Source organism: Mesorhizobium sp. M0563 (genome assembly GCF_040321065.1).
Lineage (GTDB): Bacteria > Pseudomonadota > Alphaproteobacteria > Rhizobiales > Rhizobiaceae > Mesorhizobium.
Genome location: NZ_JAMYQV010000015.1, coordinates 1 through 54,437, shown reverse-complemented (window position 1 = coordinate 54,437; position 54,437 = coordinate 1). Strand labels below are relative to the sequence as shown.

Annotated in this window: 60 protein-coding genes and 1 pseudogene (1 of these 61 running past the window's edge); 27 read left to right on the top strand and 34 right to left on the bottom strand. The window is 62.5% G+C overall.

What is annotated here, in order from left to right; translation table 11 throughout:
* A protein-coding gene (locus tag NKI50_RS19410) for a DUF1176 domain-containing protein (RefSeq protein WP_023717409.1) crosses the window boundary here: on the top strand, positions 1-518 show its 3' portion. 514 nt of this gene lie to the left of the window's left edge; only the last 518 of its 1,032 coding nucleotides appear in the window; its start codon lies beyond the left edge, outside the window; the stop codon is at positions 516-518.
* Here the strand turns inward: NKI50_RS19410 and NKI50_RS19405 are convergent.
* Genes NKI50_RS19405 through NKI50_RS19375 form a run of 7 tightly spaced genes read right to left on the bottom strand, consistent with a single transcriptional unit; the run spans position 515 to position 6,851 of the window.
* Complete coding sequence (locus NKI50_RS19405; protein WP_352855843.1) at positions 515-1,432, bottom strand: alpha/beta hydrolase; 918 nt, start codon at positions 1,430-1,432, stop codon at positions 515-517. The two genes, NKI50_RS19410 and NKI50_RS19405, sit on opposite strands and share 4 nt — an antisense overlap.
* Positions 1,433-1,464: 32 nt before the next feature.
* Complete coding sequence (locus tag NKI50_RS19400) at positions 1,465-3,075, bottom strand: NTP transferase domain-containing protein (protein WP_352641130.1); 1,611 nt, start codon at positions 3,073-3,075, stop codon at positions 1,465-1,467.
* Positions 3,072-3,776, bottom strand: a complete 705-nt coding sequence (locus tag NKI50_RS19395; protein WP_352481162.1) for an XdhC family protein — start codon at positions 3,774-3,776, stop codon at positions 3,072-3,074. The genes NKI50_RS19400 and NKI50_RS19395 overlap by 4 nt, the downstream gene beginning before the upstream one ends.
* Before the next feature lie 6 nt (positions 3,777-3,782).
* Positions 3,783-4,121: an XdhC family protein gene (locus NKI50_RS19390; RefSeq protein WP_352641128.1), complete on the bottom strand. Its 339-nt coding sequence runs from the start codon at positions 4,119-4,121 to the stop codon at positions 3,783-3,785.
* A 25-nt stretch (positions 4,122-4,146) separates the two neighbouring features.
* The gene (locus tag NKI50_RS19385; RefSeq protein WP_352717335.1) at positions 4,147-5,391 is read right to left on the bottom strand and encodes a vWA domain-containing protein; all 1,245 of its coding nucleotides are present in this window, start codon (positions 5,389-5,391) and stop codon (positions 4,147-4,149) included.
* 4 nt (positions 5,392-5,395) lie between these two features.
* Positions 5,396-6,325: an AAA family ATPase gene (locus NKI50_RS19380; RefSeq protein WP_352495809.1), complete on the bottom strand. Its 930-nt coding sequence runs from the start codon at positions 6,323-6,325 to the stop codon at positions 5,396-5,398.
* 31 nt (positions 6,326-6,356) lie between these two features.
* Entirely contained in the window at positions 6,357-6,851 is a 495-nt protein-coding gene (locus NKI50_RS19375; protein ID WP_352641125.1) for a flavin reductase, read from the bottom strand.
* A 180-nt stretch (positions 6,852-7,031) separates the two neighbouring features.
* Between NKI50_RS19375 and NKI50_RS19370 the strand changes: the two genes are divergently transcribed.
* Together NKI50_RS19370 and NKI50_RS19365 are read left to right on the top strand one after the other, a co-directional pair.
* On the top strand, positions 7,032-8,105 hold the full coding sequence (locus NKI50_RS19370) for a branched-chain amino acid ABC transporter substrate-binding protein (protein ID WP_352641123.1): 1,074 nt from the start codon (positions 7,032-7,034) through the stop codon (positions 8,103-8,105).
* Positions 8,105-9,124: a P1 family peptidase gene (locus NKI50_RS19365; protein WP_352481167.1), complete on the top strand. Its 1,020-nt coding sequence runs from the start codon at positions 8,105-8,107 to the stop codon at positions 9,122-9,124. The genes NKI50_RS19370 and NKI50_RS19365 overlap by 1 nt, the downstream gene beginning before the upstream one ends.
* A gap of 46 nt (positions 9,125-9,170) precedes the next feature.
* Here NKI50_RS19365 and NKI50_RS19360 read toward each other — a convergent pair whose 3' ends face one another.
* On the bottom strand, positions 9,171-9,425 hold the full coding sequence (locus NKI50_RS19360; protein WP_254817658.1) for a DUF2171 domain-containing protein: 255 nt from the start codon (positions 9,423-9,425) through the stop codon (positions 9,171-9,173).
* A 248-nt stretch (positions 9,426-9,673) separates the two neighbouring features.
* Between NKI50_RS19360 and NKI50_RS19355 the strand changes: the two genes are divergently transcribed.
* The 3 genes from NKI50_RS19355 to NKI50_RS19345 all read left to right on the top strand — a co-directional run bounded on the left by NKI50_RS19355 (position 9,674) and on the right by NKI50_RS19345 (position 12,848).
* On the top strand, positions 9,674-10,399 hold the full coding sequence (locus tag NKI50_RS19355) for a DUF2259 domain-containing protein (RefSeq protein WP_352641121.1): 726 nt from the start codon (positions 9,674-9,676) through the stop codon (positions 10,397-10,399).
* A 569-nt stretch (positions 10,400-10,968) separates the two neighbouring features.
* Positions 10,969-12,276 carry an adenylosuccinate lyase gene (gene purB, locus NKI50_RS19350; protein ID WP_023717395.1) on the top strand — a complete coding sequence of 436 codons (1,308 nt, stop codon included), beginning with the start codon at positions 10,969-10,971 and terminating at the stop codon, positions 12,274-12,276.
* A complete protein-coding gene (locus NKI50_RS19345; protein ID WP_023717394.1) occupies positions 12,276-12,848 on the top strand; it encodes an RBBP9/YdeN family alpha/beta hydrolase in 573 nt (190 codons plus the stop codon). The genes purB and NKI50_RS19345 overlap by 1 nt, the downstream gene beginning before the upstream one ends.
* 1 nt (position 12,849) lies before the next feature.
* Here NKI50_RS19345 and NKI50_RS19340 read toward each other — a convergent pair whose 3' ends face one another.
* A complete protein-coding gene (locus NKI50_RS19340; protein WP_023717393.1) occupies positions 12,850-13,662 on the bottom strand; it encodes a VOC family protein in 813 nt (270 codons plus the stop codon).
* A 271-nt stretch (positions 13,663-13,933) separates the two neighbouring features.
* On the opposite strand from NKI50_RS19340, the gene NKI50_RS19335 reads away from it, so the two are divergent.
* Positions 13,934-14,482 carry an RBBP9/YdeN family alpha/beta hydrolase gene (locus tag NKI50_RS19335; RefSeq protein ID WP_023717392.1) on the top strand — a complete coding sequence of 183 codons (549 nt, stop codon included), beginning with the start codon at positions 13,934-13,936 and terminating at the stop codon, positions 14,480-14,482.
* Here the strand turns inward: NKI50_RS19335 and NKI50_RS19330 are convergent.
* Both NKI50_RS19330 and NKI50_RS19325 read right to left on the bottom strand, forming a co-directional pair.
* The gene (locus NKI50_RS19330) at positions 14,479-15,252 is read right to left on the bottom strand and encodes an HpcH/HpaI aldolase family protein (protein WP_023717391.1); all 774 of its coding nucleotides are present in this window, start codon (positions 15,250-15,252) and stop codon (positions 14,479-14,481) included. The genes NKI50_RS19335 and NKI50_RS19330 overlap by 4 nt on opposite strands.
* 120 nt (positions 15,253-15,372) lie before the next feature.
* Entirely contained in the window at positions 15,373-15,693 is a 321-nt protein-coding gene (locus NKI50_RS19325; RefSeq protein WP_023717390.1) for a DUF1476 domain-containing protein, read from the bottom strand.
* Between the two features lie 270 nt (positions 15,694-15,963).
* Here NKI50_RS19325 and purC point away from each other — a divergent pair, with 270 nt between their 5' ends.
* From purC to NKI50_RS19290, 7 genes are read left to right on the top strand one after another with little or no spacing between them, the layout of a single operon-like run.
* Positions 15,964-16,758, top strand: a complete 795-nt coding sequence (purC, locus tag NKI50_RS19320) for a phosphoribosylaminoimidazolesuccinocarboxamide synthase (RefSeq protein ID WP_023674725.1) — start codon at positions 15,964-15,966, stop codon at positions 16,756-16,758.
* A 40-nt stretch (positions 16,759-16,798) separates the two neighbouring features.
* The gene (gene purS / locus NKI50_RS19315; RefSeq protein ID WP_023717389.1) at positions 16,799-17,041 is read left to right on the top strand and encodes a phosphoribosylformylglycinamidine synthase subunit PurS; all 243 of its coding nucleotides are present in this window, start codon (positions 16,799-16,801) and stop codon (positions 17,039-17,041) included.
* Positions 17,038-17,595 (top strand): RNA 2'-phosphotransferase, encoded by a 558-nt coding sequence (locus NKI50_RS19310; protein ID WP_352717380.1) that lies wholly within the window; start codon positions 17,038-17,040, stop codon positions 17,593-17,595. Before purS ends, NKI50_RS19310 begins: the two co-directional genes overlap by 4 nt.
* The gene (gene purQ, locus NKI50_RS19305) at positions 17,592-18,260 is read left to right on the top strand and encodes a phosphoribosylformylglycinamidine synthase subunit PurQ (protein WP_352481169.1); all 669 of its coding nucleotides are present in this window, start codon (positions 17,592-17,594) and stop codon (positions 18,258-18,260) included. The genes NKI50_RS19310 and purQ overlap by 4 nt, the downstream gene beginning before the upstream one ends.
* Positions 18,261-18,291: 31 nt before the next feature.
* Complete coding sequence (locus tag NKI50_RS19300; protein ID WP_352641117.1) at positions 18,292-18,957, top strand: glutathione S-transferase family protein; 666 nt, start codon at positions 18,292-18,294, stop codon at positions 18,955-18,957.
* Between the two features lie 2 nt (positions 18,958-18,959).
* Positions 18,960-19,370, top strand: a complete 411-nt coding sequence (locus NKI50_RS19295; protein WP_352641116.1) for a hypothetical protein — start codon at positions 18,960-18,962, stop codon at positions 19,368-19,370.
* A 4-nt stretch (positions 19,371-19,374) separates the two neighbouring features.
* Positions 19,375-20,016, top strand: coding sequence for a Pr6Pr family membrane protein (locus NKI50_RS19290; RefSeq protein ID WP_023717384.1), 642 nt, complete (start codon positions 19,375-19,377; stop codon positions 20,014-20,016).
* An 18-nt stretch (positions 20,017-20,034) separates the two neighbouring features.
* Here the strand turns inward: NKI50_RS19290 and NKI50_RS19285 are convergent, their stop codons facing one another.
* Positions 20,035-20,241 (bottom strand): DUF1127 domain-containing protein, encoded by a 207-nt coding sequence (locus NKI50_RS19285; RefSeq protein WP_353022699.1) that lies wholly within the window; start codon positions 20,239-20,241, stop codon positions 20,035-20,037.
* Between the two features lie 142 nt (positions 20,242-20,383).
* Between NKI50_RS19285 and NKI50_RS19280 the strand changes: the two genes are divergently transcribed.
* From NKI50_RS19280 to NKI50_RS19265, 4 genes are all read left to right on the top strand, one after another.
* Positions 20,384-21,796 carry an aminotransferase-like domain-containing protein gene (locus NKI50_RS19280; protein ID WP_023717382.1) on the top strand — a complete coding sequence of 471 codons (1,413 nt, stop codon included), beginning with the start codon at positions 20,384-20,386 and terminating at the stop codon, positions 21,794-21,796.
* 149 nt (positions 21,797-21,945) lie between these two features.
* Positions 21,946-24,186, top strand: coding sequence for a phosphoribosylformylglycinamidine synthase subunit PurL (purL, locus tag NKI50_RS19275; protein ID WP_023717381.1), 2,241 nt, complete (start codon positions 21,946-21,948; stop codon positions 24,184-24,186).
* Positions 24,187-24,272: 86 nt separating this feature from the next.
* Positions 24,273-24,506: a BolA/IbaG family iron-sulfur metabolism protein gene (locus NKI50_RS19270; protein ID WP_023674714.1), complete on the top strand. Its 234-nt coding sequence runs from the start codon at positions 24,273-24,275 to the stop codon at positions 24,504-24,506.
* 20 nt (positions 24,507-24,526) lie between these two features.
* On the top strand, positions 24,527-25,261 hold the full coding sequence (locus NKI50_RS19265; RefSeq protein ID WP_352641114.1) for a class I SAM-dependent methyltransferase: 735 nt from the start codon (positions 24,527-24,529) through the stop codon (positions 25,259-25,261).
* A 7-nt stretch (positions 25,262-25,268) separates the two neighbouring features.
* Here NKI50_RS19265 and NKI50_RS19260 read toward each other — a convergent pair whose 3' ends face one another.
* Positions 25,269-26,060, bottom strand: coding sequence for a phosphodiester glycosidase family protein (locus tag NKI50_RS19260; RefSeq protein WP_352717330.1), 792 nt, complete (start codon positions 26,058-26,060; stop codon positions 25,269-25,271).
* A 162-nt stretch (positions 26,061-26,222) separates the two neighbouring features.
* Between NKI50_RS19260 and grxD the strand changes: the two genes are divergently transcribed.
* Positions 26,223-26,558: a Grx4 family monothiol glutaredoxin gene (gene grxD, locus NKI50_RS19255; protein ID WP_023674712.1), complete on the top strand. Its 336-nt coding sequence runs from the start codon at positions 26,223-26,225 to the stop codon at positions 26,556-26,558.
* A 206-nt stretch (positions 26,559-26,764) separates the two neighbouring features.
* On the top strand, positions 26,765-27,964 hold the full coding sequence (locus tag NKI50_RS19250) for a multidrug effflux MFS transporter (RefSeq protein ID WP_352641176.1): 1,200 nt from the start codon (positions 26,765-26,767) through the stop codon (positions 27,962-27,964).
* A gap of 22 nt (positions 27,965-27,986) precedes the next feature.
* Here NKI50_RS19250 and NKI50_RS19245 read toward each other — a convergent pair whose 3' ends face one another.
* From NKI50_RS19245 to rpsD, 3 genes are all read right to left on the bottom strand, one after another.
* A complete protein-coding gene (locus NKI50_RS19245; RefSeq protein WP_352641110.1) occupies positions 27,987-28,814 on the bottom strand; it encodes an inositol monophosphatase family protein in 828 nt (275 codons plus the stop codon).
* Positions 28,804-29,697 (bottom strand): tRNA 2-thiocytidine(32) synthetase TtcA, encoded by an 894-nt coding sequence (gene ttcA / locus NKI50_RS19240; RefSeq protein ID WP_352641108.1) that lies wholly within the window; start codon positions 29,695-29,697, stop codon positions 28,804-28,806. The genes NKI50_RS19245 and ttcA overlap by 11 nt, the downstream gene beginning before the upstream one ends.
* 153 nt (positions 29,698-29,850) lie before the next feature.
* Positions 29,851-30,468, bottom strand: coding sequence for a 30S ribosomal protein S4 (gene rpsD, locus NKI50_RS19235; RefSeq protein WP_023717376.1), 618 nt, complete (start codon positions 30,466-30,468; stop codon positions 29,851-29,853).
* 379 nt (positions 30,469-30,847) lie between these two features.
* Here rpsD and NKI50_RS19230 point away from each other — a divergent pair, with 379 nt between their 5' ends.
* On the top strand, positions 30,848-31,060 hold the full coding sequence (locus NKI50_RS19230) for a hypothetical protein (protein ID WP_023674706.1): 213 nt from the start codon (positions 30,848-30,850) through the stop codon (positions 31,058-31,060).
* A 90-nt stretch (positions 31,061-31,150) separates the two neighbouring features.
* Here the strand turns inward: NKI50_RS19230 and NKI50_RS19225 are convergent, their stop codons facing one another.
* From NKI50_RS19225 to NKI50_RS19210, 4 genes are all read right to left on the bottom strand, one after another.
* Complete coding sequence (locus tag NKI50_RS19225; protein WP_023717374.1) at positions 31,151-31,339, bottom strand: DUF3008 family protein; 189 nt, start codon at positions 31,337-31,339, stop codon at positions 31,151-31,153.
* Positions 31,340-31,418: 79 nt separating this feature from the next.
* The gene (murI, locus tag NKI50_RS19220) at positions 31,419-32,231 is read right to left on the bottom strand and encodes a glutamate racemase (RefSeq protein ID WP_023717373.1); all 813 of its coding nucleotides are present in this window, start codon (positions 32,229-32,231) and stop codon (positions 31,419-31,421) included.
* A gap of 102 nt (positions 32,232-32,333) precedes the next feature.
* Positions 32,334-33,017 (bottom strand): DUF805 domain-containing protein, encoded by a 684-nt coding sequence (locus NKI50_RS19215; protein ID WP_352641107.1) that lies wholly within the window; start codon positions 33,015-33,017, stop codon positions 32,334-32,336.
* 79 nt (positions 33,018-33,096) lie between these two features.
* Positions 33,097-33,963, bottom strand: a complete 867-nt coding sequence (locus NKI50_RS19210; protein WP_023717371.1) for an RNA methyltransferase — start codon at positions 33,961-33,963, stop codon at positions 33,097-33,099.
* Positions 33,964-34,169: 206 nt separating this feature from the next.
* Here NKI50_RS19210 and NKI50_RS19205 point away from each other — a divergent pair, with 206 nt between their 5' ends.
* Together NKI50_RS19205 and NKI50_RS19200 are read left to right on the top strand one after the other, a co-directional pair.
* Positions 34,170-35,381, top strand: coding sequence for an NADP-dependent isocitrate dehydrogenase (locus tag NKI50_RS19205; protein ID WP_352717326.1), 1,212 nt, complete (start codon positions 34,170-34,172; stop codon positions 35,379-35,381).
* 11 nt (positions 35,382-35,392) lie between these two features.
* On the top strand, positions 35,393-36,019 hold the full coding sequence (locus NKI50_RS19200; protein ID WP_023717369.1) for a glutathione S-transferase family protein: 627 nt from the start codon (positions 35,393-35,395) through the stop codon (positions 36,017-36,019).
* A gap of 277 nt (positions 36,020-36,296) precedes the next feature.
* On the opposite strand, the gene NKI50_RS19195 is transcribed toward NKI50_RS19200, so the two are convergent.
* The 3 genes from NKI50_RS19195 to recA all read right to left on the bottom strand — a co-directional run bounded on the left by NKI50_RS19195 (position 36,297) and on the right by recA (position 41,181).
* Positions 36,297-37,091: a PhzF family phenazine biosynthesis protein gene (locus tag NKI50_RS19195; RefSeq protein ID WP_352481174.1), complete on the bottom strand. Its 795-nt coding sequence runs from the start codon at positions 37,089-37,091 to the stop codon at positions 36,297-36,299.
* A 66-nt stretch (positions 37,092-37,157) separates the two neighbouring features.
* The gene (gene alaS, locus NKI50_RS19190; RefSeq protein WP_352641104.1) at positions 37,158-39,824 is read right to left on the bottom strand and encodes an alanine--tRNA ligase; all 2,667 of its coding nucleotides are present in this window, start codon (positions 39,822-39,824) and stop codon (positions 37,158-37,160) included.
* Between the two features lie 259 nt (positions 39,825-40,083).
* Positions 40,084-41,181, bottom strand: coding sequence for a recombinase RecA (gene recA, locus NKI50_RS19185; protein WP_023717366.1), 1,098 nt, complete (start codon positions 41,179-41,181; stop codon positions 40,084-40,086).
* A 277-nt stretch (positions 41,182-41,458) separates the two neighbouring features.
* Between recA and NKI50_RS19180 the strand changes: the two genes are divergently transcribed.
* Complete coding sequence (locus NKI50_RS19180) at positions 41,459-42,391, top strand: carbohydrate kinase family protein (RefSeq protein WP_352641102.1); 933 nt, start codon at positions 41,459-41,461, stop codon at positions 42,389-42,391.
* Between the two features lie 35 nt (positions 42,392-42,426).
* Here NKI50_RS19180 and NKI50_RS19175 read toward each other — a convergent pair whose 3' ends face one another.
* Entirely contained in the window at positions 42,427-42,750 is a 324-nt protein-coding gene (locus NKI50_RS19175; protein WP_023717364.1) for a TfoX/Sxy family protein, read from the bottom strand.
* 90 nt (positions 42,751-42,840) lie between these two features.
* On the opposite strand from NKI50_RS19175, the gene NKI50_RS19170 reads away from it, so the two are divergent.
* The gene (locus tag NKI50_RS19170; protein ID WP_352641100.1) at positions 42,841-43,338 is read left to right on the top strand and encodes a GFA family protein; all 498 of its coding nucleotides are present in this window, start codon (positions 42,841-42,843) and stop codon (positions 43,336-43,338) included.
* A 227-nt stretch (positions 43,339-43,565) separates the two neighbouring features.
* Here NKI50_RS19170 and sufA read toward each other — a convergent pair whose 3' ends face one another.
* From sufA to NKI50_RS19135, 7 genes are all read right to left on the bottom strand, one after another.
* Complete coding sequence (gene sufA / locus NKI50_RS19165) at positions 43,566-43,946, bottom strand: Fe-S cluster assembly scaffold SufA (RefSeq protein WP_006206001.1); 381 nt, start codon at positions 43,944-43,946, stop codon at positions 43,566-43,568.
* A gap of 110 nt (positions 43,947-44,056) precedes the next feature.
* Positions 44,057-44,449, bottom strand: coding sequence for an SUF system Fe-S cluster assembly protein (locus tag NKI50_RS19160; protein ID WP_023717362.1), 393 nt, complete (start codon positions 44,447-44,449; stop codon positions 44,057-44,059).
* A 5-nt stretch (positions 44,450-44,454) separates the two neighbouring features.
* Positions 44,455-45,696, bottom strand: coding sequence for a cysteine desulfurase (locus NKI50_RS19155; RefSeq protein ID WP_352495793.1), 1,242 nt, complete (start codon positions 45,694-45,696; stop codon positions 44,455-44,457).
* 53 nt (positions 45,697-45,749) lie between these two features.
* Positions 45,750-47,018 carry a Fe-S cluster assembly protein SufD gene (sufD, locus tag NKI50_RS19150; protein WP_352481178.1) on the bottom strand — a complete coding sequence of 423 codons (1,269 nt, stop codon included), beginning with the start codon at positions 47,016-47,018 and terminating at the stop codon, positions 45,750-45,752.
* A 43-nt stretch (positions 47,019-47,061) separates the two neighbouring features.
* Positions 47,062-47,817: a Fe-S cluster assembly ATPase SufC gene (gene sufC / locus NKI50_RS19145; protein WP_023717359.1), complete on the bottom strand. Its 756-nt coding sequence runs from the start codon at positions 47,815-47,817 to the stop codon at positions 47,062-47,064.
* A 30-nt stretch (positions 47,818-47,847) separates the two neighbouring features.
* Positions 47,848-49,365 (bottom strand): Fe-S cluster assembly protein SufB, encoded by a 1,518-nt coding sequence (gene sufB, locus NKI50_RS19140; protein WP_352643927.1) that lies wholly within the window; start codon positions 49,363-49,365, stop codon positions 47,848-47,850.
* Between the two features lie 187 nt (positions 49,366-49,552).
* On the bottom strand, positions 49,553-50,716 hold the full coding sequence (locus NKI50_RS19135) for a cysteine desulfurase family protein (RefSeq protein ID WP_352643926.1): 1,164 nt from the start codon (positions 50,714-50,716) through the stop codon (positions 49,553-49,555).
* Positions 50,717-51,006: 290 nt separating this feature from the next.
* Here NKI50_RS19135 and NKI50_RS19130 point away from each other — a divergent pair, with 290 nt between their 5' ends.
* A complete protein-coding gene (locus NKI50_RS19130; RefSeq protein ID WP_023717356.1) occupies positions 51,007-51,681 on the top strand; it encodes an alpha/beta hydrolase in 675 nt (224 codons plus the stop codon).
* A 6-nt stretch (positions 51,682-51,687) separates the two neighbouring features.
* Positions 51,688-52,338 carry an FMN-binding negative transcriptional regulator gene (locus NKI50_RS19125; RefSeq protein WP_352495791.1) on the top strand — a complete coding sequence of 217 codons (651 nt, stop codon included), beginning with the start codon at positions 51,688-51,690 and terminating at the stop codon, positions 52,336-52,338.
* Positions 52,339-52,366: 28 nt separating this feature from the next.
* On the opposite strand, the gene NKI50_RS19120 is transcribed toward NKI50_RS19125, so the two are convergent.
* The 3 genes and pseudogenes from NKI50_RS19120 to NKI50_RS19110 all read right to left on the bottom strand — a co-directional run.
* Complete coding sequence (locus tag NKI50_RS19120; protein WP_023674681.1) at positions 52,367-52,699, bottom strand: lipid-A-disaccharide synthase N-terminal domain-containing protein; 333 nt, start codon at positions 52,697-52,699, stop codon at positions 52,367-52,369.
* Positions 52,692-53,420: a glycosyltransferase family 2 protein gene (locus NKI50_RS19115; protein ID WP_352717322.1), complete on the bottom strand. Its 729-nt coding sequence runs from the start codon at positions 53,418-53,420 to the stop codon at positions 52,692-52,694. Before NKI50_RS19115 ends, NKI50_RS19120 begins: the two co-directional genes overlap by 8 nt.
* 356 nt (positions 53,421-53,776) lie before the next feature.
* Positions 53,777-54,437, bottom strand: a pseudogene (locus NKI50_RS19110) (IS5 family transposase); the annotation flags it as partial.

Sequence of the window (54,437 nt, the reverse complement as noted above, 5' to 3'; positions counted from 1 at the left end):
AGGCCAACAGAGCGTTTGCCACGACTTATGGCGACCAGTGCGACAAGGATCTTTTGGCGCAGGAGCCGGACATTTTCTCGATCCACTATAAGGACAAGGATGCGGCTGCCAGTGATCCCGAAAGGGAAACGCGGCTTTTCCACTTCTCCTGCTCGGCCGCGGCCTATAACGAAAGCTCTATTTATTACATGAGCGACGACGTGCTCGGCGTCAGGCAATTGCAGTTCGCCGAACCCGAAATGGACATTCGCTACGAAAACAACGACAGCGAAGGCAAATTGCTGGGCATGACCATAGTTGGCTTCCAGACCTCCGGCTGGGCAACCAATTCCGATTACGACGAAGAGACCAAGACGATCGCTACGTTCAACAAATGGCGTGGCATCGGCGATGCCTCTTCATCGGGGACATATCTGTTTCGCAACGGCGATTTTTCCCTGGTCCAGTACGACGTCGACGCGTCTTACGACGGCGAGGAAAATCCGCAGACGGTCGTCGACTACAACACCGCGCCCTAGGGGGCCTTCGATAACATCCAGTTGAGTGTACCCCGCCAGTCGGTCATGCGGATTGGCGTGCCATGCGTGCCAGTTTCAAAACGGACGAAGCGGGTCGGATAGGTTCTCGATTTGGCTAGGATCGATCGGAAGAAGCCTTCCTGTTTCTCGATTGGAAACACCGGGTCCTTGCTACCCTGGCCGAAGAAGACCGGCACACGACGCTTGAATGCGGGGCTTGAGAAGAAACTCTCATCCCACAGCGAGCCGAGCAGCAGCAGCCCGTCGATGCGCCCGCCGGTGTCCTTGCGATCGGCCAGCTTCCAGCATAACGAACCGCCCATCGAGCCACAGGCGACGAAGATTTTTGCGCCCGGCGACTGCTCGGCATAGTGGCCGATCAACGCAGCGATCTGGGCGGCACCGGTGTCGCCGAAGTCGGAAAAATCCGGCGACAGATAGAGGCCGCCATTGCCGGCCATCAGGTTCTTGATGCGGTTGAAATTGCCGCCGAAGGTGATGTCGTCGGTGCCCTGCTTACGGCTGCCGCCCTGCCCGTGCAGGTAAAGCACGATGATGCTGGCGCCCCCGACTTTGCCGACGGCAATGTGGCGGACATCTCCAGCGTCGGTCTTCAGCAACAGATCCTGCTGCACCTTGCGCACGCCGGTATCGGTGTATTGCGCGTGCACACGACGCTCAGGCACTTCGTCACGGGCGTTGATGTCGCGCAACTCACGATAGTCGATGACCGTATAGGCGCCGTTGTTTTCGGATGAGAGCGTCGCCGGATAGGCGAACAGATCATCCTTGAAGGGTTTGAGTTCGAGAGCGTTGGCGTAGGCGGCACAAGAGAGCGACAAAAGAATCGCGATCAGCAGGGCCGGGAGGCCAGAGGGGGGCAAGCGGAACCGGAAGCAAGAACGAAAGGCCATCCCGCAGCCATGCGTTTTTCGGCTTCGGTTTGTCAATCCTGCAGCACGCCGCCGGCGCTTTCCAGCGCCTCGCGCGTGTCGACATCGACGGCCGCCCCTTCGCCGATCTCGACATCGATGACGTCGAGCCCTTCGGCCTCGACCAGATGACGGGCACCGGTATCGCCTTCGAGGTGAGCGATGGCGGCGAACAGCGAGCGCGGCAGCAGCACCGGGTTGCCGCGCCGGCCATTATGAGAGGCGCGCACCACCGATCGCCCTTCGGACTTGCGGAACGCCTCGATCAGCCTGTCGAGGTCGGCCGAGGCGACGCCGGGCATATCGCCGAGGACGATCATGGCGCCGGCGGCGTCGCCAGAAACCTTGGCGATGCCTGCCTTCAGCGACGAAGACAGACCCTCGGCGAAATCCGGATTGTCGGCGAAGGTCACATCCATGCCCGACAGTGCGCTGCGCACGCGCTCGCGCTGGTGGCCGGTGACGACGATGGTGGCCGCGGCTTTCGAACCGACCGCGCGTTCGGCGGTGCGGCGGACCAGGGGCTTGCCGTCGAACAGCGCCAAAAGCTTGTTCGGCCCGCTCATGCGGCTGGAGCGGCCGGCCGCCAGAAGCACCGTCTCGACCCTTGGTTCGGCTTTGGCCGGCAGCGGCTCGCGCGGCTGCGGCCGCGTCGGAATTTCCATCAGCAGCCCGCCAACGCCCATGCCGGCAATATCCCTGGCGGTCACGTCGAGACCAGCAATCAGCCGGTCGAGCACCCAGTCGAAGCCGTTCTCCTTGGGGCTACGGGCGCAACCGGGCGCACCGATGATGCGCTTGCCGCCTAGATTGCCGAGCACCAGCAGATTGCCAGGATCGACCGGCATGCCGGCGCGAATGACGGTGCCGCTTGCCCGTTCGATGGCGGCGGGCACGACGTCGCCGAAATCGGCCATCGCCGAGGCGCCGAAGATCACCACCATATCGTTGTCGCGGATCAGCGAGGCGGCAGCCTCGGCGACGGGGCTGACCTCATGCGGGGTTCGACGCTCCGTCGTCAGCCGGCTGCCCGAACGCGCCAGGCGCGCTTCGGTGACGCGCAGCGTCTTGTCGAGCACGCTCGGCTTGATGCCGGGCAGCACCGTCTGGATGACGCCGACGCGCACCGGCTGATAGGCGTTGACCGCAAAAATCTCGCCCTCGGCGCAGATCCTTGCCACCGCATCGACCAAAGCGAAGGCGACCGCAAACGGAATGATTTTCACCGTCGCAACCATCTGACCTTTTTCGACCGGCGCATGCTGCGCCAGCGTGGCGATGGTAATCGTCGGATCGACGGCATTGATGGCGTCGATCATCGCCGCGTCGACGGTGAATATGCCGGCAGCCTGCGCGTGGAGGTTGACCCTGCCGGTCGCAGCGCGCTTCGCCTCGATGTTGCGATGGATCATATATGCGGCGAGCTTTTCGGCCGCGGCATCCTCGCTGAGATCATCGGGCGCCAACACCGCCGCGACGACCTCGGAAATCCCGGAGGCCTTCAACAGGGACACATCCTCGGCGCTTAGCCTGTGCGCCTTGCGGAAGCGGCGCTCTCCGGCTGTGGTGGCGTGCGCCAGCACTGCCCCTTCGGCCGCATCGATCGGAACGGGACCAAATTTCACGCGACCGCGCCTTTGGATTCGAGGCCGCGAGAGCGAAAGGCGTGGATCGCTTGCGCCAACACCGCGACGGCGATCTCGGCCGGGCTGGCAGCCCCAATGTCGAGGCCGATCGGTGCATGAATGCGGGCGATCTGGTCGGCGGTCGCGCCCAAGGCCAGCAAGCGTTCGACGCGTTTCGCATGGGTCTTGCGACTGCCAAGCGCCCCGACATAGAAGCAGTTGGCGTCGAGCGCCGCCTTCAGCGCGAAATCGTCGATCTTCGGATCATGAGTGAGGGCAGCCAGCGCGGTATAGCCGTCGAGCGGCTGACGCTTCAGGACATCCTCCGGCCATTCGGCATGCAGCGCGATGTCGGGAAAGCGGTCGGACGTGGCAAACGCCGTGCGCGGATCGATGATCTCGACGGGATAGCCGGCGATCCTGGCCATCGGTGCAAGCGCCTGGCTGATGTGGACGGCGCCGATCACCACCAGGCGTGGCTGCGGCAGATGTGCGTTGAGGAAGAAGGCCCGTCCCTCAGCTTCGACCGACCCGGAATTGCCGGTGCGGAATGCCTTGGCGATGGCTGCCCCGAGTTCGCCGGCAACCTGGTCGCCCTCGCGCACGATACGGTCCCGGCCGTCACCAAGATCGGTTACCAAAATCGCCGCGCGGCGGGCACGACGTTCGGCGTTGAGTGTCTTCAGCGCGTAAGGATCCATCGACAATCAGCCCAATCTTTCGACATAGACCTTGATGCGGCCGCCACAGGACAGGCCGACCTGCCACGCAGTCTCATCGGCGACCCCGAACTCCAGCATCTTCGCCTTGCCGCTATCGATGACGTCGATTGCTTCGGTCACCACTGCGCCTTCGACGCAGCCGCCCGAAACGGAGCCATGGAAATTGCCTTCGGTGTCGATGACCAGATGGCTACCGACCGGCCGCGGTGCCGAACCCCAGGTTTCGACCACGGTGGCAATGGCGACGTCCTTGCCCTCCTTCATCCAGCCCTCCGCGATGATCAGCGGGTCGCGGGCTTCATCGAGATAGACACTGTGTTCCATGATTTTCTCCCTGGGAGACATGTGGTTATGCGACGCGCTTCGCGCCAGCCTGGATCCACCGGCGCGGGTCGACCGAACGCACCGAATTCTTGTCCAGCGACGCACAGAGATCGGCGAGCGCGTCGAGATTGTGCACCGAACGGAATTCGTCGACATGCGGCAGCATCGCCCTGACGCCGCGGGCGCGCGCCTCGAAGCCGTCGAAGCGCAGCAGCGGGTTCAGCCAGATCAGCCGCCGGCAGGATTTATGCAGCCGTTCCATTTCCTCCGACAGGCCGGCGACCTCGTCGCGCTCCAGCCCATCGGTGATCAGCAGTACCACCGCGCCTTGCCCCAGCACGCGGCGCGACCAAAAACGGTTGAATTCTGCCAGCGTATCGCCGATGCGCGTGCCGCCCGACCAGTCCTTTACCGCGGCAGAACAGTCGGCGAGTGCGGCATCGGGATCGCGATGCCGCATCTGGCGGGTCAGATTGGTAAGCCTGGTGCCGAAGACGAAGGCGTGCACGCGCCGGCGCTTTTCCGTCAGCGCATGCAGGAAATGCAGGAAGATCCGCGTGTACTGGCTCATAGAACCGGAAATGTCGGCAAGCACCACCAGCGGCGGATGGACTTCGCGGGGCGAGCGGAATTTAGGCAGGATCAACTCGCCGCCGGTGCGCGCAGCCGAGCGCATCATGGCGCGCGGATCGATACGGCGGCCATGCGCATCGGCTTTGAAACGCCGCGTCCGAACCATGTCGAAGGGCAGCCGCAACTGGGCGATCGCTATCCTGGCGTCGGCCATCTCGGCGGCGTTCATCTGGGCAAAATCCTTGCCTCTCAGCACCTCGTTGCCGGAGAAGGTGAAGCGCGCGTCGACCTCGATCTCGGGAACTTCCTGCGCCGGCTGGTTCTTCTGGTGACCCTCGAACATCGCCTGGCTGACGCGGTTCTCGGCCGCGCGGGGTTTTTGCTTCCCTTTGTTGTCGGGAGCGATCGGCGAAAAGATCGCCAGCATCTTTTCGATCAGCTCGTGCGACTTCCAGAACAGCCGGAAGGTCTCGTCGAAGGTGGCGTGATCTTCGTGCCTCGAGACCAGCACGGCGTGCAGCGTCCAGTAGAAATCGTCACGCGAGCCGATGCCGGCAGCGAGCACTGCCTCGATGGCGTCTTTGACCGAGGCCGGTCCGACACGCATACCGGCCTTGCGCAAGGTGCGGGAGAAATAGACGACGTTGTCGGCGATCCGCCCGTCCGCCGTTGCCTCTTTGGGTTCCGCACGCGGCATCGCCCTACTCCGCCGCCGACAGCTCGGCCTTGACCTCGTTGAGGATGCGCCGGCCTTCGCCCTCACCGATGCGGGCAATATCGTCCTGGTATTTCAGCAGCACGCCTATCGTGTCGGAAACCGTCTCAGGGTCCAACGCCACCTTGTCGAGTTCGGTCAGCGCGCCGGCCCAGTCGATGGTCTCGGCGACGCCGGGCACCTTGAACAGCTCGATCTGACGCAGCTTCTGGATGAATGAAACGACCTCGGCCGAAAGCCGGCTGTTGGCCTGCGGCACCTTTCGGCGGACGATCTCAAGCTCGCGCTCGGCATTGGGATAATCGACCCAGTGATAAAGGCAGCGCCGCTTCAGCGCGTCGTGGATTTCGCGCGTGCGGTTGGTGGTGATGATGACGATCGGCGGCTCCTCCGCCTTGATGGTGCCGAGTTCGGGCACCGTCACCTGGAAATCGGAAAGGATTTCGAGCAGGAATGCCTCGAAGGCCTCGTCGGTGCGGTCGAGTTCGTCGATCAGGAACACCGGTGCGGCGCCCGCCTTGCCAGTCAGCGCATCGAGCACCGGGCGGCGGATCAGATACTTTTCGGAAAAGACGTTGCGTTCCATGTCGGAGCGGTCGACCTTGCCGGCCGCCTCCTCCATGCGGATTTCGATCATCTGCGCGGCGTAGTTCCACTCGTAGACGGCAGACGAGACATCGAGCCCTTCATAGCATTGCAGGCGGATCAGCCTACGGCCAAGGGCCTCGGCCAGCACCTTGGCGATCTCGGTCTTGCCGACGCCGGCCTCACCCTCAAGGAACAGCGGACGCTTCATGCGCAGCGACAAAAACAGCACAGTCGCCAGCGACCGGTCCGCCACATAATCCGCACCGGTCAACAGATCGAGCGTCTCGTCGATGGTCCGCGGCACGGGGCGCGATTTCAGCTCGGTCATTTGATCTCCGTGGACGCGGCCATCAAAGCCTCTACAGAGCGTGGTAGCTGCGGTCGTGATAGATCAGCGGCCGCAAATTATCGCCGATGCGCAGGCCTGTCACCTTGCCAAAAAGCACACGATGTGTGGCCAGATCCTTGGTGTCGATCAGCTCGCAGTCGAAGACGGCGAGCGCGCCCTTCAACGTCGGCGCACCGGTCGAGATGACGTCCCATTCGGCCAATGCGAAACGCTCCTCGACCGGCAGGCCGGTGATGCCGGAAAAGCCGATCGACAGCGGCTCCTGATCCGAAGCCAGCGTGTTCATGGCAAATTTGCCGTTTTTCACAAACGGCTCGTTCTTGGGATTTTCACGATTGAGGCAGACCAGGATGGTCGGCGGTGTGTCCGACACCGAGCAGGCCGCGATCACCGTCGCGCCACGCTTGCCGGCCGGGCCATCAGTGGTGACCACATGCACATGGCCGGCAAAATGGGCCATAGCGTCGCGGTAGGCCTGCGGCCCGATTTCATTCTTCTTCAGCACCGATGATTTTCCGTTAGTCAGAACCAGCCGTTATATATGACCGCATATTGCATGCCACAAGCGAAGTGCTTGAGCTATATCCCGAATTCGCGTGTTGCGCCAAAGCTGGCCAGCCTTTAGGTCTTGACGGCATTGGCGCCGGCAAAACACGCGATCGGCGCGGAGGAATTCTTCGCTCGCATGCGACCTTGGACAACCACGATAGCGGTGCTGGCCTGGCTCTCGCTCGCCGGTAGTGCGAGTGCCGAGACGCTGCTGATCGGCGTCGCGGCGCCTTTGTCGGGGCCGTCGGCGATCCTCGGCAATCAGATCGAGGCAGGCGCGACAATGGCGGCTGAAGCGAGTGATACCGAGATCAGGACGATCGATGACGCCTGCACGGCCGCTGGCGGCGTTGCCGCCGCGCGGGAATTCGCCGCGGCCAAGGTCAAGGTCGTCATCGGTTTTCTGTGCACCGACGCAATCGAGGCGGCTCTGCCGATCCTCAAGGATGCCGACATCCCGGTGATCACCGTCGGCGTGCGCACGGAAAGCCTGACCGACCGGCGCGCCAAGACGGGATGGCCGATCTATCGTCTCGGGCCGCGCGGCGACGACGAGCGCAATGCCGTCGCCGCCACCCTCACCCGCCTATGGCAGAACGAGCTGTTCGCTATCGTCGACGATGGCACGATCTATGGCCGCGAAATGGCCGAGACGTTTCGGTCTGCCGCCGAGCAGGCGGCATTGAAGCCAGTGTTCGTCGACACGTTCCGGCCGCAGCTCGACAACCAGATCGGCCTGATCGGCCGACTGAAGAAAGCCGGCGCAACGCATGTCTTTGCCGGCGGTGACGGCGATGATGTCGCCATTATGGGCCGCGACGCCGGCCAGCTCGATACCGGCATGGTGTTTGCCGGCGGTGAAGCGCTGCGCGCGCCGCTCGGCGACGTGCCTTACGCCGTCGGCACGCTAATGATCGCGCCGCCCGAATGGGTTGACGTCGCCGACCCCAAGGTGCTGCAAAGCTTTGCCGCACAAAACATCGTGCCGGATGGTTATACGCTGCCCGCCTATGCCGCGGTCGAGATCGCCCGCGAGGCCTTTGCGGCTTCCGAAACCTCCGGCAAAAGCCTGGCTGACCTGCTTACTGGACATGACTTCACTACGGCGATCGGGCCGATCCGCTTTGACGAGAAAGGCGACCTGACGCAAAATCCTTATCGCGCCTACCGTTTCGACGGCGGCCGTTTCGTGCGGGCGGAGAGCCAATAATGTTCCATACCGGTCCGCGCAATCTCATCACCGACGTTGCCGGCTTGCGGGTTGGCAATGCGGCGAATGCCAAGCTGAAATCCGGTGTGACCACCGTCATCTGCGACGAACCGGCCGTGGCCGGCGTGCAAATCCTGGGCGGTGCGCCGGGCACCCGCGAAACCGACCTGCTCGAGCCGCACAATTCAATCCATGCCATCCACGCCGTGGTGCTTTCGGGCGGTTCGGCCTTTGGCCTCGACGCCGCGTCGGGGGTACAGGCGGCATTGCGCGAAAGAGGCATCGGCGTCGAGGTCGGCGGCTTTCGCGTGCCGATCGTGCCGGCGGCGATCCTGTTCGACCTGCGCAATGGCGGCGACAAGGATTGGGGCCGGTATCCGCCTTACCGCGACCTCGGCTACGAAGCCGCGCAAGCCGCCGCGATAGACTTTGCGCTCGGCACCGCCGGCGCGGGTGCCGGCGCGCTGAGCTCCGGTCTGAAGGGCGGGCTCGGCTCGGCCTCGACAATGCTGGACAGCGGCGTCACCATCGGCGCGCTCGCCGCCGTCAACCCGACCGGCTCGGTGACGGTCGCCGGGACCCGCCATTTCTGGGCGGCACCGTTCGAGATCGGCGACGAGTTCGGCGGCTTAGGCTATCCCCACCCGATGCCTGACGGTGCCAGAAAGATCCTGCTGAAGTTCCGTGACAAGCATGCCGCAGAGCAGGCGGAAACCGGCGCCAACACGACCATCGCCGTGATCGCCACTGATGCGGTCCTCACCAAGGCCGCCGCCAAACGCCTGGCGATATCAGCGCATGACGGCTTTGTCCGTGCCATTTGGCCGACGCACACGCCCGCCGACGGCGATCTGGTCTTCGCGCTGGCAACGGGCAAGAGCGGCATCGAGCTCGGGCCCAACGATGCAATCGATCTCTACGCAGCTGCCGGCGCGACGATGGCGCGCGCCATCAGCCGCGGCGTCTTTGCCGCGACGCCGGCCGAGGGCGATCTCTTCCCGGTCTGGTCGTCGCGCTGAACGCGCCGACGCTCATTCGGTGAGCAGTAGTCAGACTGGACTATGATCAGGTGGGGTCGGATTTTTCTTCCTCGAACGTGACCGCAACATCCGAGTTTGCCGACAGGCGCACCTTCTGGCCCTCGACCTCGGCGACGAGGCTGAGAGGAATGAAGTGGTGATGGCCCCTGTGAGCGCCCTCGCCGCTGTCGCGCTTGGTCAGCTTGATGCGATCCCCGTCGACCTTGTCGACGGTGCCGACATGGACACCGTCGGCGCCGATCACTTCCATACGTTCGCGGATCTTGGCTGCATCGGTCATGGGGGTCTCCCTTAGGGCGCCGCGCGTCCTTTGGACGCGCAAAGGATGCTCTAAACATTTTGAATCAATGCATCGTGCCCTTCCGAAAATCGATTCTGATTTTCGGAAGGCACGATGCGGTGAAGCTGCCGACAATAACAAACGACAGCCGGATTGGATGCATCGACTTCGTGTTTCAGTTAGCACGATCTTTTGACAGCATCGTGATAGGGAATTTAACGACGTCGACTGCCTGAACGGAAAGCCCCATGCGAAATCTTGCCCTGTTTGCCGTCTGCCTGTTCGCCCAGCTTGCAACTTTGGTCGCCGCCTACGCAGGCGATGTCGCCGAGCTTGAGATCCTCGGCTTCAGCCGTGACGGCGGCATCTTCGCCTTCGAAGAATATGGCGTCCAGGACGGATCGGGATTCCCGTATGCCAACCGCTATTACATCGACACGGCCGACGACAGTTTTCTCAAGGGATCGCCGATCCGAGTCCGGCTCGAAGACGAGAATGCCATGGTGGACGCAGCGCGGCTGCAGGCTCGGCAAAAGGGCGAAGCGATCGTCAGTCAGGCGGAACTCACGGCAAATCGCGGCATCACCGCCGGCTTCAACCCGGTGACCGAGCTTTCTGCCGATCCCTTCCGCATGGTGGTCAATCCGCGCCCGATCTTTTCGCCGGTCGACGATCCGCTCGAGTTCCGGCTCGACCAGATCGGCATGAATGACACCGAACGCTGCCAGAGCCAGGGCGAGATCAACGGCTTTCGCCTGCTGCGCATCGAGGCGAAGGACGGCGGCCAGACGAGGATTATTCACGAGGACAAATCAATCCCGCAAAGCCGCGGCTGTCCGAATGGGTACCAGATCGGCGCGGTCCAGACATTTTCACTGGATAGCCTCAGCGCCTATGCCGTGCTGATCGCGGTGCGCCAATACGGCTTCGAAGGGCCGGACTATCGCTGGATCGCGGTAACCGGTCGCCTGTGACGTTCCCCGCCATGCGCTATCGCGCTCTGCGCCGTCTCCGCCGCTCCTTGCCGCCGCTGCGCACCGCTTTTGTCGGTGCCTTGTTGTGGGCCATGGCGATGGGCGCCAGCGCGCTGCTCAATCTGCAGCTGTACGATTGGGAGACCCCGGCGAAGGTCCGCTTCGTCTCGCTGCTTTATGCTGCCGGCGGCGCGCTGGCCTTCCCGGTTGGGCTGTTTCTGGCGCGACTCGTCTCCCTCGGACGCAACTGGGAGATCGCCCTCGCTGCCGCCTTCGTCTGCCTTCTCACCGTGACTATCGCCTTCACCGGCGGCCTCTTTGGGCTGCAATACCGCTCCTACTATGTCCAATGGCATGCGCCCGCGCTCACCATCACCTGGGTTTTCCAGTTCGTGTTCACGATGTTGACGGCGCTCTACCAGTTCGTCGTCCTCGGCATCCGGCTGTATTTTCCGCTCGGTTTCATTGCGCTGGCTGTCGCCAGTGTCTGGTTTGCGCCAGCAACGTTGAGCATTTTGCTTGCCTCTGTTAGGACGCGGGCAAATGCTCTTGCAAGTCAGGACCGACTGATGATCCCTCGCTACTCCCGGCCGGAAATGGTGGCCATCTGGTCGCCCGAAACCCGGTTCCGCATCTGGTTCGAGATCGAGGCCTACGCCTGCGACGCATTGGCCGAGCTCGGCGTCATCCCGAAGGAGGCCGCCAAGACCATTTGGGAGAAAGGCGGGGCGGCGAAATTCGATGTCGAAGCCATCGACGAGATCGAACGCGTCACCAAGCACGACGTCATCGCCTTTCTCACCCATCTTGCCGAATTCGTCGGGCCGGATGCCCGCTTCATCCATCAGGGCATGACATCCTCCGACGTTCTCGACACCTGTTTTGCCGTGCAGCTCACCCGGGCCAGCGACATCCTCCTGGCCGACATTGACGGGCTGCTTGCGGCGCTCAAGCGCCGCGCCTTCGAGCACAAGGATACGATTACCATCGGCCGCAGCCACGGCATCCATGCCGAGCCGACCACTTTCGGCGTCAAGCTGGCGCAGGCCTATGCCGAATTCTCGCGCTGCCGCGAGAGGCTGGTGCACGCACGCGAGGACATCGCCACCTGCGCCATTTCGGGTGCGGTCGGCACCTTCGCCAATATCGACCCCTATGTCGAAGAATACGTGGCCAAGAAACTTGGGCTGAAGCCCGAGCCGGTGTCGACGCAGGTGATCCCGCGCGACCGCCATGCGATGTTCTTCGCCACGCTCGGCGTCATCGCCTCGTCGATCGAGCGGCTGGCGATCGAGATGCGCCATCTGCAGCGCACCGAGGTACTGGAGGCGGAGGAGTATTTTTCGCCCGGACAAAAGGGCTCGTCGGCGATGCCGCACAAGCGCAACCCGGTGCTGACCGAGAACCTCACCGGCCTTGCTCGCATGGTGCGCTCCTTCGCGCTGCCGGCAATGGAGAATGTGGCGCTGTGGCACGAGCGCGACATCTCGCACTCGTCGGTCGAGCGCATGATCGGGCCCGACGCGACGGTGACGCTCGATTTCGCGCTGTCACGGCTGACCAGCGTCATCGACAAACTGCTGGTCTACCCCGACAACATGCTGAAGAACATGAACAAGTTCCGCGGCCTCGTGCATTCGCAGCGCGTGCTGCTGGCGCTGACGCAAGCCGGCATTTCGCGTGAGGAAGCCTACCGGCTGGTGCAGCGCAATGCCATGAAGGTGTGGGAGCAAGGCGCTGATTTCCTTGAGGAACTTTTGGCCGACAAGGACGTTGTTGCAGCCCTGCCTGAGGCCGAGATCCGCGAGAAATTCGACTTGGGCTATCATACCAAGCATGTCGACACGATCTTCAGCCGAGTGTTCGGAGAAGCCTGATGATTTCGGCGGCCGGAGATTTCGATTTTCTTGCCCTGCCCGGCCGCGGCAATTCCGGACCGGATCATTGGATGTCGCATTGGTGCAGGGTGCTCCCCAATTCGAGCCGCGTGCTGCAGGCAGAGTGGGACCGGCCGAAGCCTGAAGACTGGATCGGCCAGGTGGATGCTGCGGTGGCCGCCGCACCGCGCCGCATCGTGCTGCTTGCACATTCGCTGGCAGTGGCGACGGCGGTGAAGTGGGCTTCCGGGGCCAGTCAAAGCCAGCTCGACAAGGTCGCGGCGGCGTTCCTGGTCGCCGCGACCAATGTCGAGGATACCGATCCCTCATTCGACGCGGTGCGCCCGTTCGCGCCGATGCCGCTGAAGCGCCTGCCCTTCCCGGCATTGGTGGTGGCGAGCCGCAGCGACCCGCGCGTCACCTTCGACAAGGCGACCGCTTTTGCCGCAGCCTGGGGCGCGGATATCGCCGATGCCGGCGATCTCGGCCATATGGGAAACGAGGCCCGCCTGGGCGTATGGCCAGCGGGCCTGCTGATGCTAGGACGCTTACTCGAGAAGGCTAACCTCTAGCCTACGCCTTACCGGGAACCGTCCTTATCACTGTGCCCCACGGATCCTCGCGGGTAGTGTCGCTCGCGGCATTGTCCGAACGCATCTCGACCCAGGCCAGGCCGGAGCGGGAGGGATCTCGGCGACCGGCACCCGGGCTCTGCCACGCATTTGCGCCAATGTGGTGATGATAGCCGCCGGACGACAGGAACACCGCCGCGCCACCATATTTTGCCACCGTGTCGAAACCGAACTCCTGGTGCCACCATGCTTCGGCTTCTTCCGGCCTGCCGACCCGCAAATGGACGTGGCCGATAATGCTGTTTTCCGGCGCGCCCTGCCAGCCGGTGTCGCCGGCCGGCACTTCGGCAACCACCGAAGGGATGTTCAGCCGCTCCGTCGCCATCGCGATCTTGTCGCCGTTCCATTTCCAGTCCTGCGGACGGCGGTCGGCATAGATCTCGATGCCGTTGCCTTCCGGGTCGGTCAGATAAAGCGCCTCGCTGACCAGATGATCGGACGCGCCCTCGATGCCAATCTTGCCGGCGATGGCGTGATTGATCCAGCGGCCGAGATCGGCCCGACTGGGTAGTAGGAAGGCGGTGTGGAAAAGACCGGCGCTGCGCGGGTCATCCGGTTTCGCAGCCGGATCCGCTTCGATGTCGAGCAAAGGACGATTGACTGCGCCGAGCGTGATCGTGCCGCCGGAGCGGCTCAGTTCCTGCAAACCGACGACTTTGCGATAGTAGGCAGCGAGATTTTCTGCATGGCGCGCCCGCAAGCCGACGCGGGCAACGCTGACCGGGGTCGTCGCGGCAAAAGGCAGTTCGCTCATCAAAGTGCTCCGTTCAGGCGGCGCTCGACAAGCTTCCAACAGAGGAACCCGGCGCCATCAATCATTCTACGCCGTGTCCGTGCCAAAATCTCGGAACAGCCATTCTTTCCTGGCGACAGATCGTCGATCGCGATCGTTCACACAAGAGCGCAAGAAGCGAACATGGTGTTCACAATAGCGAGCAGAACCGGGCTCGTGAGAGGCCGTTTGCGTGTCGCTGTTGAGTTTATACCCGGTTGCACCCGACAGCGCCTCTCGCTACATGCGCGCCATGAAAGTCAGGGAAGCAGATATTCTCATCGTGCCGGGCTACACCAATTCCGGCCCCGATCATTGGCAGAGCCGCTGGCAGTCGAAACTATCGACAGCGCGCCGCGTCGAACAGGCGGAATGGTCGAAGCCGGTGCGCGAGGATTGGACGGCCGGTGTCGCCAAGGCGGTTAACGAGGCCGAGCGGCCGGTCGTCATCGTCGCCCATTCGCTTGGCGTCGCCGCGGTCATCCAGGCCTTGTCTCGGTTCGAGCGGCCGGTCGCCGGCGCTTTTTTCGTGGCGCCGCCCGATGTCGCCAATCCAAAGATAAAGCCGAGGCACCTGATGACATTCGGTCCCTATCCGCGTGACCCGCTGCCGTTTCCGTCGGTGGTGATCGCCAGCCGCAACGACCCGTTCTGCGCCTTCGGCGTCGCCGAGGACATTGCCGCGGCTTGGGGCTCGCTGTTCATCGACGCCGGCGATGCCGGCCATCTCAACGCGGATTCCGGCTTTGGCCCCTGGCCCGAAGGGTCGATGACGTTCGCGAAATTCCTGACGGATCTCTAGGAAGCGATTGAACCCCTGACGCTGCTCAGCAGGGTCTTTGCCCCAAGCGAAATCAGCGAATGCTCGGAACCCATCGCCAGCAGCCGGTAACCCATCGACACCACGCGACCGGCGATGGCCGGTTCCATCACATAGATCGCCGCATGCTTGCCGGCTTTGCGGGTGCGCTCGGCGATCGAGGCGACGGTCTCCATCATGCTCTCCAGCGTCGAACTGACGGTGGTTCCCTTCGACCAGGCGATCGAGAAATCCGACGGGCCGAGGAAGATCCCGTCGATACCCGGCGTGTCGAGAATGCCGTCGAGTGCATCAAGCGCGGCGCGCGTTTCGACCATGGCGAACGCCATGGTGCGCTGGTTACTGTCGCGCAGCCAGTCGGCATAATCGCCCTTGCCATGGCGCGGAAAGGCATAGGTCGGCCCCCAGGAGCGCTCGCCGAGTGGCGGGTATTTCATGGCGGCGGCAAACAGCTTTGCGTCCGCCACCGAATTCACCATCGGGGCGATCACAGCCTCGGCGCCGAAGTCGAGCGCGCGGCTGGCCATGTCGAAGCGGCCGACCGGGATGCGCACCAGCGCCGGCTTGTTGGCCGCCAGCACCGGCACAAGCCCGCGCAGCACGCTGTCCTCGTGATGGCCACCATGCTGCATGTCGAGCGTAACCGCGTCGAACCCTTGTCTGGCCAATATCTCGACAGTCAGGGCATCCGGCACGCCGGACCATGCGGTGAACAGCGTCTCGTCGGCCGCCAGGCGTGACTTCAGGGACATTGGTGATTTCCTCTTTGCTTGCAGCAATTCAGCCGGAAATGACCGCAAAGGCAAAGAAAAACCGCCCGGTTAGGCCGGGCGGTCGATTGGTCCAGCATTCGATCGATACCGGCGGAAGGATCAGGTGTTCTTGATCTGCTCGATCGCCTGCGCCATCAATTCATCCATGGTGCGGCGGATCTGATGGTCCGACTGGTCGATGCCGGCTGCATCGAAATCCTTGCGTATCTTGCGGAAAACGTCGTGATCGCCGGCTTCCTCGATGTCGCTGACGACCACTTCCCTGGCATAGGCGTCGGCCTCGGCGCCTGACTTGCCGAGCTTTTCGGCAGCCCACAGGCCGAGCGCTCTGTTGCGGCGTGCCGCAGCCTTGAATCGAAGTTCCTCGTCGAATGCGAATTTGCGCTCAAAGCCCTCTTCGCGGTCTTTCATGCTGCTCATGGCATCCCTCCGTGAAATCCGATTCGTTGTGCCAATATGTGTTGCCGGAGCACAAACCAAAAGGGCGCCGGCCGGTCAATATGCTACATTGCCTGCTGCGCTGCGGCATTTCGGTCCCCGAAAGCGGTTGATTGAAAGGATTTGCCGATTGAGCAAACAGTGCGATTGGGATAGACACCGGCATTGAACCCCACCGTCGCCATCTTATTTTAGGCAGACGGACAGGAACTGGTCGCTTGCCGCCTGCCCGCAAATCCAGAGAAAAATCAGATGAAAAATCGCCGCCGCATTTATGAAGGCAAGGCCAAGATCCTTTATGAGGGACCGGAGCCTGGCACGCTGATCCAGTTCTTCAAGGACGACGCCACCGCTTTCAACAAGAAGAAGCATGAAATCGTCGATGGCAAAGGCGTGCTCAACAACCGCATTTCCGAGCACATCTTCAATCATCTCAACCGGATGGGCATTCCGACCCACTTCATCCGCCGGCTCAACATGCGCGAGCAGCTGATCAAGGAAGTCGAGATCATCCCGCTCGAAGTGGTGGTGCGCAACGTCGCCGCCGGCTCGCTGGCCAAGCGCTTGGGCATCGAGGAAGGCACCGTGCTGCCGCGCTCGATCATCGAATTCTATTACAAGGCCGATGCGCTCGACGATCCGATGGTATCGGAAGAGCACATCACCGCCTTCGGCTGGGCGAGCCCGCAGGAGATCGACGACGTCATGGCGCTGGCCATTCGCGTCAACGACTTCCTTTCCGGCCTGTTCATGGGCGTCGGGATCCAGCTCGTCGATTTCAAAATCGAATGCGGCCGCCTGTTCGAAGGCGATATGATGCGCATCGTCGTCGCCGACGAGATCTCGCCGGATTCCTGCCGGCTGTGGGACGTGGCGACCCAGGACAAGCTCGACAAGGACCGCTTCCGCCGCGACATGGGCGGGCTCGTCGAAGCCTATCAGGAAGTTGCCCGCCGCCTCGGCATCATGAACGAGAACGAACCGCCGCGCCCTGCCGGACCGGTGCTCGTCGCATCGACCGACGGTGTCAAAGGCAAGCCGCACTGACGGCTTGCCCGCTCAACAGGTGAACAGGAGCATGTCCAGCGTGATCAAGGCCCGCATTACCGTAACCCTCAAGAACGGCGTGCTCGACCCACAAGGCAAGGCAATCGAGCATGCGCTTTCCGGAATGGGTTTCGGCGGCGTCGGCCAGGTGCGGCAAGGCAAGGTTTTCGATATCGAGCTTGCCGAGGGCGACAAGGCCAAGGCCGAGGCCGATCTGAAAGCTATGTGCGACAAGCTTCTGGCGAATACGGTGATTGAGAATTACGCGGTGGAGATCGGCTGAGCTTGTCGAAAGACATCCAGATATCGAAGTTCATGAGTCTTGTTTTACGCCATGCTCCCCATGAAGCGGGGCTGACTTTGGATGAGAACGGTTGGACTGATTTCAACAAACTTTGCGCGGCGATTCAGGCGAAGTTCGGCACATCCGCCGCCGAGGTTGTTCGGATCATCGACGAGAACCCGAAAAAGCGCTTTGCAATCGACGGTGATCGTGTCCGTGCGGTTCAAGGCCACAGTGTCGAGATTGATCTCGGCCTGTCGCCATCAATTCGTCCAACAGTCTTATATCACGGCACCAAGGAAGAGTTTCTCCCCAGCATCTTACGAGAAGGCTTAATCAGCCAGTCTCGGCAGCACGTTCATTTGTCAAAAGACATTGAAACAGCTGTGATCGTCGCACAGCGCCGCAAGGGGAGAAGTGTTATCCTGCGGATCGACTCGGAAAACATGGCCAAAAACGGCGCCTTATTTTTTCTTTCCGAAAATGGCGTCTGGCTGACCAGCCATGTTTTGCCGCGATATCTGTTCCAACTCAACGAGCATGAATTCTCATGAAATCAGCCGTCGTCCTGCTCCCCGGCCTTAATCGCGACCGTGACATGATCGCGGCGCTGACCAAGATTTCCGGCACGCCGCCGGTCACCGTCTGGCAGACCGACACTGAAATTCCCGATGTCGACCTGATCGCCATTCCCGGCGGCTTTTCCTTTGGCGATTATCTGCGCTGCGGCGCTATTGCCGCGCGCATGCCGGTGATGCGGGCTGTGGCCGAAAAGGCGGCCAAGGGCGTCACGGTCATCGGCGTCTGCAACGGCTTCCAGATCCTGGTCGAGGCCGGCCTGTTGCCGGGTGCATTGATGCGCAACACCTCGCTGAAATTCGTTTGCCGGCAAGTCAAGCTGCAGATCGCCAATGCCAACACGATGTTCACCCGCCGCTATCAGCCGGGCCAGGTCATCCGCGCGCCGGTGGCGCATCATGACGGCAATTATTTTGCTGATGCCGAAACGCTGGCCCGCCTCGAAGGCGAAGGCCAGGTGGTGTTCCGATATGCCGAAGGCACCAATCCCAACGGCTCGATCAACGACATTGCCGGCATTGTCAACGGCCGTGGCAATGTGCTCGGCCTGATGCCGCATCCCGAGAACCTGATTGAAGCGGCGCATGGCGGCAGCGACGGCCGGGCGCTGTTCGAAAGCGCGCTGGGCATCGCCGCTTGATGCATTCAATTTTCCTCCTGGAGCGACGGTCATGAAACTCTATTCGCGACCGCTGTCGCCCTATTCGTCGATCGTGCGGGCGCTGGCCTACATCAAGAACGTGCCGCTCAAGGTCATTGCACCGCCGCCTGGGTTTCCCATTCCCGAGGCATTCCGTGCCATCTCCCCGCTCAACCGGATTCCAGTGCTGATCACCGGCTCGGGCGAAACGATCGTCGAATCCGTGGTCATTGCCGAATATCTGGAGGAGCGCTTTCCCGAGCCAGCGCTGCTGCCCAAGGATTCGAAAGACCGGGCGTTGGTGCGCATGTTCGCCCGCATCACCGACCTTGACGTGCTCGCCCCAACGATGAAGCTGTTCGAGCTCTATTTCGTGCCGCAGCGCAACGAGGCGGAGATCAAGGCACAGTTCGCCCGATTGCATCACGGGCTTGCGGCAATCGAGGCCCGCATGGCGCATGGCCCGTTCGCGCTCGGCGACGACATCTCCTTCGCCGATGCGTGGCTGACGCCGACCCGCTTCGTCTTCAACAATTTCAGGGCGACGATCGGCCGCCCCGACCTGCTTGACGCCCATCCGAAATTCGATGCCTATGAGCAAATCGCCTTGCAGCATCCGGCGCTGTCGCGCGTCTGGGGTGAGATGACAGACGGTCTGAAGATCTTTCTGTCAGAACTTGAGATGGGCGCCGCTTGACCATGCGATCGACACTCGCCAGCCTCGCCCTCGCCGCTGCCGCCGGTCTTGTACTCGCCTCCTGCCAGGCAAGCCCGAAGAGCACGCCGGCGCCGGCAGGCAAGAGCGCGTCACTGCTTGCCATGGAGCAGGTGGCAATAGCTGCCCACAAATGCTGGATCGCCAGCAAGGACCCTGCCTTCAAATCCTATCAGATGGCCAACGAGCTGAATTCGTTCAGCGGCACGCCGCGCTTCCTGCTGGTGCCGGCCAAACATTATGGCGGAAAGCCGTTGCTGGTCGTGCAGGCGCAAGGCAATTCGAGCCGCGTCGACGTGTTCGGCCCATTGATGGCGGAACCGCTCGGCGGCCGCATCGGCTCGGACATTGCCCGCTGGCAGGCCGGCAATCCGGCCTGTGGCGCTGCTGCCTAGCCCAATGGGTCGCTTGCTGCAGATCACCGGTCTGGTCGTCGGCCTGGCCGGGCTCGTCCTGCAGCTCTGCATCACCGTCCCGGCATCAATGGAAGCCGGCCGCGGCTTTGTCGGCTCGCTGGTCTTCTATTTCAGCTTCTTCACCATCCTGACCAACATCGGCGCGGTGCTCGTCCATGCCTCGTTGCTGTCGTCGACGGGTTATGCCTGGTTTCCGGCCTTTGCCGGGCCACGGATAGGGGCGGGCGTAGCCGTCGCCATAAGCCTGGTCCTCATTATCTACGCCACGGTCCTGGCGCAGCTTTGGCAGCCGCAAGGGCTGTTCCTGCTCTGCGACGTGCTCCTGCACTATGTGACGCCGGTGGTGTTCGTGCTGTGGTGGCTTGTGGCGGGCGCCGACGGCTCGACGCGATGGCGTGACATCTCGTGGTGGATGATCTATCCGATCGCCTATCTGGCCTACGCGCTGCTGCGGGCGCCGATCGTCGGCGAAGTACCCTATCCATTCCTCGACGTCTCCAAACACGGGGCGGCCAGCGTCGCCGTCTCGGCTCTGGCCATCACCGGGCTTTTTCTGGTTCTGTGTATCGTGGCCGTGCTTGTGGACCACGGCGTATCGAGGCTCAGGGCGGCGGGCGTCCGCTAAAGTGCGGTGCCTCAACCCTCAGTCCCAGAACGGCCTGAGGCCCTCACGATGGGCATCACAACGCGTAATGCCTATGTCCTTGAGCTGGTCGTCGGTCATCTCGAGCAGGACCAGCCGGCTGCGCCGACGATCCATTAGCCTGCCAATCCATCTCGCGAAGGATCCGAGCGTACGCACCAGCCGACTAACATAGGTTGGCCGGCCTAACGGAGGCGCCACCTGCATCTGCAATTCAGCCCTAACGGGGCGGATTGTCTCTATTGTAGCCATTTTCTTTCTGCCAAAACTTCGGATTGTACCCTTCTCGCCGCCGATCTGATATGTATGTATTGACTCACATCCTGGTGCAATGTAAAAAATTGTCACCATGACAACTTGGCTTCCAGATCTTACCGCGGGTACCGGCCCGCTCTATCAGCGGCTTGCCGATTCCATCGAGACGGACATCGACCGCGGCCTGATCGGTGCAGGGGCAAAGCTGCCGCCGCAGCGCGATCTGGCATACGACATCGGCACGACCGTCGGCACCGTCGGCAGGGCCTATCAATTGCTGCGCGAGCGGGGATTGGTCAGCGGCGAGGTGGGCCGCGGAACCTATGTTCTCGCTCAGCAGTCGGAAAGCGCAAAGCCGGATTTCCTGGAGCCGGTCGAACAAGGCACGCGCTATATGGATGCGCCCGGCGACAAGATGCGCTTCGATAGCACCGCCGCACCGGATGTCGGCCAGGGTGCCATCGTCGCCGATGTGTTGACACGCACGGCGCAAGACCATCCGCATGAGATTTCAAGCTACACGCGTGATTTCCCGGACCGCTGGTTCGAGGCCGGCAGGCGCTGGCTGTCGCGCAATTCCTATCGCCCGGCGGCGGATGCCATTGTCCCCACGCTCGGCACCCACGCCGCGGTGATGGCAACAATTGCGGGGCTCACCGCCCCCGGCGACTATGTCGTCTTCGAGCACCTCACCTATTCGCAGATCTCCCGCAGCGCCGGCCTGATCGGTCGCCGGACCGCACTGGTGGCGGCTGACGACGAGGGCATCGATCCCCAGGATTTCGAGCGCGTCTGCGCACAAAAGCACCCGAAGATGATGTTTTTGATGCCGACGGCCAAGAACCCGACGCTGACAACGCTGTCGGCATCGCGCCGCGAGGCAATCGCGCATGTCGCCCGTCAATATAACGTCGTCTTGATCGAGGACGATCTCTATGGCGGACTGACCGACGACCCGACGCCTTTACTGGCCGAATATGCTCCCGAACGGACCATCGTTGCCGGCGGCCTGTCGAAATCGGTCGCGGCGGGTGTTCGCGGCGGTTGGCTCGCTTGCCCGCCGGCCTATCGTCACCGCATCCGGGTTGCCCATAAGATGATGACGGGCGGCCTGCCCTTTCTGCTGGCGGAGGTGGGCAGCCGGCTGGTGTTGTCCGGTCAGGCCGCCGAGATGCGCAAGCGCAGCATTGCCGAGATCGGTGCGCGCATCGCGATCGTGCGCGAGACACTCGACGGCTTCGACTTCAAGGCGCTGGATAATGTGCCGTTCGTCTGGCTCACTTTGCCGGACCCATGGCTTTCCGGCACTTTCAAACAGGCTTGCCTCGAACATGGCGTGCTCATCGACGACGAGGACGAGTTCAAGGCGGGGCGTTCCGAACAGGCCTTTCACGGCGTGCGGTTTGGCATCTCGCAGCCGCGACAGCGGGACGATATTGCGCACGGCGTCGCTGTGATCCGGCGGCTTCTGGACGAAGGCCGCGCCGGCTACGACAGCTTTTCCTGAACCGGCTTGAAACCGGCGGGTCGAGTGGCGATCTTCCGCTACTTGCGGCAAGCTGTTGCTTTCCGTCGTTTTAGTCATCCGACGGGGTGTATCGGCTGCAAAGCTTGCGATAAGACGGGACTCGATCCCAAGGACACAAATTGCCGATCATGACCATTTCCAATTCCGTGCCGATCACTCCGGAACTCATTGCCGCGCACGGGCTGAAGCCCGACGAGTACCAACGCATCCTCGACCTGGTCGGGCGCGAGCCGAGCTTTACCGAACTCGGTATTTTTTCCGCGATGTGGAACGAGCATTGTTCCTACAAATCCTCGAAAAAATGGCTGCGTACGCTGCCGACCACCGGGCCGCAAGTCATCCAGGGCCCGGGCGAGAATGCCGGCGTGGTCGACATCGGCGACGGCGACTGCGTCGTCTTCAAGATGGAGAGCCATAACCATCCCTCATATATCGAGCCTTATCAGGGAGCGGCGACCGGCGTCGGCGGCATCCTGCGCGATGTCTTCACCATGGGCGCGCGGCCGATCGCGGCGATGAACGCGCTGCGCTTCGGTGCGCCGGATCATCCCAAAACCAGGCACCTCGTTGCCGGCGTCGTTTCCGGCGTCGGTGGCTATGGCAATTCCTTCGGCGTGCCGACGGTCGGCGGCGAGGTCAATTTCGACGCCCGCTACAATGGCAATATCCTGGTCAATGCGTTTGCCGCGGGCCTCGCGAAGACGGACGCAATCTTTTTGTCCGAGGCCAAGGGCGTCGGCCTGCCGGTCGTCTATCTCGGCGCCAAGACCGGTCGCGACGGCGTCGGCGGCGCCACCATGGCCTCGGCCGAATTCGACGACAAGATCGACGAGAAGCGGCCCACGGTCCAGGTTGGCGATCCCTTCACCGAAAAATGCCTGCTCGAAGCCTGCCTCGAACTGATGGCGTCCGGCGCCGTTATTGCCATCCAGGACATGGGTGCCGCTGGTCTCACCTGCTCGGCGGTCGAAATGGGCGCCAAGGGCGACCTCGGCATTGAGCTCGATCTCGACAAGGTGCCGGTGCGTGAAGAGCGCATGAGCGCTTATGAGATGATGCTTTCGGAGAGCCAGGAGCGCATGCTGATGGTGCTGCGCCCCGAAAAGGAAAAACAGGCCGAGGCGATCTTCCACAAATGGGGCCTCGACTTTGCCATCGTCGGCAAGACCACCGACGATCTGCGCTTCCGCGTGCTGCACCAGGGCGACGAGGTCGCCAACCTGCCGATCAAGGATCTCGGCGACCAGGCGCCGGAATATGACCGTCCCTGGGTCGAGCCGAAGAAGCCGGCGCCATTGGGCGCCGGCGATGCACCGCAAACCGATGTGGCCGAGGCTTTGCTGAAGCTGCTTGGCGGGCCGGACCTGTCCTCGCGCCGCTGGGTGTGGGAGCAGTACGACACGCTGATCCAAGGCAATTCGTTGCAGCTTCCCGGCGGCGATGCCGGCGTCGTGCGGATCGACGGTCATCCGACCAAGGCGCTCGCCTTCTCCTCCGACGTGACGCCGCGCTATTGCGAGGCCGACCCCTACGAGGGAGGCAAGCAGGCGGTGGCCGAATGCTGGCGCAATCTTACCGCCACCGGTGCCTTGCCGCTCGCGGCCACCGACAACCTTAATTTCGGCAATCCGGAACGGCCGGAGATCATGGGTCAGTTGGTCGGCGCGGTGAAAGGTATTGGCGATGCCTGCAGGGCGCTGGGCTTCCCGATCGTCTCCGGCAACGTCTCGCTCTACAATGAGACCAACGGCCAAGGCATACTGCCGACACCAACCATCGGCGGCGTCGGGCTGATTGCCGATTGGTCGAAAATGGTGCGGATCGGCTTTGCCGCCGAAGGCCAGATGATCGTGCTGGTCGGCGCACCGACCATGTGGGGCACGCATCTTGGCCAATCGGTCTATATGCGCGACATCCATGGCCGTGCCGACGGCCCGCCGCCGCCCGTCGATCTCGATCACGAAAAGCGCGTCGGTGACCATGTGCGGGCGCTGATTGCGTCGGGCGTCGTTACCGCGGCGCATGACGTTTCCGATGGCGGCATCGCGGTGGCGTTGGCCGAGATGGCGATGGCCTCCGGCATCGGCGCGACCATCCCCGGCCTGATCGGCACCGATCCGATCCCGGTCTGGTTCGGCGAGGATCAGGGCCGCTATCTGCTGACGCTGTCGATCGACCCGCAGAGCGAGGCGTGGGATGCCATTCGCGAACAGCAAAGCAAGCTCGGCATTTTTGCACCGTGGATCGGCTCGACCGGCGGCAGCGAACTGAAGCTGGGCGAGGCACGTGCGATACCGGTCAGTGAATTGACCGCTGCCCACGAATCCTGGTTCCCTCGCTTCATGGCAAATGAGGTCGTGGACCCGTGATGTGATCGAGTGGAGCCGTTTCACTGTGGTTCATCCGCCGTTTCGACCATATCTATGAGTTCACGACCTGAACAAGGAATCCTCGCATGGCAATGGACGCCCACGACATCGAACGGCTGATCAAGGAAGGCATTCCGGACGCCAAGGTGACGATTCGCGACCTGGCCGGCGATGGCGACCATTATGCGGCGGAGGTGGTGGCCGAAAGCTTTCGCGGCAAAAGCCGCGTCCAGCAGCACCAGATGGTCTATGACGCGCTGAAGGGCAACATGGGCGGCGTGCTGCACGCGCTTGCCCTGCAGACCAGCGTGCCGGACTAATTCTACGCAAGCGGGAAGTCATGGCCAAAGGCGACAGCGATCCGGTTGCAGTCAGTGCCTATGCTTCCTTTGCCGAGCGCTATGATGCGCTGGCGCCGATCAAGCCGCACAATGCCCTCTACGAACGGCCGGCCTCGCTGGAGTTGCTGGGCGACGTGACGGGTCTGAACATACTGGACGCCGGCTGCGGCTCCGGTATCTGCTCGGAAAAGCTGGCTCGCTCAGGTGCGCGGGTAAGTGCCTTCGACATTACGCCGGAAATGCTGGCTTTGGCACGTCAGCGCTGCGCTGGGCTCGATGTCGATATCCGGCTTGGCAATCTCGAAAGGGCCCTCGACTGGCTCGCGGATGGCAGTTTCGACCGCATACTTTGCTCGCTGGCGCTCGACTATGTCGAAAAACTGGAGCCGGTATTCGCTGAGTTTCATCGCGTCTCCTGCCCGGGCGGCTGGCTGGTGTTCTCTATGGGCCATCCAATGCGCGACTGGCAGGACACGCGCACGCGCGGGACGAAAACCTATTTTGAAACGAATCGCTGGGGCATGCATTGGGGAGGTTTTGGCGAGCCCAATCCCTATGTTGAATCCTATCGCAGACCGCTCGGCGATATCCTCAACGGCCTTGCCGATACGGGCTGGACGCTCGACCGCTTCGTCGAGCCGCTTCCCGCGCCTGAGATGGAAATGGTCGACCCCAGGCATTTTGCCGAACTGAGTTTGGCGCCTGCATTCATATGCGTGCGTGCGCACAAATAAATTTCCCTCACCTTTTCGCCGAAACGGCAATGATCGGCCCGGCCGGATAGTTTCCACCAACAATCATCCGCTCGCCATTCGACAGCGCCGAAACGACCCCGTCGAAGAAAAGCGCATTGGGGCAAGTGAGCGCATCTCGAAACAGCCGTGCGAAGCTGCCGAGGCTGACTTGAGAGCGCGAGATCGCCAGCACGACGGTGTTTTCGTCACGCACGCCGACGCCATTGCGGATATAGCGCGATGTGCCGTTCTGCTCGAATCGAGGATGAAGCCGTCCGTCGATCACCAGCATCGGGCCGGATTGCGTTGCGACCATCACGTCCGGCCTGGCCGCGGCATAGGCACTTGTCTCCATGACCGCCGCCTTGCCGTCCTTGCGGACCACGAACACGCCATTCGGTTTCAGGAAGAAATTGCCTTCGCTGTCGGCGACGTTGAGCGGCGCCTTCTCCCGGCCGTCTTCGACGAGAAGGCCGACTGGGGTCAGATCTTGGTGATACATGCCGGCGTTCATGGCGAGCAGCACCGGCCGGCCCTGATCCGCCATCGCCTTGTCGAATTTGTCCAGGGAACCGAAGGCCTTGCCGTCGAGGCCTACGTGGAACACACCGATGTCATAGCGGCGCAGATCGATTTCGCAGACGACGTAGGCCGCCTCGAAGCTCGCGTCGCGGCACGGCGCCGGCAATTCACCGCCGACGACGAGGGGTGGCTGTCTCGGCGACCTGGCCCACCAAATCAAGGCCAGTGCGGCGAGCAGAACGGCGAGGAGGAACCCGGCGAGATATCGTCTTTTCATCGCGCCTCGGGAAAGATGGTGGCCAACGGCTTGGCACAAGATCAGACGTTCCTTTGCGCCATTTGCATGGCAAGGCGGCAAACATCTTGTTTCGCGCAACCCATGGGTTTATTTGAAGGGTAATGTTCGAGCCTGACTCCCACAGGCATGAAAGGGTATTCCATGAGCGGCATCAACGACTACATCGACAATGAAGTGAAGGGCAACGACGTTGTTCTCTTCATGAAAGGCACGCCCGGCTTCCCGCAATGCGGATTTTCCGGTCAGGTCGTGCAGATCCTCGACTATATCGGCGCCGACTATAAGGGTGTCGACGTGCTGACGTCGGCCGAGCTACGGCAAGGCATCAAGGACTATTCCAACTGGCCGACCATCCCGCAGCTCTACGTCAAGGGCGAATTCGTCGGCGGCTGCGACATCATCCGCGAGATGTTCCAGGCGGGCGAATTGCAGACCTTCCTCGTCGAAAAGGGCGTCAGCGTCAAAGGCGCCGCCTGACTTCTGTTTTGCGTATGGCTCTCCGAAGATCGACTGCGATTGTCGGGGTCATGCGCTTAGCGCCGGGGCACCTTGGCAAAAAGTTGTGCCCGCTATCGGGGCAATGAACGAATGGATGCGTCGGCACGCCGGCGCATTTTCGTTTGAAGATCGGACTGGCCGTGGATCAGCAAGCACAAGCGCAGCAAAAGGCAAGCACCTTGCCTATTCCGCGCTGGGAATTCATCGCGCTATGCGCGGCGCTGATGGCGCTCAACTCGCTGGCCATTGACATCATGTTGCCGGCGCTGCAGCAGATCGGCGCCTCGCTCGGCGTCGAAAATGAAAACCACCGGCAATATGTGATCACCGCCTACATACTGGGCTTCGGCGGTGGGCAACTGTTCTTCGGGCCCGTCTCGGACCGCTTCGGGCGCCGCGCTCCGCTGGTTGCCGGGCTGGTGATCTATGTTGCGGCGGCGGGCGCTGCTGCAATCGCCCCGTCATTCGCCACGCTTCTGCTATGCCGGGCCGTGCAAGGCGTCGGCGCGGCGGCGACGCGCGTCATTGCCGTCTCGATCGTGCGCGATACGTTCGACGGAAGGCGCATGGCCGAAGTCATGTCCTTGATCTTCATGGTGTTCATGGCAATTCCGGTGGTGGCACCCGGTATCGGCCAGTTCATCATGCTGTTTGCGACCTGGCACGTGATCTTCGTCACCATGGCGGCCGGCGCGCTGATCGTGTCCGCCTGGTCGCTGTTGCGCCTGCCCGAGACGCTACACCCCGAATTTCGCCGGCCGCTGACGCTGTCCTCCATCATCGGCGGCTTCCGCATCGTTCTCACCAACCGCATCGCGCTCTGCTACGCCTTCGCCAGCACCTTCATCTTCGGCGCCATGTTCGGCTTCATCGCCTCGGCCCAGCAGATCTATGTCAGCGTGTTCGATGTCGGCGAGATGTTCCCGGTCATCTTCGCGGGGGTTGCCGGCGTGCTTGCTTTTTCGAACTACCTCAACTCTCGCCTCGTCGGCCGCATCGGCATGCGCCGTCTGTCGCAAAGCGCGCTGCTGCTGTTTCTGGCCATCAGCCTTGCCTGGCTGGTCGTTTCCATCGAAATGAAGATGCCGCTCTGGCTCTTCATTACTTTCTTTGCCTGCGCCATGGTCCCGTTCGGCGCGCTCGGCGCCAACTTCAACGCGCTTGCCATGGAGCCGCTCGGTCACCTGGCCGGCACTGCCTCGTCGATCCTCGGGTTCATGCAGACATTTCTTGGCGGCATCCTCGGCACGCTGATCGGCCAGGCCTTCAACGGTACGGTGACGCCGCTGGCCGCCGGGTTCTGCAGCGTGTCGGTGGCGGCGCTGCTGATGATTCTCATTGCCGAGCGCGGCAGGCTGTTCCAGCCGCAAAACCCGCCGGTCTAGTTTTACGCGCTAGCGGGTAAAACTATTCCGCCCAGAGCTCGCGGCGCAGCTCCCGCCAGCTTTCCCTGTCCGGCGCGACCAGCAGGCCACCTCCGAGATGTGACGGCAGATAGGCGCTGCCGTCGAAGCGCGCGGCATAACCGCCGGCCTCGGCATGGATCAGCACGCCGGCCAGATGGTCCCACGGCATCAGCTTGTTGTAGACGACGAAATGGCCGTGGCCGCTGGCCAGCAGGCGATATTCGTGGGCTGCGCAGCGATAGTTGAACTGCGACAGCGACTTGGTCTGATTGCGCGCCAGGCGTGAGCGGTCCGGCTCGGGTAGATAGTGCCACGAGACCGCTCCAGTCATTTCCGATATCGGCGCCGGTTTGGCGACATGGACTTTTTCGAAATTGCCATGCGCGTGCCGAATATGGCTGCCGGCGCCGCGAACGCCGACCAGCCAGTCCTTGCCGACGGGATCGTGGATGATGCCGGCGATCGTCTCGCCCTTGACCACCACGCCAAGCATGACGCCGAACAGCGGCACGCCGGAGGCGAAGTTGAAGGTGCCGTCGACCGGGTCGACGACGAAGGCGAGTTCGGCATCACCGAGACCGTCGAGCAGCGTCGGGTCGTCGGAGCAGGCCTCCTCGCCGACGATCATCGCCTTGGGATAACGCTGAAGCAGCCTGGCGGTGATGAGCCGCTCGGCATTCACGTCGGCCTCGGTCACAAGATCGGCGGCCGAGGTCTTGCGACGCACGTCGCCCTCACTCAACCGGCGAAAGCGCGGCATGATCTCGGCGACGGCAGCGTCCGACAGAAGGTCGGCAAGCCAGTCGATCGCGCTGTCGTCAAATGTCATGGGGACCGTCTTGCTTTGCGTTAAGAGCATCGTTGAGGGCGGCGAAATCGAACAGCGTCCTGTCGAGCAGATGCGAGCGCCGCACATTGGCCATGGCACGGATCATGGTGTCCTTGCGGCCGGGCATGCGCTTCTCGATGTCGTCGAGCATCGCTTTCATGGCGTTGCGCTGCAGGCCTTCCTGGCTACCGCACAGATCGCACGGAATTATCGGGAATTTCATGGCGCCGGCGAATTTCTCGAGATCGGCTTCCGCACAATAGGCGAGCGGCCGCAGCACCATGACGTCGCCTTCGTCGTTGAGCAGCTTCGGCGGCATGGCGGCGAGGCGTCCGCCATGGAACAGGTTCATGAAGAAGGTTTCCAGAATGTCTTCGCGGTGATGGCCGAGCACCAGCGCCGAGCAGCCCTCCTCGCGGGCAATGCGATAGAGATGGCCGCGCCGCAGCCGCGAACACAGCGAGCAATAGGTGCTGCCCTCGGCCAGCTTGTCGATGACCACAGAATAGGTGTCCTGATATTCGATGCGATGCGGAATGGCATGGCTGTCGAGATAGTCGGGCAATATGTGCTTGGGAAAGTTCGGCTGGCCCTGGTCGAGATTGCAGGCCAACAGCTCGATCGGCAGCAGCCCGCGCCATTTGAGATCGAGCAGCACGGCAAGCAGGCCGTAGGAATCCTTGCCGCCCGACAGAGCGACCAGCCAGCGGTCGCCGGGCCTCACCATTGAGAAATCGTCGATCGCCTGGCGGGCAAGCCGCAGCAGCCGCTTGCGCAGCTTGTTGAACTCGACGGAGGACGGCACATCGGCAAACAGCGGATGAAAGCCGCCTTCGGCGTCGGCGACCGGTTCGAGCGTTTCGGCGTCTGGCTGCATGTTCACGGCGCGTCGGCCCTAAAGTCCTGTTGCCGCCCGCAGTAGCGCATCGAACCGAAAATCGAAATCGATTTCGGAATCACGCCGCGAAAAAGGAACGAAAAAGTAAGGCCGCCCCGATAGGGCGGCCTTCGCTTGTATCGCGTACGAACGCGCCGATCAGCGCGAATAGAATTCGACGACCAGATTCGGTTCCATCTGCACGGCAAACGGAACGTCGGCCAGGCCGGGGATGCGCGTGAAGGCGGCGGTCATCTTGTTGTGGTCGGCCTCGATGTAATCGGGCACGTCGCGCTCGGCCAGGCCCACCGATTCCAGCACGATGACCAGCTGCTTCGACTTCTCGCGCACTTCGATGACGTCGCCCGGCTTGCAGCGGTACGAGCCGATGTTGACGCGCTTGCCGTTGACGTTGACGTGGCCGTGATTGACGAACTGGCGCGCCGCAAAGATGGTCGGTACGAACTTGGCGCGGTAGACGACTGCGTCGAGGCGCGATTCGAGCAGGCCGATCAGGTTCTCCGAGGTGTCGCCCTTGCGGCGGTCCGCCTCTTCATAGACCTTGCGGAACTGCTTTTCCGAAACGTCGCCATAGTGGCCCTTCAGCTTCTGCTTGGCGCGCAGCTGCAGGCCGAAATCGGAAAGCTTGCCCTTGCGGCGCTGGCCATGCTGGCCGGGGCCGTATTCACGCTTGTTGACCGGGGACTTCGGGCGGCCCCAGATGTTTTCGCCAAGACGGCGGTCGATCTTGTACTTCGCGGATTCGCGCTTGCTCATCGCATTCCCTTTCAAAACAACACACCCGGAACCTCATGGTCCGGGTGAAGGAAACGCGCCCTCCTCTGGCCCCCGTTTTCGAGACCTGACAGGGTTTTCCACGCAACGCGACGGAAAACCCACGGGACACGTCATTTCAAACAGGACATCAGGAAATTAAAACCGGCTTCCAAACGTCTTGCACACATAAAGAAAACCACCGGGCATTGCGGCCCGGTGTTGGTGGGCTGGTTAAACGGAGATTTAACCGCTGTCAAGCTTCCGGCTGGCGCGAATCGCCGAACCGGATAGTGTTGCGGTTGTAGAACGTGCCGGATGTGGCGGGAGGTTGCGCCAGCGGCATCAGGAAGGGACTGAAGTCAGAGGAGCTGGAATTCGCATGAAGAAGTTCTTCCTTACGTTGGTAGGAGCCGCGGTGATGGCCGGCACGATGGCGGTCGCGCCCGAGCCGGCGCAGGCCCGGCATTGGCACGGCCACAGGCATCACCAGGTCTGCCGCATCGTGGTCAAGAAGAAGGTGGTGTGGCGGCACGGTCATCGCAAGGTCATCCGCTACAAAGTGCGGCGCTGCGGTTGGGGATGGAACTGGTAATTTTCGCCCTCGCCGGTTGAGACTTCAGGGCCCGCGGCTCAGCCGCGGGCTTTTTATCGACCGGCATCCGCCGCCAGAATGGTCAGTCGATCAGTGTTTCGATTTCTTTTCCGGCAGGCCCTTGCGCTTGGTCTCGGCGAATTCCTCGAGCTGTTTTTCGCTCATGGATTTATACATTCCCTTCGACGCGCCTTTGAGCTCGCTCTTCTTGGTCTCGCCACGCTTGGCGGACAGTGCAGCACCGGCGGCTTTCTGCTGGGCTTTCGAGGTGGCTGGCATGATCGTTTCTCCTGTTCCTCAATGAGAAAAGAACGCATCGCCCTGGGCTGATGTTCCCGGAGCACCAAAGTGCCTGGGGTCAGGATACCGCCAGGCCAAATCCCTGCATCAGCCGGCGCGTCGGAAAATCGGCCTCGTTCGAGGTGAAGACGGCAAAATCGGCGCCTTCCGGCAGTACCTCTCTGCGATAACGGGCCTCGGTATCGGCGAGCAGCGACAGCGCGCGGCGTGCGATCGCCTCGGCCGGGTCGAGCCAGTCGACCGGCCAAGGTGCTGTCTTGCGCATGCGGTTGGCCAAAAACGGATAATGGGTGCAGGCAAGCACGACGATGTCGGTGCGTAACCCGTCATGCTCGACGAAGCACGGCGCGATCTCGGCGCGCACGGCGTCCTCGTCGACAAAACCATCGCGCATATAGGCTTCGGCCAATCCCGCCAGCTTGTCGCTGCCGACCAGGCGGACATGGCATTTCTGCGCCCATTTGCTGATCAGGTCGCGCGTGTACTGGCGCTTGACGGTGCCGGGCGTAGCCAGCACCGAAACTAGGCCTGAGCGCGTGCGTTCCGCCGCTGGCTTGATGGCCGGCACGGTGCCGACGAAAGGGTGGCCGGGAAACCTCTCGCGCAACGCATCGATGACCAGCGTCGAGGCGGTGTTGCAGGCGATGACCGAAATAGCCGGCGAAAACCGTTCGAGCAGCCTGGCGAACAACTCTAGGATGTGTGTTCTCAGCGCCGGCTCCTCCCAGGCGCCGAAGGGGAACGCCGCGTCGTCGGCGACATAGATGAAGCGGCGGTCAGGCATCAGGACGCGCGCCTCACGCAGCACAGTGAGGCCGCCAATGCCGGAATCGAACATCAGGATCGGACGGGCGCTCGATGGACTGGTCATTATCATTGAGTCACTAAGGCCTGGGAATCACAAACGAGATCACGAGAGAAGGTTCGGCCCATGCTTTTTGCTTCGGCCAATGATGCTTTATCCCGGCCGCTTCTATCTGGAACCATCATGGCCTTGATGCGGCGAGACGGTCACACAAGGCCCCGCTTGCCGAAGCCGCCGGCCCGCGGCCGGCCGTTCGCCGGAGATGCAGGGGTGAGATGCAGGGTGGTTCGACGGCACCGGTGCGGCCCGCATGGCATAGGCCGGAGCCAGGGCCGCCACGCCGGCGGCCGACTCTGAATGGGGCGCCGCGGCGCCGCGCAGCGGCCCGGGCGGGTCGAAATCGTCGAAACTCAGGGATGACGCCATATCCGAAGAGCTACCGCCCGCCGGCTTGGCCGCCAAGATGACCGCCCACAGCCCGACGAGAGCTAATCCCAGCAGGTTAAGGCCGGAATGCGACTCGTCGCCGTCGAACTTTACGACAAGAACAGTGCCGGCCTGCAGAATCGCAAACAGGGTCGAGAACACGATATACGACCAAAGGATCCAACCGGACCCTTGCGCATCGCGGCTTCGACGCCAGGCGAAATTCGCGCGGAACAGAACAATCACCAGCGAGGCGACGAGAACGGCCGCGGCCAGCCCTTCCCTGGAAGGTCCGGGCTTCGAATTGGCCAAACCCTCGATGCCGATGGTCAGCACGACGCACAGCACAAAGGTCACGATTTCCGCAACCAGCAAGGCCGCCGAATAGAAGAAAAAGCGAGGACGACCGATATCCGAGCTAAACATCCGAGGATCCATCGTTTTCCAGACAATGGATCACATCAAATAACATTCGGTTACTGGTGAGATATGGGTAACTCGAAGGCTAGTCTTTGTCCTTCGCCTTTCCGGCGCGTGCCGCGGCCGCCGGGAGCCGCCTTGGATCGTCGCCGGGCGATCCGTCGCCGCGTGGCATGGCCGGCGAGAACCTGTCCAGCGATGATATAATACCGCGTAGCACCTTGAGCTCCGGCTCGGCAAAACCGGGGCGGGTCAGCACTGCGCGCAAATTGTCGACCATCTTCGGCTTCTTCGGTGCCGGGCGGAAATAGCCGCGCGCCTCCAGTGCACCTTCCAGATACGCAAACAGGGCGTGCAATTCTTCCTTGGCAGCTGGCGGCATTTCGGGACCGGAGAAGTTGGTCCTGGTCTCGTCTTCCAGGCCGGACTTCATCCATTCATAGGACATCAGCAGGGCCGCCTGGGCGATGTTGAGCGAGGAGAAGGCTGGATCGACGGGGAAGGTGATGATCTCGTCGGCAAGGCCGACCTCGTCATTATAGAGGCCGAAGCGCTCGCGGCCGAACAGGATGCCGGTGCGCTGGCCGGCCCGCTGCCGCGCGCGCAGCGCCCTGCCCGCCTCGACCGGGCCGCGCACCGGTTTGAAATTGTCGCGCGCGCGCGCCGTGGTGGCGAAGACGAAGTTCAAGTCGGCGACTGCCGAGGCCAGGTCGTCGAACACCTCGACGGCATCGATGACATGGTCGGCGCGGCTTGCCGCGGCACGCGCCTTCTCGCTCGGCCAGCCGTCACGCGGATTGACGAGGCGCAGTTCGGCAAGGCCGAAATTGGCCATGGCGCGTGCAACCATGCCGATGTTCTCGCCGAGCTGTGGCTCGACCAGGATGATCGCCGGTCCGGACGCAGGCGTTCCGGAGGCAAGAGGGTTGTCGGGATCCTGGGTGGCGGTCATGGTTGTCAATGAACTGCTGTTTGCGGCATTTCGCAGTCCCCTGCCACATTTGGCGGCGAAAATGAAGCTTTCGCAAAGAATGCCGGCACTACGGCGCGGTTCGCCGTTTGCGCGGCCAAAAAGCCTTTGATATACGGGCCGCATCCCAGGGTCGGCAGCCGTGCGGGCAAGGCCGTTCCGTTCCCCAAAAGCGAGGCATTCTTTCCATGGCGAAGATCAAGGTGGCGAACCCGGTCGTCGAACTCGACGGCGACGAGATGACCCGCATCATCTGGCAGTTCATCAAGGACAAGCTGATCCACCCTTATCTCGACCTCAAGCTCGAATATTACGATCTCGGTATCGAGCACCGCGACGCCACCAACGACCAGGTGACCATCGGTTCGGCCAATGCCATCAAGAAATACGGCGTCGGCGTGAAATGCGCGACGATCACGCCCGACGAGCAGCGCGTCGAGGAATTCAAGCTGAAGAAGATGTGGAAGTCGCCGAACGGCACCATCCGCAACATCCTCGGCGGCACCATCTTTCGCGAGCCGATCATTATGAAGAACGTGCCGCGGCTGGTGCCCGGCTGGACCAAGCCGATCATCGTCGGCCGCCACGCCTTCGGCGACCAGTACCGCGCCACCGACTTCCGCTTTCCCGGTAAGGGCAAGCTGACGATCAAGTTCGTCGGCGAGGACGGCCAGGTGATCGAGCACGACGTCTTCGACGCACCCGGCGCCGGTGTCGCCATGGCCATGTACAATCTCGACGAGTCGATCCGCGAATTCGCCCGCGCCTCGCTGAATTACGGCCTGCTGCGCAATTACCCCGTCTACCTGTCGACCAAGAACACCATCCTCAAGGCCTATGACGGCCGCTTCAAGGATATCTTCCAGGAGGTCTACGAGGCGGAGTTCGAAGCCGAGTTCAAGGCCAAGAAACTCTGGTACGAGCACCGGCTGATCGACGACATGGTGGCCTCCAGCCTGAAATGGTCGGGCGGCTATGTCTGGGCTTGCAAGAATTATGATGGCGACGTGCAGTCGGACACGGTGGCGCAAGGCTTCGGCTCGCTCGGCCTGATGACCTCGGTGCTGATGACGCCGGACGGCAAGACCGTCGAGGCGGAGGCCGCGCACGGCACCGTCACCCGCCACTATCGCCAGCACCAGAAGGGCGAGGAGACCTCGACCAATTCGATCGCCTCGATCTTTGCCTGGACGCGCGGCCTCGCCCACCGCGCCAAGCTCGACGACAATGCCGAACTGAAGCGTTTTGCCGAGACGCTGGAACGGGTCTGCATCCAGACGGTCGAGTCCGGCTTCATGACCAAGGACCTGTCGCTGCTGATCGGTCCCGACCAGCCATGGCTTTCGACCACCGGCTTCCTCGACAAGATCGACGAGAATTTGCAGAAGGCGATGGCCTGAGCTCCTCCGACATGGACAAGCCCGTCGTCTACGGCGCGGACTACAGCGTCTATGTGCGCATCGTGCGGCTGGTGCTCGAGGAAAAGGGCGTCGGCTACGAGCTGGTGCCCGTCGACATCTTTGCGGCGGACGGCATTCCCGGCTGGTACTTCGAGCACCAGCCGTTCGGCCGCATCCCAGCCTTCGAGCATGACGGCTTTCGCCTTTACGAGACCGGCGCGATTGCCCGTTATGTCGACGAAGCCTTTGACGGCCCGGCGCTGCAACCGGTCGAAGCCCGGCCTCGATCACGCATGAACCAGATCACCGGCCTGCTCGACGCCTACGCCTACAGGGCCATGGTCTGGGATGTCGCCGTCGAGCGGCTGGAAAAAACGCCGCCCGACGAAGCCGTGATCGCCAACGGGTTGAGGCAGGCGAGAACGGCATTGCAGGCGCTGTCTTCGCTGAAAGCCGAAGGGCCTTGGCTGTTGGGGACGGAACTGACGCTGGCCGACCTGCACGCCGCACCGATCATCGGCTATTTCGTCAAGGTCGCCGAGGGGCGAAAACTGCTGGCGGAGTTTGCCGATATCCAGGATTGGTATGTGCGCATCGCGGCGCGTGCGGGTTTTGCGAAGACCGAAAAGGCAGAGTGAGGAGACAAGCATTCGGCAATAGGCCTTCTGGTGATTAGCGAAAGCCGAAGTGACATCCAATCTCCCCCTTGCGGGGGAGATGTCCGGCAGGACAGAGGGGGGTGTGAAGGATCGCTAACCTTCGACTGATCCTTTCCAATTGGGAACGGCCTGAGAACGTGGCTCCGATTGGGCTGGCAGTCGGAGGGACAGCACCCCCCTCTGCCCTGCCGGGCATCTCCCCCGCAAGGGGGGAGATCGGCAGCTTCGCCGAAGGCGACCCACTGCGAAATACCGCTCAATCGGGAAGGTAGATCTCCGCCTTCATAAAGGTCTTCGCACGGCCTGTGATCAGCACGCGATCTCCGGCCAGCTCGCATAGCAAGTGCCCGCCGCGTTGCGAGCATTGGAATGCCGACAGATGCGTCTTGCCGAGTTTTTCAGCCCAGTAAGGCACCAGCGTCGCATGAATGGAGCCGGTTACCGGATCCTCGGGAATGCCTGCTCCGGGCACGAAATAACGCGAGACGAAATCATGGGCCTGCCCAGGCGCGGTAATGACCAAGCCGAGAGGATGAAAACGTCCGATCCTGAGCAGATCGGGAACGAAAGATCGCACGCTTGTCTCGTCGGCAAGCTCGACAAACAGGTTCTCGAAATTGCGGAAGCCCGCAACCGTCCGCTGAGACAATATCGCTTGCAGCGCCGACTTCAGCTCTTCCTCGACGGGCTGCGGCGGAAAACACGGCAGATCGAGCTGATAGGCCCCTTCCCGCTGGGAAACCCGCAACTCGCCCACCCGGGTGGCGAAGGCCATTTCGCCCTGACCACTGTATTCCGTGGTCAGCACATGGGCGGCCGCAAGAGTGGCATGGCCGCAGAAGTCGACTTCATGGACCGGCGTGAACCAGCGCAAATCCCAACCTTTGCCATTCGCCCGCACAAACGCCGTTTCGGCAAGATTGTTTTCGTTGGCGATGGCCTGCATTACCTGCTCCGGCAGCCACTCCTCCAAAAGGAGAACGGCGGCAGGGTTGCCCTGGAAGGCCTGTTCGGCAAAGGCGTCGACCTGATACATCGTCAGCGTCGGCATATCAGGCCCTCAAGGATGTCCGCTGGGCGGCGCGCCATTTCGGCCGTGCCCGCCCCCGGTGCAGGTTCACGCCGCCTCGAGAGCCGCTTTCACCGCAGCGATCGCGTCTTCGGCCTTCGAGCCGTCCGGGCCGCCGGCCTGGGCCATATCGGGTCGACCGCCGCCGCCCTGCCCGCCCAAGGCCGCGGACGCGACGCGCACCAGATCGATTGCGCTGAAGCGGCCGGTCAGATCATCGGTGACCGCGACGACGACGCTCGCCTTGTTGTCCTCGCCGGCGCCGACAAAGACGACGACGCCGGAGCCGAGCGACTTCTTGCCGGCATCGGCCAGCGGCTTCAAATCCTTTGGCGAGACGCCCGATACCGCCTTGCCGAGAAAACCGACACCGGCAATCGTTTCGTTTTCCGCAGGCACACCGGCTGGCGAGCGATCGCCGAGCGCCAGTTTCTTGCGCGCCTCGGTCAGCTCCTTTTCGAGCTTCTTGCGCTCGTCGAGCAGTGCCTCGACGCGGGCCGGCACATCGGCCGGCGAAATCTTCAGCGCGGCGGCGGCCGCCTTCAGCCGCTTGTCCTGCTCGTCGAGATGCTTTCTGGCCGCCTCGCCGGTCAACGCCTCGATGCGGCGCACGCCGGCAGCGACCGCGCTGTCGGACACGATGCGCACCAGGCCGATATCGCCGGTCGCCCTGACATGGGTGCCGCCGCATAGCTCGACCGAATAGGGCCGGTTGGCCTTGGCGCCATGCAGGCCTGTGCCCATCGAAACGACGCGCACCTCATCGCCATATTTCTCGCCAAACAGCGCCATGGCGCCTTCGGCAATGGCGTCGTCGACCGACATCAGGCGCGTGGTTACAGGGCTATTCTGAACGACGATTTCGTTTGCCATGCGCTCGACCTCTTCGAGCTCGTCCGGCGAGATCGGCTTGTTGTGGGAGATGTCGAAGCGCAGACGCTCGGGCGCGACCAGTGAGCCCTTCTGCGCCACATGGGTACCCAGCACCTCGCGCAGCGCCTCATGGATCAGATGCGTGGCGGAATGGTTCGCGCGCAGCCTGGAGCGGCGCGCGTGGTCCACCCTCAGCTCGACGGTCGCGCCCGTCTTGACCGTGCCGTTGGCCACCTTGCCGACATGGACGGAAAGCCCATCGGCCTTCTTCTGCGTATCGGATATCTCGATCGAGAACCCGTCGCCTGAAATGACGCCGGTATCGCCCATCTGGCCACCGGACTCGCCATAGAACGGCGTCTGGTTGACAACCACGGCAACGGCGTCGCCTTTGCCGGCACTGTCGACGGTCTTGCCGTCCCTGACCAGCGCCTGGACGAGGCCTTCCGCCTGCTCGGTCTCATAGCCCAGGAATTCGGTGGCGCCGTTCTCCTCACGCACCGCGAACCATACCGTTTCGGTTGCGGCCTCACCGGAACCAGCCCAGCTTTTGCGCGCCTCCGCCTTCTGCCGCTCCATCGCCTCGGTGAAGCCGGCAAGGTTGACCGAGATGTTGCGCTGGCGCAGCGCGTCCTGCGTCAGATCGAGCGGAAAGCCATAGGTGTCGTAGAGCTTGAACGCTGTCTCGCCATCCAGCATGTCGCCGGAGACCAACTTTTCCGTCGCCTCCGAAAGCAAGCCCAAGCCTCGCACCAGCGTCTTGCGGAAACGAGTTTCCTCAAGCTTCAGCGTCTCGGTGATCATCTGCTCGCCGCGCACCAGTTCCGGGTAGGCTTGGCTCATCTCGCGGACCAGCGCCGGCACCAGCTTCCACATCAGCGGCTCATTCGAGCCGAGCAACTGCGCGTGGCGCATGGCGCGGCGCATGATGCGACGAAGCACGTAGCCCCGCCCTTCGTTGGACGGCAGCACACCGTCGGCGACCAGGAAGCAGGACGAACGCAAGTGGTCGGCGATGACGCGGAACGATGCGACGGTGTCCGCATCCGGACCGCGGCCAAGCGCCGACGACGCAGCGTCGATCAGGTGGCGGAACAGGTCGGTCTCGAAGACGCTTTCAACCCCTTGCAGGATGGAGGCCATGCGCTCGAGGCCCATGCCCGTGTCGATCGACGGACGCGGCAGGTCGACGCGCTCGTCCTTCGTCACCTGTTCATACTGCATGAACACCAGGTTCCAGAATTCGAGGAAACGGTCGCCATCCTCCTCGGGACTGCCGGGAGGGCCACCCCAGATGTGCTCGCCACGGTCGATGAATATCTCCGAACACGGCCCGCAAGGTCCGGTGTCGCCCATTGCCCAGAAATTGTCAGAGGTCGGGATGCGGATAATGCGATCGTCGGAAAAGCCGGCGATCTTCTTCCAGTAGGCGGCGGCCTCGTCGTCGGTGTGGTAGACGGTGACCAGCAGCTTGTCCTTCTTCAGCCCAAATTCCCTGGTGATCAGATTCCAGGCAAGCTCTATGGCGCGTTCCTTGAAATAATCGCCGAAGGAGAAATTGCCGAGCATCTCGAAGAAGGTCAGGTGGCGCGCGGTGTAGCCGACATTGTCGAGATCGTTGTGCTTGCCCCCGGCGCGAACACTCTTCTGGGCAGTCGTCGCACGCGAATAGGGCCGCTTCTCCAGGCCGGTGAAGACGTTCTTGAACTGCACCATGCCTGCATTGGTGAACATCAGCGTCGGGTCGTTGCGCGGCACCAGCGGGCTCGACGCGACGACCTCGTGACCTTCCTTGCGAAAATAGTCGAGAAATGCCGACCGGATCTCGTTGACGCCACTCATGAATACTGCCTTTTCGAGAGAACCGCCGGCTGCCGGCGGAAAATAGACATGGCCTTTTAGCGGTCGCACCGCAGCCTGTCCAGAAACACCAAATGGGCTCAAATCCCGGCTTTCACCGGCGCTTTGAAATGCGTCTGACTCGCCGTCAAACGCCAACCGCCGGCACGGGGCCGGCGGTTCAAAATGTACCGATTACGCAAACTCAAAATCAAAACATCAAATCCGAACCTGGCTGACGCTCCGGGAGGCGTCGCTTTTCCTACATCGCCCCGGCGTCGTCCTCGAAACCGTCGTCGCTGCTTTCGGAGCCGCCGTTCTCAAGGAATTTCTCGGCGATCAATCCGGCATTCTGCCTCAGCGCCAATTCGATCTCGCGCGCCGTGTCGGGATTGTCGCGCAGGAACAGTTTTGCGTTTTCGCGGCCCTGGCCGAGACGCTGCGAATTATAGGAGAACCAGGCGCCCGACTTTTCGACCACGCCAGCCTTGACGCCGAGATCGACCAGCTCGCCGGTCTTGGAGACGCCCTCGCCATACATGATGTCGAACTCGACCACCTTGAAGGGCGGCGCCAGCTTGTTCTTGACGACCTTGACGCGGGTCTGGTTGCCGACGACCTCGTCGCGATCCTTGACCGAGCCGATGCGGCGGATGTCGAGGCGGACCGAGGCATAGAATTTCAGCGCGTTGCCGCCGGTCGTCGTCTCGGGCGAACCGAACATGACGCCGATCTTCATGCGGATCTGGTTGATGAAGATGACCATGGTGTTGGAGCGCGAGATCGAGGCGGTGAGCTTGCGCAGTGCCTGGCTCATCAGGCGGGCCTGCAGGCCGGGCAGCGAATCGCCCATCTCGCCTTCGATTTCGGCCCGCGGCGTCAGCGCCGCCACCGAATCGACCACCAGCACGTCGATGGCGCCGGAGCGCACCAGCGTGTCGCAGATCTCCAGCGCCTGTTCGCCGGTATCGGGCTGCGAGATCAGCAGGTTTTCGAGATCGACGCCGAGCTTGCGGGCATAGACCGGATCGAGCGCATGCTCGGCATCGACAAAGGCGCAGATGCCGCCCTTCTTCTGGGCTTCGGCCACCGTGTGCAGCGCCAGCGTCGTCTTGCCCGAGCTTTCCGGTCCGTAGATCTCGACGATGCGGCCGCGCGGCAGGCCGCCGACGCCAAGCGCGATGTCCAGCCCAAGCGAGCCGGTCGGCACCGTTTCGATCTCGACGACCTGCTCGTTCGCGCCGAGCCGCATGATCGAACCCTTGCCGAAGGCACGCTCGATTTGCGACAGCGCCGCATCCAGAGCCTTTGATTTGTCCACCGCTTTGTCCTCTACAAGCCGCAAAGAATTCTGAGCCATGATACATCACCCCGTGGTCGTCAATGGAGGCCGGACAATCCCGCAATCCTTAAAAGAATGTACCTCGTTTGTTCTCATTTGTCAATGAGCCCCAAGGATTTGAAAAATAACGGATATCCATATTTGTTCTATTTTTGTTTCGCAATTTTGCTTCCGGACGCATCCCGCCTCGCATGCGGCGCCGTTGCCGTCACCATCCGAATCGCACCCGCGATTGCAGGGTTCCGTCCGGCGACCTAGTCTCCTCCCGGGCAACAGCAAAGGGCATTTTGCCGGCATGATGAAATCCCCGACGATCCTGGCCGTGGGTGGCGCCTATATCGAGCGGCGCGGCCGGGTTGCCGGCGCCTTCGTGCCGGCCGCTTCCAACCCCGGCACGATGCGCGAGCATGTCGGCGGCGCCGTCTTCAACGCCCTACGCTGTGCGGTGCGGCGCGGCGTCTCGGCCTCGCTGCTTTCGGTGCGCGGCGGCGATGCCCCGGGCGACACGGTTTTACGCGCCGTCACCGAGGCCGGCATTGCCGATTTGTCGGCGGTGTTCCTCGACCGAGCAACGCCAAGCCATACGATGCTGGTCGATAGCGACGGCAGGCTGATCGCCGGCCTTGCCGACATGGTGCTCTACGAGCTGGCGCTTCCCAAGCAGATCCGCCGCGCCAAGGTGCGCGAAGCGATCGATTCAGCCGACGCGGTGTTGTGCGACGCCAACCTGCCGTCTTCCGCGGTGGAGCGGCTGGCTGCTCTCGCCGCCGGCAAGCCGGTGTTTGCGCTTGCCGTCTCGCCCAGCAAAGCGGCGCGGCTGACGCCGGTGCTTAACCTTCTGGCACTCGCCTTCATGAACCGGCACGAGGCCGGCGTGCTCGCCGGCGTCGACATCGATGCTGATGATCAAGGCATCGTCGACGGCCTGAGACGCGCCGGTCTGAAAAGCGGCGTGGTGACCGCCGGCGATGATCCAGTGCTCGGTTTCGACGAAACCGGCGCATTTTCGATCCTGCCACCGCCGATACACAAGCGGGCGGATATGAGCGGCGCCGGCGACGCGCTGGCAGGTGCCACGATCGCCGCCCGGCTGCGCGGCCTGACGCTGCGCGCGGCACTGTGCGAAGGCGTTGCCGCAGCTATGCTCACCGTCGAGAGCGCCGCTTTCACCAGCGCCGGCTTTGCCGAAGCGCTGGCGCTCGTGCCCGAGGCGCGGAACCTGGCGTGAAATGCGGCCCAGAATTGCCGAAGCCATGGTGCAGCCTATTTGCCGGCGCGCCGTCCTGCCTCGTAGGCGCGGCGCGCCCAGATCGCCATCTCGTCGGGATCGTCGAACGCGCTGTCGGGAACGCTCCAATAGGGCATCGACACCAGCTTTCCGTGGCGCGAGCCGGTATAGGTCCATTGCCGGCAGCCGGCCGCTTCGAAATCCGGGGCGCTTTCGGCGTCGGCCTTCAGCATCAATTCGCCACGGATGACAATGGCGACGATGACGCCATCGAAATAGATGCCCTTGCCGCCGAACAGCTTGCGGATGCTGACCGGGCCGAGGCCTTCGAAAAGCTCTTCTATGCGCTCGTTGTCCATGGCGCGATCATGTCACCGGGATTTCCCCTTGTCATCGCCGCTACCGGCACCATCCTGACAAGTTCAGAATCAGTTTCATCGGAGTTTTTCATGCCGCTTCTGCTCAAAGGGTCCTGCCGGTGCAATGCCGTGCGTTTCCAGGTGGAAAGCCACACGCCGGTGCCGTTCATGCTGTGCTACTGCTCGATCTGCCGCAAGCAGCAGGGCGGCGGCGGTTTCGCCATCAATCTCGGCGCCGATTACGAGACGCTGAAAATCGAGGGCAAGCGCCATCTCGGCGTCTACCGGGCCGAGATCGAGGACGACGAGCACCCGCAACGCGAGATCTCGACGGGCGAACGGAACTTCTGCACGAAATGCGGGACGGCACTCTGGCTCTACGATCCAACCTGGCCGGAGCTGGTGCATCCGTTTGCCTCGGCAATCGACACAAACCTGCCGAAGCCGCCGGAGAAGGTGCATCTGATGCTGAAATACAAGGCGAACTGGGTCGAGCCCGATATCGGCAAGGGCGACAAGGTCTTCGATGTCTACCCGGAAGAGTCGATCGCCGACTGGCACAAACGAACCGGGATGTGGGTGGATTAGCGTTTCTTCTCCCCGTTCGCTATCGCGTATGGGCAAGCGCCCCCTCACCCGGATTGCCAACCGAATTGCGAAGGGCAATTCGGGGCAATCCGACCTCTCCCCGAGGGGAGAGGAAGTCGCCAGCGCTGGCGCCAGCCTCTTCTCCCCATCGGGGAGAAGGTGGCCCGAAGGGCCGGATGTGGGGGCTCCCGTATGCGATTGCCGCCGGGGACGGCGAAGGAAAAGCCTCAGGCCGAAGCGCGGGCTTCGGCCAGTGCCTTCAAATCGGCGGGCTTCAACTCGACCGATTCGCCGCAGCCGCAGGCCGAGCTTTGGTTCGGATTGCGGAAGGTGAAGCCGGTGCGTAGCGTCGTCTGCTCGAAATCCATCTCGGTGCCGAACAGGAAAAGGGCTGCCTCGGGCGCGACATAGACGTGGGCGCCGTCGCGCTCGATATGATCGTCCTTAGTGTTGGGCTCGGTCACCAGGTCGACCGTATATTCCATGCCGGCGCAGCCGCCCTTCTTGATGCCGAGGCGAATGCCATGCGCATTCTCACGGGTCGCGACGATCTCGCGCACCCGGTCGGCAGCCTTTTCGGTCATCGTGATGACGGCAAAGCGTCCCATTCTTTCCTTCTCCATTGCGCGCAGGTTCAAGGTCTGCCGAATGATTCCTCACCTAAAATGGTGAAGTTTTGTACCCGGCGCAAGTGCGCCAGCCTTTGGCTGGTCGGATGCTAGTACCACCCCACCGCTACCTGTGCCTCTTCCGACATGCGGTCGGGCGACCAAGGCGGGTCGAAGGTCATGTTGACCTCGACGCCGGAAACGCCTTCGACGGCGCCGACGGCGTTTTCGACCCAGCCCGGCATTTCACCGGCCACCGGGCAGCCCGGCGCGGTCAGCGTCATGTCGATCTTGACCGAGCGGTCGTCCTCGATGTCGATCTTGTAGACGAGGCCGAGCTCGTAGATGTCGGCCGGGATTTCGGGGTCATAGACCGTCTTCAGCGCCGAGACGATGTCGTCTGTCAGCCGCGCCAATTCGTCGGCGGGGATTGTCGATCCGGAAACCGCCGCATTGGTCGTCGTTTCCGAATTGGTCTCGGCGGTGTGGCTGGCATCATCCATGGTCGTCACCCGAAGAACTTTCGCGCCTTTTCCAGCGCATCGGCCAAAGCATCGACTTCGGCCCTGGTATTATACATGCCGAACGACGCCCTGCATGTGGATGTTACGCCGAAGCGTTTCAACAGCGGCTGGGCACAATGCGTGCCGGCGCGCACCGCCACGCCCTGCCGGTCGATGACCATCGACACATCATGCGCGTGGATGCCCTGCAGCTCGAACGAGATGATGGCGCCCTTGCCAGGCGCATCGCCGAAGATGCGCAGCGAGTTGATGGCGCGCAGTTTTTCATGCGCATAGTCCTTCAGATCGGCCTCATGGGCGGCGATGCGCTCGCGTCCGATCTTTTCCATGTATTCCAGCGCCGCACCCAGCCCGATCGCCTGGACGATCGGCGGCGTGCCGGCCTCGAAACGGTGCGGCGGGTCGTTGTAGGTGACGATGTCTTGCGTCACCTCCTCGATCATTTCGCCGCCGCCCATGAACGGGCGCATCCGCTCCAGAATATCCTTCTTGCCGTAGAGCACGCCGATGCCCGACGGGCCATAGACCTTGTGGCCGGTGAAGACGAAGAAATCGCAGTCGAGATCCTGCACGTCGATCGGCATATGCACGGCACTCTGGCTGCCGTCGACCAGCACCGGAATGCCGCGGGCGTGCGCAATGCGCACGATCTCCTTGATCGGCGTGACCGTGCCCAGCGCATTTGACATATGGGTAATGGCAACCAGCTTGGTGCGGTCGGTCAGCCGTTTTTCGAATTCCTCGATGTGGAAGACGCCGAGATCGTCGACCGGCACCCAAACCAGTTTTGCGCCCTGCCGCTCGCGGATGAAATGCCACGGCACGATGTTGGAGTGGTGCTCCATGATCGACAGCACGATCTCGTCGCCTTCGCCGATATTGGGCATGCCGAAGCCATAGGCGACGGTGTTGATCGCCGCCGTGGTGTTCGAGGTGAAGACGATGTTGTCGGTGCTCGGCGCGTTGAGAAATCTCTGTACTATCTTGCGCGCGTTCTCATAGGCGTCGGTCGCGGCGTTCGACAGGAAATGCAGGCCGCGATGGACGTTGGCGTATTCCTGGGAATAGGCGTGCTGGATGGCGTCGAGCACAGCCTGCGGCTTCTGCGCCGAGGCGCCATTGTCGAGATAGACCAGCGGTTTGCCGTAGACTTGCCGCGACAGGATCGGGAAGTCGCGGCGGATCGCCTCGACGTCGTAGGGAATGTTTTCGACTTTCTGGTCCATCACAAGCTCTCTCGAGGCATCGCCTCATTCCGTCCAGCACCCCTCGGCCAATTCTACCCGTGCGTCAAAAACCAATCGTCGAGCCGTCGTTCCAGCGCCTCGACGATGGCCTCGTCGTCCAGTTCCTCGATCACTTCGGCGACGAAGGCCTTGACCAGCAGGCCGCGCGCGGTCTTCTCGTCGATGCCGCGCGCCATCAGGTAGAACAGATGGCTGTGGTCGATCTCGGTGACGGTCGCGCCATGGCCGCAAACGACGTCGTCGGCGAAGATTTCAAGCTCCGGCTTGGTCGAAAACTCACCGTCGTCCGACAACAGCAGCGTGTTGCAGGCCATCTTGGCGTTGGTCTTCTGCGCATATTGGTGGACGTTGATACGACCCTGGAAGACGCCGCGCGCCTTGCCGGTCACCACGTTGCGGATGACTTCGGTCGAGGCGGTGTGCGGCACGGCATGGTCGAGCACCATGGTGACGTCGGTATGGGTGTCGCCGGCCAAAAGATTGATGCCGCGCAGCGTGAAGTCGGCGCCCTCGCCGGTCGTCCTCACGACGACCTCCTGGCGCACCAGCTTGCCGCCGGCATTCATGACGAACAGCGTCAGTTTCGAATTCTTGCCGAGATGCGCCTTGAACTGGGCGAGATGTGTTGCCGTATCCGGCTGCTCCTGCACGATGAGCCATGTCACTTCGGCGCCCTCGCCAAGCACAAGCTGGCTGACCGAGCTGACCAGCGCCGCCCCCTCGCCCGCCTGGCGCTCGACGATGACAGCCTTGGCGCCGGCACCGACGCGGACGGCCAGGCGTACATGCGTCTGTCCACCGGCCTGCAAATTCTGCAGCTCAAGCGGCTTTTCCAGTTCGGCACCGTCGGCGATGTCGACGAAATAGCCGTCGGCGACAAAGGCGGTGTTCAGCGCGCCGATCGCGTCATCGGTGCCATAGGGATCCAACCCCGGCGCGATGCTGCCGTCGGTCAGCTTCTCCGACAGGCGCTGTACGGCGACGCCTTCGATATCGGGCAGTTTCGCGCTCGAAACCCCGTTCAGGACCGGCAAAACCGAGGAGTCTTCGACGATCGGCGCAATGGCTTTCGCGACCGCTGCCGGATCGAAGTCCGGCACCGAGGTCAGCAGCCGGCGCAGGTCCGTATAATGCCAGGATTCGATGCGCCGCGTCGGCAGGCCGCCCTTGATCGCCTCGATGGCATCGTCGCGCTTCAGCATCACCGCGCCGTCGCCGGGCAGCAGCGACAGCCGCTCGCCAAAGGCGTCGATCAGCGCCGTTTCGGCCAATGTTCGCTGGGGTGTCGTGTGCATGTTCATCAGTATCGCCTTGTTTGGCTTGCCTTCCGGGCCTGCTGGCATCTCACGCGGCTTGCCCGATCACGCCGGCATAGCCATTGGCCTCGAGATCGAGCGCCAGCGACTTGTCGCCCGACTTGATGACCTGCCCCCTGTAGAGCACGTGCACCGTATCCGGCACGATGTATTGGAGCAGGCGCTGGTAGTGGGTGATGACGACGATGGCCCGGTCCGGCGAGCGCAGCGTGTTGACGCCGTCCGCGACGATCTTCAGCGCGTCGATATCGAGGCCGGAATCGGTCTCGTCGAGGACGCACAGTTTCGGCTCGAGCAGCTTCATCTGCAGGATCTCGGCGCGCTTCTTCTCGCCGCCGGAAAAGCCGACATTGAGCGGCCGCTTCAGCATCGCCATATCCATGTTGAGCGAGGCCGCTGCTTCCTTCACGCGCTTGAGGAATTCCGGGATCTTCAGCGGTTCCTCGCCGCGCGCCTTGCGCTGCTCGTTCATCGCCACTTTCAAAAATTCCATCGTCGCCACGCCCGGTATCTCCATCGGATACTGGAAGGCGAGGAAGATGCCGGCGGTTGCGCGCTCGGCCGGATCCATTTCGAGGATCGACTGGCCGTCATAGAGGATATCGCCCTCGGTGACCTCATAGTCCTCGCGGCCGGCGAGGATATAGGACAGCGTTGACTTTCCCGAGCCGTTGGGACCCATGATAGCGGCAACCTCGCCGGCCCTGACCGTCAGGTTCAGGCCGCGGATGATCTCGGTGCCGTCATCGACGATGCGGGCGTGCAGGTTTTTTATCTCAAGCATTTTTTCTTTTTCCTGAAAATTCTTATCCGGTCAGCCGACCGAGCCCTCGAGGCTGATGCCGATCAGCTTCTGCGCCTCGACCGCGAATTCCATCGGCAGCTGCTGGATGACGTCCTTGACGAAGCCGTTGACGATCAGCGCGATCGCCTCTTCTTCCGGGATGCCGCGCTGCATGACGTAGAACTTCTGGTCGTCGGAAATCTTCGAGGTGGTCGCCTCATGCTCGAACTGCGCCGTCGAATTCTTGGCTTCCATGTAGGGCACGGTGTGTGCGCCGCACTGGTCGCCGATCAGCAGGGAATCGCAATTGGTGAAGTTGCGGGCGTTGGTCGCCTTGCGGTGCGCCGAGACCTGGCCGCGATAGGTGTTCTGCGAGAAGCCGGCGGCAATGCCCTTGGAGATGATGCGGCTCGACGTGTTCTTGCCGAGATGGATCATCTTGGTGCCGCTGTCGACCTGCTGGTAGCCGTTCGACACGGCGATCGAATAGAACTCGCCGCTGGAATCGTCGCCGCGCAGGATGCAGCTCGGATATTTCCAGGTGATGGCGGAGCCGGTCTCGACCTGCGTCCACGAAATCTTCGAGCGATGGCCGCGGCAGTCGCCACGCTTGGTGACGAAATTATAGATGCCGCCCTTGCCTTCGGCATCGCCGGGATACCAGTTCTGCACCGTCGAATATTTGATCTCGGCATCGTCGAGCGCGACCAGTTCGACCACCGCGGCATGAAGCTGGTTCTCGTCGCGTTGCGGCGCCGTGCAGCCTTCGAGATAGGAGACGTAAGCCCCCTCCTCGGCGATGATCAGCGTGCGCTCGAACTGGCCGGTGTTCTTCTCGTTCATGCGGAAATAGGTCGACAGTTCCATCGGGCAGCGTACGCCCTTGGGCACGAAGACGAAGGAGCCGTCGGTGAAGACGGCCGAATTCAGCGTTGCGTAGAAATTGTCGGAGGTCGGCACGACCGACCCGAGATATTTCTTGACCAGTTCCGGATGCTCGCGGATCGCTTCCGAGATCGAGCAGAAGATGACGCCGGCCTGCGCCAACTCCTTCTTGAAGGTGGTGACGACGGAGACCGAATCGAACACCGCGTCGACAGCGACGCGGCCCGACTTGTAGACATTGTCGCTGGCTTCTTCGAGCTCCGAGGCATCGGTCTTCTGCACGCCGGCGAGGATTTCCTGCTCCCTGAGCGGAATGCCGAGCTTCTCGTAGACCTTCAGCAGTTCGGGATCGACGTCGCTGAGCGAGGTCGGTCCGGGCGTGCTCTTGGGCGCCGCGTAATAGTAGAGGTCCTGAAAATCGATCTTGGGATAGTGGACGCGCGCCCATTTCGGCTCGTCCAGCGTCAGCCAGCGGCGATAGGCTTCCAGGCGCCATTCCAGCATCCAGGACGGCTCGTCCTTCTTCGCCGAAATGAAGCGGATAATGTCTTCGCTCAGGCCCTTGGGGGCCTTGTCCATCGCGATTTCGGTCTGGAATCCGTATTTATACTGGTCGACATCGATCTTTCGAACTCGATCGATCGTCTCCTGCACAGCAGGCATCAGCGTTCTCCATCCACGCCGGGGTCAAGGCCCGGCAGTTTTCAAACTATGGCACCGCAAGCGAGCACCCCTGGGCACCCGAAGTGGCGTAAGTTTTATATAGTGCGTTCATGCCGGAAATTCACCCGGCCAAATGCGAACGCACGGCTCTACCAGGCCGTAAGGCCCAAATGTCACGTTGCCGCGCTCAGGCGGCCTTTTCCCTGTTTGCCCGCCGCGCGACGATCGTCGCCAGCGCCGAACGGAACAGCTCGATATCTTCAGCGCCGGTCGCGTGACCTATCGACACGCGCAACGCGCCAAGGCTGTCGCCACGACCCATGGCCTTCAGCACGTGGCTCGGCCCGACCTTGCCCGATGAACAGGCCGATCCAGCCGACAGCGCCACGCCGGCCAGGTCGAAGGCGATCTGCGCCGTCTCGGCCTTGATGCCGGCAATAGCGAAGAATGTGGTGTTGGCAAGCCTTGGCGCGCCGGTCCCAAAGAATTCGGCATCCGGAACCAGCGTTTTCACGATCGCCTCGATTTCGTCGCGACGTTGCCGCACCGCATCGATCGTTTGCAAGCCGGCAAGCGCCTCACGCGCCGCCGCGCCAAACCCGGCAATCGCCGCCAGGTTTTCGGTGCCGCCGCGATGGCCCTTTTCCTGGCCGCCGCCGCTGACCAGCGGCTTCGGCATCATCAAGTCCGACGCCGCGACAATGGCACCGACGCCCTTGGGGCCGCCGATCTTGTGCGACGAGAGAATCAAATAGTCAGCGTAACCCGCTGACATATCGAGCGGAATGCGGCCGGCCGCCTGCACCGCATCGACAACCAGGATGCCACCCGCCGCCTTGACAATTTCGGCAATGCGGCCAACCGGCTGGATCACGCCGGTCTCGTTGTTGGCGGCGTGGATGGCTACCAGCGGCAAGCCGTCGGCCTTGTCATGCGCACCGAGCGCTGCCGCCAAGGCGTCGAACCTGACGATGCCATCGGCGTCGACGCCGATCCGCGTCACCTGCGCCGCAGGGAAGCGCCCGCCATTCAGCAGGCAGGGATGATCGGCCTCGGACACGTAAAGCCGGCTCATGCGGACGGCGCCGCGCCCCATATGCCAATCCGGGGTCAGCAGCGTCGAGGCCGCTTCCGTAGCGCCGGAGGTGAACACGACATGCTCGGCTTTGGCGCTGACCAGTCGCGCCACCTCGCGCCTGGCATCCTCGATCAGCCGCCGTGCAGCGCGGCCCTCGGCATGGACCGAGGACGGGTTGGCGGCGACGTCGAGCGCAGCGACCACGGCCGCACGCGCCGAGGCAAGCAGCGGCACGCTGGCGTTGTAGTCGAGATAGGCGCGTGCTCCGGCCATTTCCGTCCAACTGGTCCCTTCAAAAGCCGTTCCGCGAAGATAGCGCGTTATTTCCTTGAAATTGCAAGGCAAGACGTCCTATTTACGCGGCTTGCGGCGCGGGTGGCCGAGCCACAATTTTTTGGCCGCCCAGTTTTGAACAATTCTAAACTAGCTTCTAGAAAGACGCTCGCCCTGCGTCAAGGCCTAGGGAAGCCTGGGGCCTAGGGAAGATTGGGGCCTAGGGAAGACTGGGGCCAGAGGAAGAGTTGTTCCGGGCGCCGCGCAATTTATGCCAAGTGGAGTATTTCATGCCTGAGGTCATTTTCACCGGTCCGGCCGGCCGCCTGGAGGGTCGCTATCAGCCCTCGAAGGAAAAGAGCGCGCCGATTGCCATCGTCCTGCACCCGCACCCCCAGTTCGGCGGTACGATGAACAACAAGATCGTCTACGACCTCTTCTACATGTTCCAGAAGCGCAATTTCACCACGCTGCGCTTCAATTTCCGCGGCATCGGCCGCAGCCAGGGCGAATTCGACCACGGCACCGGCGAGTTGTCCGACGCTGCCGCGGCGCTCGACTGGGTGCAGTCGCTTCATCCGGATTCCAAGAGCTGCTGGGTTGCGGGCTATTCGTTCGGCTCGTGGATCGGCATGCAGCTTCTGATGCGCCGGCCCGAGATCGAAGGCTTCATCTCGATCGCGCCGCAGCCCAATACCTATGATTTCTCGTTCCTGGCACCCTGCCCGTCGTCCGGCCTGATCATCCACGGTGACGCCGACAAGGTCGCGCCGCCCAAGGACGTGCAGGGCCTGGTCGACAAGCTGCACACGCAAAAGGGCATTACCATCACCCAGAAGACCTTGCCCGGCGCCAACCATTTCTTTGCCAACCATGCGGAGCTTTTGATCGAGGAATGCGCGGACTATCTCGATCGCCGGCTGGCCGGGGAATTGTCCGACCCACGGCCGAAGCGGCTGAGATAGTCGGCGATGTACCAACCGCCTCACTTCCAGGAAACACGGCCGGACGTCCTGCACGGGCTGATCCGGGCGCATCCGCTTGGCCTGCTGGTGTCGAACGGCACCGAGGGGCCGGTCGCCAACGCAATTCCCTTTCTTCTAGACGCCGATGTGCCGCCGAACGGCAGGCTGCGCGCCCATTTGGCCAAGGCCAATCCGCAATGGCGGCTTTTGGCCGACAATCCCCTGGCGCCGGTGCTGGTCGTCTTCCAGGGCGCCGATGCCTATGTGACGCCGTCCTGGTATGAGACCAAGCGTGAAACCGGCAAGGTGGTACCGACCTGGAACTACGCCATCGTCCAGGTGCGCGGCATCGTCAAGGTGATCGAAGACCAGGATTGGTTGGCCGAGCAGATTTCCGATCTGACGATGTCGCAGGAGGGCAATCGCGCGGCGCCGTGGGCGGTGACCGATGCGCCGGCTCCCTTCATCCAGTCCCAGATCAAGGGCATTGTCGGCCTGGAGATCGCGATCACCGAAATCAGCGGCAAATGGAAAGTCAGCCAGAACCGGCCGGCCGCCGACCGCGTCGGCGTCGCCGAGGGGCTCGAGAGCGAGACCGTCAACTCGGCCGATATGATCGAACTGGTAAGGTCCTACGGCGGGCTGGACGGCAAGTAATCTCGATCGGCTTAGGCCGGTTGCGGGCTCAATCGACCTTGGTCATCGCCGCCTTGCGCTCGTTGGCGATCAGCCAGAGATTGCGGATATAGATCAACAGGCCCATGGCCTGGCCGGCGATGAACACCGGATCCTGACGCTGGATGGCGTAGATCAGCAGCAGGCCGCCGCCGAACAGCGAAAAAAACCAGAAGGCGATCGGCACGACACTGCGCTTGGCCTTTTCCGACGCCACCCACTGCACCAGAAAGCGCATGGTGAAGAAGAACTGGGCGACGAAGCCGAGCAGGACCCAGGCATCGAATTGCTTGACGAAAACATCGTGAAGCCAGGTCGCCAATTCCTGAAGCACGTTACCCATGCCTGATTTCCTCTACTTTGGGCATTCTGCGGCGCCTGCGGCGCAGCCACCAGACGCCGGCAAGATCGAGCACGCCCTGCAGGCCGCGATCGAAGATGCCGTAATTCGATTTGCCGTGGCGGCGGGAGCGGTCGACGACGTCGCAATGGACGACGCGGTAGCCCTCCTGGATGACCAGCGCCGGAACAAAGCGGTGGGTGCCGTCGAAGAACGGCAATTTCCTCAAAATATCGGTATGGATCGCCTTGAGGCCGCAGCCGGTATCCCGCGTCTCGTCGTGCAGGATGGCCTTTCTCAGCCCGTTGGCGAAACGCGACGCCAGCTGCTTGATCTTGCTGTCGCGGCGCTTCAGACGCTGTCCCTGCGCAGCCCCGACGTCGGGACCAGCCTGCCGGAGCGCGTCGATCAACACTGGGATATAGCCGGGGTCGTTCTGGCCGTCGCCGTCGATGGTGGCGACGATATCGCCGCGCGCTGCCCAGGCGCCCGAGCGTACCGAGAGCGACTGGCCGGCGGATTTCGCATGCCTGAGATGGCGCAGCGGAAACGCGCGAAGCGCTGCCTGAGCGGCAAGGACCGAAGGCGTGTCGTCGGTCGAGCCATCGTCGACGACGATGACCTCGAAGTCGCGGCCGGCCATGGCAGCGCCGATCTCGTCGAGCAGAAGCGGCAGGTTCGCCGCCTCGTTCCGGCAAGGAATGACGATGGATATCTCCGGCATCTCGACTCTGTCACAGGATATGGCATTCGATCGATGCCGCGCGGTCCAGCGGATGAGCCCCGCTGGTGCGGCGCCTCATTACGCCAGCCGAAACGAGGACGCAAGCAGGCGCGCCGGAAGTGTAGGATGATCGCTTCAGGTTTGGATGGCCTCCCACGTTACCCGTTCCGGGGAGAGCCGCTTGTCTCGCGACGCGCGGCTCTCCCTTCTCCCCTTGTGGACCTGTTGCGCAGTCATGAGCAAAAGCTTGCGGCGGCGGGGTTGCGGCGGTTGTTCGCTTGTTTGCGGGGGATTTGACGTCTTGTTTGGGGTTTCAGGCGGTCGTCCGACCCTGTATGGGCGGAACTCAGGCGCACCTATCCCGCGATAGCGGCCCATCGGCGCATGTTGAAGGCGATCGCCGCCATCGTCACCTGGGCGGTCGCCTTGGCCAGCCCGACATAGCGGATCGTGGTCAGCTTCATGCGGCACTTGAGGGTAGCAAAGGTGGTCTCCACCGCCGCCCGGCGTCTGGCGATCAAGCGATTGTAGTGCTTGAGACGCGGCGGCAGCTGCGGATGATGCTTGTTGGGGCGGCGCGCGATGCGCACCTTCTTGCCTTCGGCCTTGAGCCGGGCGCGGCGGGCATGGGTGTCGTAGGCGGCGTCCGCCCAAACCGTCTTCTCGTCGCCGCAGATCAAGGTGTCAGCCACGACCGTGTCGTTGACGTTGGCTGGTGTGGTGATCACCGTGCGGATCAGGCCAGAGCCCTCATCCACTCCGACATGAGCCTTGTAGCCGAAGGTGAAGCCGCCCTTGCCCTGCCGCGCGGTAATGCGGGCATCTGGATCCTTCGACGGCCGCTCAAGCGTCGGCGGTGACGAGACCGCATTGATCAGCGTGGCATCCAGCATCGTGCCACGCTTCAGGATCACGCCGGCCTTCTCCAACTACCGGTCCAGTTCGCCAAACAACTTATCGAGCAGACCTTCGCCGACAAGCAGATTGCGAAAGCGCGAAAGCACCGTGTGATCGGGA

Bases quoted from the DNA above. Each gene is read 5' to 3' on its own strand.
- NKI50_RS19405 (WP_352855843.1), bottom strand. From the start codon at position 1,432: ATGGCCTTTCGTTCTTGCTTCCGGTTCCGCTTGCCCCCCTCTGGCCTC.
- NKI50_RS19395 (WP_352481162.1), bottom strand. From the start codon at position 3,776: ATGGATCCTTACGCGCTGAAGACACTCAACGCCGAACGTCGTGCCCGC.
- NKI50_RS19390 (WP_352641128.1), bottom strand. From the start codon at position 4,121: ATGGAACACAGTGTCTATCTCGATGAAGCCCGCGACCCGCTGATCATC.
- NKI50_RS19385 (WP_352717335.1), bottom strand. From the start codon at position 5,391: ATGCCGCGTGCGGAACCCAAAGAGGCAACGGCGGACGGGCGGATCGCC.
- NKI50_RS19380 (WP_352495809.1), bottom strand. From the start codon at position 6,325: ATGACCGAGCTGAAATCGCGCCCCGTGCCGCGGACCATCGACGAGACG.
- NKI50_RS19370 (WP_352641123.1), top strand. From the start codon at position 7,032: ATGCGACCTTGGACAACCACGATAGCGGTGCTGGCCTGGCTCTCGCTC.
- NKI50_RS19365 (WP_352481167.1), top strand. From the start codon at position 8,105: ATGTTCCATACCGGTCCGCGCAATCTCATCACCGACGTTGCCGGCTTG.
- NKI50_RS19360 (WP_254817658.1), bottom strand. From the start codon at position 9,425: ATGACCGATGCAGCCAAGATCCGCGAACGTATGGAAGTGATCGGCGCC.
- NKI50_RS19355 (WP_352641121.1), top strand. From the start codon at position 9,674: ATGCGAAATCTTGCCCTGTTTGCCGTCTGCCTGTTCGCCCAGCTTGCA.
- purB (WP_023717395.1), top strand. From the start codon at position 10,969: ATGATCCCTCGCTACTCCCGGCCGGAAATGGTGGCCATCTGGTCGCCC.
- NKI50_RS19345 (WP_023717394.1), top strand. From the start codon at position 12,276: ATGATTTCGGCGGCCGGAGATTTCGATTTTCTTGCCCTGCCCGGCCGC.
- NKI50_RS19340 (WP_023717393.1), bottom strand. From the start codon at position 13,662: ATGAGCGAACTGCCTTTTGCCGCGACGACCCCGGTCAGCGTTGCCCGC.
- NKI50_RS19335 (WP_023717392.1), top strand. From the start codon at position 13,934: ATGAAAGTCAGGGAAGCAGATATTCTCATCGTGCCGGGCTACACCAAT.
- NKI50_RS19330 (WP_023717391.1), bottom strand. From the start codon at position 15,252: ATGTCCCTGAAGTCACGCCTGGCGGCCGACGAGACGCTGTTCACCGCA.
- NKI50_RS19325 (WP_023717390.1), bottom strand. From the start codon at position 15,693: ATGAGCAGCATGAAAGACCGCGAAGAGGGCTTTGAGCGCAAATTCGCA.
- purC (WP_023674725.1), top strand. From the start codon at position 15,964: ATGAAAAATCGCCGCCGCATTTATGAAGGCAAGGCCAAGATCCTTTAT.
- purQ (WP_352481169.1), top strand. From the start codon at position 17,592: ATGAAATCAGCCGTCGTCCTGCTCCCCGGCCTTAATCGCGACCGTGAC.
- NKI50_RS19300 (WP_352641117.1), top strand. From the start codon at position 18,292: ATGAAACTCTATTCGCGACCGCTGTCGCCCTATTCGTCGATCGTGCGG.
- NKI50_RS19295 (WP_352641116.1), top strand. From the start codon at position 18,960: ATGCGATCGACACTCGCCAGCCTCGCCCTCGCCGCTGCCGCCGGTCTT.
- NKI50_RS19290 (WP_023717384.1), top strand. From the start codon at position 19,375: ATGGGTCGCTTGCTGCAGATCACCGGTCTGGTCGTCGGCCTGGCCGGG.
- NKI50_RS19285 (WP_353022699.1), bottom strand. From the start codon at position 20,241: ATGCAGGTGGCGCCTCCGTTAGGCCGGCCAACCTATGTTAGTCGGCTG.
- NKI50_RS19280 (WP_023717382.1), top strand. From the start codon at position 20,384: ATGACAACTTGGCTTCCAGATCTTACCGCGGGTACCGGCCCGCTCTAT.
- purL (WP_023717381.1), top strand. From the start codon at position 21,946: ATGACCATTTCCAATTCCGTGCCGATCACTCCGGAACTCATTGCCGCG.
- NKI50_RS19270 (WP_023674714.1), top strand. From the start codon at position 24,273: ATGGCAATGGACGCCCACGACATCGAACGGCTGATCAAGGAAGGCATT.
- NKI50_RS19265 (WP_352641114.1), top strand. From the start codon at position 24,527: ATGGCCAAAGGCGACAGCGATCCGGTTGCAGTCAGTGCCTATGCTTCC.
- NKI50_RS19260 (WP_352717330.1), bottom strand. From the start codon at position 26,060: ATGAAAAGACGATATCTCGCCGGGTTCCTCCTCGCCGTTCTGCTCGCC.
- grxD (WP_023674712.1), top strand. From the start codon at position 26,223: ATGAGCGGCATCAACGACTACATCGACAATGAAGTGAAGGGCAACGAC.
- NKI50_RS19245 (WP_352641110.1), bottom strand. From the start codon at position 28,814: ATGACATTTGACGACAGCGCGATCGACTGGCTTGCCGACCTTCTGTCG.
- rpsD (WP_023717376.1), bottom strand. From the start codon at position 30,468: ATGAGCAAGCGCGAATCCGCGAAGTACAAGATCGACCGCCGTCTTGGC.
- NKI50_RS19230 (WP_023674706.1), top strand. From the start codon at position 30,848: ATGAAGAAGTTCTTCCTTACGTTGGTAGGAGCCGCGGTGATGGCCGGC.
- NKI50_RS19225 (WP_023717374.1), bottom strand. From the start codon at position 31,339: ATGCCAGCCACCTCGAAAGCCCAGCAGAAAGCCGCCGGTGCTGCACTG.
- murI (WP_023717373.1), bottom strand. From the start codon at position 32,231: ATGACCAGTCCATCGAGCGCCCGTCCGATCCTGATGTTCGATTCCGGC.
- NKI50_RS19215 (WP_352641107.1), bottom strand. From the start codon at position 33,017: ATGTTTAGCTCGGATATCGGTCGTCCTCGCTTTTTCTTCTATTCGGCG.
- NKI50_RS19210 (WP_023717371.1), bottom strand. From the start codon at position 33,963: ATGACCGCCACCCAGGATCCCGACAACCCTCTTGCCTCCGGAACGCCT.
- NKI50_RS19205 (WP_352717326.1), top strand. From the start codon at position 34,170: ATGGCGAAGATCAAGGTGGCGAACCCGGTCGTCGAACTCGACGGCGAC.
- NKI50_RS19200 (WP_023717369.1), top strand. From the start codon at position 35,393: ATGGACAAGCCCGTCGTCTACGGCGCGGACTACAGCGTCTATGTGCGC.
- NKI50_RS19195 (WP_352481174.1), bottom strand. From the start codon at position 37,091: ATGCCGACGCTGACGATGTATCAGGTCGACGCCTTTGCCGAACAGGCC.
- alaS (WP_352641104.1), bottom strand. From the start codon at position 39,824: ATGAGTGGCGTCAACGAGATCCGGTCGGCATTTCTCGACTATTTTCGC.
- recA (WP_023717366.1), bottom strand. From the start codon at position 41,181: ATGGCTCAGAATTCTTTGCGGCTTGTAGAGGACAAAGCGGTGGACAAA.
- NKI50_RS19180 (WP_352641102.1), top strand. From the start codon at position 41,459: ATGATGAAATCCCCGACGATCCTGGCCGTGGGTGGCGCCTATATCGAG.
- NKI50_RS19175 (WP_023717364.1), bottom strand. From the start codon at position 42,750: ATGGACAACGAGCGCATAGAAGAGCTTTTCGAAGGCCTCGGCCCGGTC.
- NKI50_RS19170 (WP_352641100.1), top strand. From the start codon at position 42,841: ATGCCGCTTCTGCTCAAAGGGTCCTGCCGGTGCAATGCCGTGCGTTTC.
- sufA (WP_006206001.1), bottom strand. From the start codon at position 43,946: ATGGGACGCTTTGCCGTCATCACGATGACCGAAAAGGCTGCCGACCGG.
- NKI50_RS19160 (WP_023717362.1), bottom strand. From the start codon at position 44,449: ATGGATGATGCCAGCCACACCGCCGAGACCAATTCGGAAACGACGACC.
- NKI50_RS19155 (WP_352495793.1), bottom strand. From the start codon at position 45,696: ATGGACCAGAAAGTCGAAAACATTCCCTACGACGTCGAGGCGATCCGC.
- sufD (WP_352481178.1), bottom strand. From the start codon at position 47,018: ATGAACATGCACACGACACCCCAGCGAACATTGGCCGAAACGGCGCTG.
- sufC (WP_023717359.1), bottom strand. From the start codon at position 47,817: ATGCTTGAGATAAAAAACCTGCACGCCCGCATCGTCGATGACGGCACC.
- sufB (WP_352643927.1), bottom strand. From the start codon at position 49,365: ATGCCTGCTGTGCAGGAGACGATCGATCGAGTTCGAAAGATCGATGTC.
- NKI50_RS19135 (WP_352643926.1), bottom strand. From the start codon at position 50,716: ATGGCCGGAGCACGCGCCTATCTCGACTACAACGCCAGCGTGCCGCTG.
- NKI50_RS19130 (WP_023717356.1), top strand. From the start codon at position 51,007: ATGCCTGAGGTCATTTTCACCGGTCCGGCCGGCCGCCTGGAGGGTCGC.
- NKI50_RS19125 (WP_352495791.1), top strand. From the start codon at position 51,688: ATGTACCAACCGCCTCACTTCCAGGAAACACGGCCGGACGTCCTGCAC.
- NKI50_RS19120 (WP_023674681.1), bottom strand. From the start codon at position 52,699: ATGGGTAACGTGCTTCAGGAATTGGCGACCTGGCTTCACGATGTTTTC.
- NKI50_RS19115 (WP_352717322.1), bottom strand. From the start codon at position 53,420: ATGCCGGAGATATCCATCGTCATTCCTTGCCGGAACGAGGCGGCGAAC.